We start from the raw sequence: 57671 nt of genomic DNA, 5'->3' as shown, positions 1-57671 counted from the left end.
CGTCACCGTGCTGCTCTCCCCCACGGCCACCCACTTGCGGCCGACGAGGTAGTGGCCGCCGTAGTCCTTCGCCGAGTTGATCCACTCGCGCAGGCCGCGGTCGGTGGCGAAGGTCGCCAGGATGAACTTGCCGTCGGCGTTCTTGCAGACGGCCTGGCGGATCTCGTCCGCGTCGGTCTGCATGTCCGGGGTGCACTTCACCTCGGCGGCGATGTGCTCCAGGCTGCCGGTCGCCGTCTTCGGAGCGGCGGCCTCCTTGTCGCCGGATCCGCATCCCGCCAGCAGCAGCGCCGCCGCCGCGGCCGCCGCGGCGAGCATCGGTCGGGTCACCTTCATCTGTTCCTCCCTGCAAGAGCCTCGCCCTGGATACGGCTCCCGTGCCCGGCGCGCTCAAAATACCCGGTGTGCCCCATGCACGGCCGTTGCTCCACAGGGGTGACCATCCCCCGGCTCGCTCGTTCTGGTGGACGTGCAGTCACGAGATGTCGCCCCCCGCCCCGCACCCCGGTCCTCCGCCGGCCGGACCATCGACGTCGAGCAGGCCGAGGCCGCCCTCGTCGAGCACTATCCGCGTCTCGTGCGGCTCGCCTATCTGGTGCTGCCGCCCACGCTCGGCCGCGGCCGGCGCGTCCTGACCGCCCACGCCCTCGTGCAGCGCGCCCTGCCGCGCCGCCGCGCCTCCGCTCCCGTCATTCCCGCCCAGTCCACCGGCCGCGACGGCGACCCCGGGTACGCCTACGTCCGGCTCCAGGTGGTCAGTGCCGCGCTGGAGGCGGGGGCGCCGACGGGACTGCGGGCATGGCCGAAGCGCGCGCAACTGCCGCCGCTGCTCCCCCAGGTGTGGGGCCTGCGCCTCTTCCCCCGCTCCGGGGGCGCCGACGAGCTCGCCCTCGACCAGCGGCTCGCCGACCTGTCCGGACCGGCCCGCGCCGCCTGCGTCCTGCGCGGGCTGGAGAAGCTCCCCGACGGCGATGTCCGCGCGGTGCTGACCGGGTCCGGCGTCCACGGATCCGACGTGACGGCGGCCCTGCGCGAGGCCGCCGAGGTCCCGGCCGCGCAGTACCCGCTGCTCGGCTCCCCCGAGTTCGACCCCTGCGCGCTGCAGGCCCGGCCCACCGACCTGACGCGCCGGCGCCAGCACGGCAGGGCGGCCCTCGCCGCCGTGGCCGCGCTCGCCGTGTGCGGCGCACTGGTCGCGCTGCCCGGCGACGGCTGGGGGCCCGACGGCGCGGCCGCTCCGGCCTACGCGCAGAATCCGGCCGCCGAGGCCGCCCTCGACCCCGGGCGGCTGGTGAAGATCTCCCCCGCCGCCTGGAAGACCTCCCCCCGCACCGACTTCTCGGTGTGGCCCGCGCGCGGTCCGCTCACCGGTGACAGCGCCCTGCTGCGCCGCGCGCTCGCCGTCTGGGCCCGGCCCGGCGCGACCGTCCAGGTCTCGTCCACCCCCGACACCCCCTCCGGCGGCCCCGCGGGACCGCCCCAGCTCCTGTACGCGGGCGAGGTCGACACCGCGCGCGTGGTGATCCTCTACGACGGGCTGCGCATCGCCCGCTACGCCGAGCCGAAGGACGGCACCGCCGGCGCGGCTCTCGACTTCGCCCGGGTCGACGGCGCGTCCGGCATCGACGCGGGCGCGCTGGTGCTGGGCCGGGCCGACGGCAACGTCCGCTATCTGACGGCCCCCTGGGTCACGAAGGCCGGCGAGCGGGACCTGACGAAGCCGGGCGCCGGGGTGATGGGCCTGACCCTGACCGACGGCGTCACCTCGCCGCTGGCCAGCCCGGCCGCCCGCGCCGGGGCCTGCACGACGTGGAACGTCCTCCTGTTGACCGACGCCCTGGGCACCCGTCTCTACAGCGACCTCGCCGAACTCGTCCCCGCCCGGCTGACCGCCGGCCGTCCGGCCGCGCCTCGGGAGGCGACCGGCGCCCAGGCGCTGCGGACCTGGGCGCCGTTCGCCTGCTCGCTGGCCGACGCGCGCGGTCAGGGCGTGCGGACGGTCAACGCGTGGGCGTACACCCGGCAGCCGCTGCCGGACGCGAGCGGATCGGCGTCCTGGGTGTGCACCCGGGCGGAGACCTGGCGCGGCGACGGAAGCAGGGTGCTGGCGCAGTTCCACACCCCGGGCGGCATCTTCGGGGCGGCGGTGGCGAAGGCCGGGGACGTGCCGGCGTGCGGACCGCGCGACCCGCACGTGCTGGCCGGGGTGCTGTGGAAGTCGAAGGGCGGCCGCTGGTACCTGCTCGCGGCCGGCGACCGGCAGACGGCGTCCATCCGCACGACGGGCGGGGTGCGCGGGTCCGGGCAGGGGCATCTGCTGACGGTGTCCGCGAAGCAGGGGGCCCAGGCCGGCCTGGAGGGCAGGCTCGCGGACGGGCGCGCGATCAGCGGACTGCGCTGAGGGCCCGGGCCGGGTCGACGGGGCCGCGTGCCGCGGGGGCGCGCGGTGAGCGCGCGGTGCCGGACCTGCGCGGGGGCAGTGATCGCGTGTGCGAGGGATCAAGGGGAACGCGTGCACGGATCCGGTCGGTTGGAGTCCGGATTCGATCGGTAAGGTGTCCGCATGACTACCGGGGTCCGCCGCAGAATGGGTGTCGAGGAGCGTCGGCAGCAGCTGATCGGCGTCGCCCTCGACCTGTTCGCCCAGCGCTCGCCCGACGATGTCTCCATCGACGAGATAGCCGCGGCCGCCGGTATCTCCCGGCCCCTCGTCTACCACTACTTCCCCGGCAAACTCAGCCTGTACGAGGCCGCGTTGAAGCGGGCTTCGGAAGATCTGGCGGAACGGTTCACCGAACCGCACGAAGGACCGCTCGGCGCCCGGCTGCTGCGCGTGATGCACCGGTTCTTCGACTTCGTCGACGCGCACGGTCCCGGTTTCTCGGCGCTGATGCGCGGCGGTCCGGCGGTCGGCTCGTCGACCACGAACGCACTCGTCGACTCCGTGCGCCAGATCGCCTACGAACAGATCCTGTCGCATCTGGAGGTGACCGATCCGCCGGCGCGGCTGGAACTGGTCGTCCGCTCCTGGATCTCGCTCGCCGAGTCGACCGCGCTGATCTGGCTGGACGGGCGGCGCATCCCGCGCGAGGAGCTGGAGGTCCAGCTCGTGCACGACTTCGCGGCGCTCACCGCCGTCAGCGCCGCCTTCGACGACGAGCTGCGCACGCTGCTGCGGCCCGTGCTGGGCGGCGAGCCGGCCGACGGCCCGTTCGGCGACCTGACCGCCCGGCTCATCGCCCTCGCCTCCTGAGACGTCAGCTCTCGTACTTGCGGTACGACGGGTCGAGGTCGCGTACCTCGGCGGAGGCGTGCAGCACGAAACCGCCGTCCGCCACATGCGCGCGCAGCAGCTCCAACACCGTCTCGGTCAACTTCGTCCTGGTCTCGTCGGTGCGGCCGGCGAGCAGCCCCAGCGTGACGTGCACGACGGCGTGCCCCCGCTCCTCGGGGTCGTCGTAGCCGAACGCGGTGAACTCGGCCGGCCGGAACAGGGTCTTGCAGGCCTCCGGCTTGGCGGCAGCGATCTCGACCACCGAGGCGTGCAGGGCCCGCGCGAAGCCGGCGCGGTCGAAGGCCGGGGCCATGGTGCTCGAGTAGTCGACGGTGATCTGCGGCATGGGCACTCCTGTTCTAGGTCTCGGGGATCACCCTAGTGCCGCCGGAAAGGTTCACCGGCTCGCGCCGCCCGCGGGCGCGCCGGACGCCTCGGACGCCTCGGACGCGCCGGACGCGCCGGACGCGCCGGACGCGCCGGCGGAGCAGACCGGGCCGGGGCTTCGGTCCGCTCCACCGGGGTCGTGCGTCGCGGGGTCCGCTAGCGCGTCGTCCTGGCGAACACCGCCACGGTCCGGGCCGGTACGGCGAACGTGCCGGACGCCCTGTCGTACGACGAGGCCCGCACGGTGGCGTCCGCCCCCGCCGACTGCACCGGGTGCAGTCGGTATCCCGAGCCCGCGAGCCCGCCGACCGTCTGCTGCTGCGCGGTGGGCGTCGCGTTGAACACGACGACCAGGTCGCCGAGCTCCATGGTGATCACTCCGGGCGTCTGCTTCTCGCCGGACAGCGGGAAGGACAGATGCTCCTGCACCCGGGCCGCCGAACCGAGGGAGAACGCCTTCTCCGTGGTGCGGATCCTCAGCAGATCCCGGTAGGCCGCGGAGGCCGCCGTGATCTGCGGACAGCCCACCTCGACCGAGGTCAACAGGGGCTTGGCGTAGTTCCACTTGGACGCGTTGTCGGCGGCCGGCGGCAGTCCGCGGCCGAAGCCGTTGCCGGCCGCGCAGTCCCAGTGGATCGCGTTGAACCAGTCGCCGCTGTCGAAGGAGTTGCGGTCCAGGGACTTCGAGCGCAGCAGGTCGGTGCCGGCCTGGGACAGCGCCGGGCCCTGGGAGAGGGCGGCGGTCGCCAGGGCGAGGACCTGCATACGGGAGCGGTCGGCGGCGGAGGTGCCGGCCGGCAGCTTGTAGGCGAGGGCGTCGAACAGCGACTCGTTGTCGTGGGCGTCGGCGTACGCGAGGGCGTCACCGGGTGCGTCGGCGTAGCCGGCCGGGGCCCCGTTGTAGTCGACCTCGGCACCGGTGACCTCCTTGCCGTCGGCGTCGGAGAAGCGGTACGCGGCCAGGTTCCCGGACAGCCCGACCTTGATGAGGTCCTGGTAGTGCAGCAGTCGCGTCCGCTGCTCGGCGGGGGTGCCGTTGGCCTTGGACGCGTTGGGGTCCGTGTAGAGGCCTGAGGCGAAGCCCTGCACGCCGGGGTCCTCGTCGAACGGCCCGCCGCCGCGGACGGCGTCCCGCGCGCGGTCGGAGAACGTCGCGACACCGGTTCCCGCCATGTTCCGCTGCGTGGCCTGCACGAAGCGGGCGTCGTCGGCGACCTCGCCGAAGTTCCAGCCCTCGCCGTAGAGGATGATCTTCTTGCCGTCGACACCGTCCTCGGCGGGGGTCAGCGCGTCCAGCGCCTTGCGCACGGCGAGGATGTTGGCCTTCGGGTGGTGTCCCATGAGGTCGAAGCGGAAGCCGTCGACCTTGTACTCCTTGGCCCAGGTGACGACGGAGTCGACGACCAGCTTGCCCATCATGGCGTTCTCGGTCGCCGTGCCCGCGCAGCAGGTGCTCCTGGCGACCGAGCCGTCGGCGAGCAGCCGCTGGTAGTAGCCGGGCACGATCCGGTCGAGGACGCTGGTGCGGGCCTGTCCACTCGCCGCCGTGTGGTTGTAGACGACGTCCATGACGACCCGGAGGCCGTCCTCGTTGAGCGCCTTCACCATTCTGCGGAACTCGACGGTACGGGCCGTCCCGTCGGGGTCGGTGGCGTAGGACCCCTCGGGGACCGTGTAGTGGTACGGGTCGTAACCCCAGTTGTAGGCGTCCTTCGCGGCGGCCGCGGAAACGCATTCCTGCTGTTTCTCGGAGTCCGCCGGGTAGGAGGCGAGATCGCAGGCGGGGGCGGCCTGGTCGGCCTTCTTCTCGGCGATGGTGGCGATGTCGAAGACGGGCAGGAGATGGACGTACGACGTGCCCGCCGCCGCCAGCTCCCGCAGGTGCTTCGAGCCGTCGCTGCCGCGGTCGGTGAAGGCCAGGTAGCCGCCCCGGTCACGCGCGGGGACGGTGGTGTCCGCGACGGAGAAGTCCCGGACGTGCAGTTCCTGGATCTGGGCGTCCTTGAGCGGGACGGCCTTCGGTTTGGCCAGCGTCGACCAGCCGCCCGGCGCCAGCGACCTGTCGTCCAGGTCGACGACGAGACTGCGCTCGGAGTCGGTGGTGAGGGCGACCGAGTAGGGGTCGGTGACCTTGTTGACGACGACCTTGGCGGCGCCGGGAGCCCACACGGTCACGGCGTACCGGTAGGGCTTGTTCTTCCACGACCTGGGGCCGGTCACGGACCAGACGCCGGTCGCGTCGTTCCGCTTCATCTTCACGGTGGAGCCGCCGAGCTCCAGTGACACCTGCTGGGCCGTCGGGGCCCAGACCGCCAGCGTGGGGCGGCCCTTGTGGAAGGTCGGCCCGAGCCGGGCCGCGGTGGCCCCGGCGTACAGGTCGTCGAGCGCGCCGGCGATCTGCACCCCCGTGGCCGACAGCACCGCTCCGGTCACGGCCCTTTGCGAGGCCACGACCTGGCCGGTCAGCGCCGCACGCACCCGGGCGCGGTCCCGCGGGTCGACGGACCAGGCGGTGTAGGCCCCGAGGTGCGGGAACTTCGCCTTCTGGGCGTCGGTGAGGGTGGTCTTCGTCAGCCGGAGCCACTTGGCCGCGCCGGTCAGTGTGCCGTCCTCGACGGCGATCGCTCCCTTGTCGCTGTACAGCAGCTGGGTGGAGGCGGCGGCCGGCGAGCCGTTCCAGGCGACCGTGTTCCGGTCGATCCAGACCGCCTTGGAGGTGGTGAGGTCGAGCGCGGCGGCCGATCCCGCGGGCTGCGGGAGCAGGTACTCCTCCTGGCCGTTCAGCAGCCACACCTCGTGGCCCGTGCTCGTCAGATCGAGGGACTGGTCGGAGGGCAGGTCCTTGTCGTCGCCCTTGTGCAGGATGTAGCTGAGGCCCGTGGCGTTCGCGGCGAGCGGCACCTCGAAGACCGCGCCGTAGGCGTCGGTCCGCGCGGGCTTCAGCGGGCGCGACCACTCGGTGGGGCTGGCTGCTCCCGTCCAGGTGTGCAGACCCCAGCCGTCGTAGTCGCCGTCGGCGCGGTGGTAGTGCAGGACGGCCTTGGCCGTGTCCTGCGCCGGATATGCGGGCCGCTGCGTGCGGACGTCCGCGGAGCCCTGCTCGATCCAGACCTCGCCGGTCGCGGTGACGTCGATCGTGCGGTCGGCGGAGACGTCCTTGTCGCCGTCCTTGTCGATGACGAGGAAGCCGACGCTCGAGGCGCCCGGCTTGAGCTTGACGTAGGCGAAGGCACCGTAGGCGTCCCGGCCGGTGAAGGGGTGGCCGGCGGGCCAGGTGGTCGCCTCGCCGTCGGCCAGGTCGCCCCAGGCGTACAGACTCCAGTCGGCGTAGTCGCCGTCGGTGCGCTTGTAGTGGACGATCGCGTAGTCACGGGAGGAGGCGGTGGGCGGCACCTCGGCGGGCGGGGCGCCGGTGACGCTCGTCGCCGTCGCGCTCGCGGTGCGGCCCGCCGAGTCGATCACCACGGCCTTGTAGCGCAGGGCGGTGCCGGCCGGCACGTCCTCGCCGATGGTCTGCGTGACCTTGTAGGGGGCGTGGTCGGCGGAGCCGAGGGTCCGCCAGCCGCCGTTGCCGGTCTGGGCGGCGAAGACGACCCGGTCGAGCTGCCCGCCGGCGACGTCGGCGCTCAGCTCGACGGTGCCGGTGGCGCCCGCGGCGGGGGCGTGCAGGGAGACCGTCGGCCTGGTCGCGGGGGCCTGCGGCCTGCGGGCGGCCCGGAACACGACGGCCGAACCTGCGGGAACGGTTACGGTGATTTTCCCGTCGGCGCCGGCGGTGACCGTCCTGCCGGTGCCGTAGATCCCGCGGAACGCGGTGTTCGCGGAACCGGTGGCGAACGTCGCCTGCTTCGCCGTGCCGGCGTTGTTGAAGGCGACCACGTACTCGGTCGCGTCCTTGCCGAGGCCGTTGCGGGAGAAGGCGTAGACGCCCGCCCCGTCGGCCGCGTAACGCTCGGTCTGGACGCCGTCCGCGAGGGCCGGGTGGGCCTTGCGGAGCTTCGACAGGGCGGCGATCCGGCGGTACAGCGGCGCGCCGGTGTCGTAGGCGTCGCTCGCGTGGGTGCGGTCGGTGCCGATCTCGTCGTCGTCGAGGTAGTCGGCCGTGCGGGAGGCGAACATGGTCTGGCGGGCGTCCTTGTCGCCGCCGGCGCCGGTGAAGCCCTGTTCGTCGCCGTAGTAGACGACCGGGTTGCCGCGGCTGAGGAACATCAGCTCGTTGGCGAACTCGTCCTTGGCGAGCAGTTCGGCGTCGGTCGTCTTCGGGTCGTCCTGGTTCAGGAAGTACCCGATGCGGCCCATGTCGTGGTTGCCGAGGAAGGTGACCTGCTCGTACGCGTTGGCCTTGTCGGTCGTGTACTTGTAGTCGTCGCCGAAGACGGCCGCGAGCTTCTTCGCGCTGCCGCCCTGGGAGGCGTACTGGCGGGCCGCCTCCTGGAAGGGGAAGTCGAGCGTCGCGTCGAGGCGGCCCCGGGTGACGTACGGCGAGGTGATCGACGTGTCGGCGGAATAGACCTCGCCGAACATGAAGAAGTCGTCACGGCCCTGCTTCTTGGCGTAGGCGTCCAGGGCCGTCGCCCACTGGGTCCAGAACTCCATGTTCACGTGCTTCACGGTGTCGATGCGGAAGCCGTCGATGTCGAAGTCGCGCACCCAGCGCTGGTAGATCCTCTCCATCCCGCTGACGACCTCGGGCCGTTCGGTCCACAGGTCGTCCAGGCCGGAGAAGTCGCCGTACGTCGTCGACTCGCCGGCGTAGGTGGAGTCGCCGCGGTTGTGGTACATCGTCGGGTCGTTGAGCCAGGAAGGGACCTTGGCGTTCTTCTTCGCGGCGGGGACCGTCGGGGTCCGCGGGAAGGAGGCGGCGTCCACCGCCGGGAACGTCGCGCCGCCCGCGTGGTCGGCGTCGTCGAACGGTTCGCCGTTCTTCGTCAGGTACGGGAACGCGCCCTTGGAGAGGTAGTCGTAGGACTTCTCCCGGTAGTCGACGACGTCGGCGGTGTGGTTGGTGATGACGTCGAAGAAGACCTTCATGCCCTTGGCGTGGGCCTTGTCGATGAGGGTCTCGAGGTCCTTGTTGCTGCCGAAGTGCGGGTCGACCTGGGTGAAGTCGGTGATCCAGTACCCGTGGTAGCCGGCCGAGGCGTCCTTTCCGGTCCCCTGCACGGGCTGGTTCCTGAAGATCGGGGCCATCCAGATCGCGGTGGTGCCGAGGCCCTTGATGTAGTCGAGGCGCCGGGTCAGGCCCTGGAGGTCGCCGCCCTGGTAGAAGCCCTTGTCGGTGGGGTCGTAGCCGGTGGTCAGGCGTGAACCGGTCAGTCCGCCGCGGTCGTTGGCGGTGCTGCCGTTGGCGAACCGGTCCGGCATGACGAAGTAGAACTGCTCACGCGTGTCGTCGTGCCGGGCGGGCTCCGCGGCGAGCCTGGCGTCGGAGGGCGGCGCGGGCGGGCTGTCGGCTCGCGCGGCGAGCGGCTGGACCAGTGCGGCGGCCAGGGCTGCCACGGTGACGGCGGCCACCCGTGCGGCGTGGGCGGTGCGGCGCGTCCGGGGCGCGGGCCATCTCGGTATCACAGGCGGGAACTCCTTGCGGCTGCGGCTCTGTCGGGTCCGACCCCTGCGCCCGGGACGGCTGCGTCACCGGGCGTCCGCGCGACCGTATCGCCGACGCAAGCTTTACAGCAAGGGTCATGAAAGGCCGAGAAAGAACTTTCACGACCCTTGCTCCCGACGGCTCCCTCAGCAGGTGGATTTGCCCGCGTAGAGCGCCAGCGCCGTGTTGGCGCCCAGCGTCGCCGTGAACTGCCCCGAGGAGTTCACAGTGACGGTCGTGTTGTTCTGGATGTTGCAGTAGGCGCCCGCGGGCAGCCCGGTCTGGAAGGTCCGGCTCAGCGAGCCGCTCTCGTGGTTGACGGCCACGTACCCCTTCGAGCCCCGACCGAAGGCGATCGCGTCGCCGCCGTTGTCCCACCAGTCGCCGACCGGCTCGCCACGCGTGGCGTTGCGGAAAGCCACCATGCGGGAGATCTCCGGCCAGGCGTGCTGGCACTTCCAGCCGTCCTGCCAACAGGCGTTGACGTTACCGCCGTTGGGCGGGCCGGCGTCCGCGTTCGACCACTCGTAGCCGGAGTTCACGTCCGGGGCCCCGTAGGGATACGCGAGCATGAACACGTTGGCGAGGGTGTAGCTCGCGCCGTCCTTGTAGTTCAGGGTCGATCCGTTGCGCTCGGTGTCGTGGTTGTCGACGAAGACGCCGGCGACCGAGCCGTTCATGTAGCCCCAGCCCTCACCGTAGTTCTTCAGGTAGGCGAGATTCTCGTTGTTGAAGACCCGCTTGAGGTCGTAGGCGTAGCGGAACTCCTGGACGTCCCCGTTGCCGGTGTACTCGGTCGGCTGAACGGCCTCTCCGCTGCCGTAGATGACCTCCTGCTTCCAGTACACGCCCGGGTTCGTCAGCCGCGACTTGATGTCGGCGAGGTCGGCCGTGGCGATGTGCTTGGCGGCGTCGATGCGGAAGCCGTCCACGCCCAGGGTGAGCAGGTCGTTCAGGTACCCGGCGACGGCCCTGCGGACGTAGTCCTCGCCGGTGTCCAGGTCGGCGAGCCCGACGAGTTCGCAGTGCTGGACGTTCCAGCGGTTCGTGTAGTCGGAGATCTGGGCGGTGCAGTCGTCGAAGTCGTGCGAGGAGTACAGGCCGGGGTAGTCGTACTTCGTGTACGACGACCCGCCGGTCCCGGTGCCGCTGCCGGCCGCCATGTGGTTGACCACGGTGTCGACGACGACCTTCACGCCGGCCGCGTGACAGGTGTTCACCATGCTCCGGAACGCCGTGCGGTCGCCGAGCCGGCCCGCGATCTTGTAGCTGACGGGCTGGTAGGACGTCCACCACTGCGCGCCCTGTATGTGCTCGGCGGGCGGGGAGACCTGCACGTAGCCGTAGCCGGCGGGGCCGAGTGCGCTGGTGCACTCCTTGGCGACCGAGGCGAAGTTCCACTCGAAGAGGACGGCGGTGACGTCCTTGACGCCGGGTGGGGCGGCGGAGGCGGTGGGGGCGCCGGGGAGGACGACGGCCGCCGCGGCGGCCAGGGCGAGGGCGCCCGTGAGGGGTCTGCTGGGTGTCATCGTGGGGTTCCTTCGTCGTTGAAGGCTCTTGCTGAAATCTTTCAGAAACCTTGCGGTGGCGTGATGTTAAGGGAACGCCGACCGGAAAGGGCAGAGGGGCGACGTGAAGGAACGGAAAGAAATGACGCCGGGCCCGCCGCTCCGTGGGGAGCGGCGGGCCCGGCGGACCGGTGCAGGAGGCGTGAGGACGCCGTGGGTCAGGCGGTCGTCCACCACACGGTCGTGTCCGCGGGGAGTTTCACCTCGCCGTCCGCCTCCGCGACCTCGCCGCTGGCGAGCAGGATGCGGCCGTGGACCGGGGTGCGCACCGACTCGCCGGAGGTGTTCGTCACGCAGACGAACTCCCCGCGGCGGAAGGCCAGTACGCCCTCCGGGGCCTTCAGCCACTCCACCGAGTCACCGGCGCCGAGGTCGGTCCGGGCCCGGCGGACGGCGAGGGCCGTGCGGTACAGCTCCAGCGTGGAGTCCGGCACGCCTTCCTGCGCCTCGACGCTCAACTCGCCCCAGTGCGGGGGCTGGGGCAGCCAGCTGCCGCCGGCGCCGAAGCCGTAGGAGGAGCCCTCCCGGGTCCACGGGATCGGGACGCGGCAGCCGTCGCGGAAGCCGTCCTGGCCCGCGCCGCGGAAGTACGCCGGGTCCTGACGCACCTCGTCGGGCAGGTCGACGACGTCCGGCAGACCGAGCTCCTCGCCCTGGTAGACGTACGCCGAGCCGGGGAGCGCCAGCATCAGCAGGCTCGCCGCCCTGGCGCGGCGCAGGCCCAGCGCGCGGTCGCCGGCCGTGCGGATCTGGGTGCCGAGGCCGGGCGGGTTGGCGAAGCGGGTGGCGTGCCGGGTGACGTCGTGGTTGGACAGCACCCAGGTGGCGGGCGCGCCGACCGGGCGCATCGCCTCCAGTGTGCGGTCGACGACCTCGCGCAGCTCCTTCGCGTCCCACGCGGTGCTCAGGTACTGGAAGTTGAACGCCTGGTGCAGCTCGTCGGGGCGGACGTAGTTCGCGGTGCGCTCGACGGTCGGGGTCCAGGCCTCGGCGACGAAGATGCGCCCACCCGTCTCCCGCCCCCGCCCTTCTGCGGATGGCCCTTCGGGCCCCTTCCCTCCCGAGTACTCGTCGAGGATCAGCCGCCACTGGCGGTAGATCTCGTGGACGCCGTCCTGGTCGAAGAACGGCATGACATCGTTGCCCAGCAGTTTGAGCTGTTCGTGGGAGCCGAGGTCGGGCAGACCGGCCGCCTTGACCAGGCCGTGGGCGACGTCGATGCGGAAGCCGTCGACGCCCATGTCCAGCCAGAAGCGCAGGATCGAGCGGAACTCGTCGCCGACCGCCGGGTGTTCCCAGTTGAAGTCGGGCTGCTCGGGGGCGAAGAGGTGCAGGTACCACTCGCCGGCCGAACCGTCCGGCTCGGTGACCCGCGTCCAGGCCGGGCCGCCGAAGATGGACTCCCAGTCGTTGGGCGGGAGTTCGCCGTCCGCGCCCTTGCCGGGGCGGAAGTGGTAGCGGTCGCGCAGGGGCGAGCCGGGGCCGTCCGCCAGCGCGCGCTTGAACCACTCGTGCTGGTCTGAGGAGTGGTTCGGGACCAGGTCGACGATGATCCTCAGGCCCAGTCCCCGGGCGTCGCGGATCAGCGCGTCGGCGTCGAGCAGGTTGCCGAACATCGGGTCGACGGCACGGTAGTCGGCGACGTCGTAGCCGGCGTCGGCCTGCGGCGAGGCGTAGAAGGGGCTGAGCCACACGGCGTCCACACCGAGGTCGCGCAGGTACGGGAGACGGGAGCGTACGCCTTCCAGGTCTCCCATGCCGTCGCCGTTGCTGTCGGCGAAGCTGCGCGGGTACACCTGGTAGATCACCGCGTCCCGCCACCAGTCGTGGTGCTGGGCGACGGTGGCGACGGCCGAGGTGGGGGCGGGGGCCGGGGCTGCGGAGGGCTGCTGGCTCATGACGTCCTTGGTACGTAACGGAGTGGTGGTCATGGGGTTTTCGGGTCGGGCGGCGGGTGGGAACGAGGCGGCCGCGGTGCCGGCGGGGTCGGAAGGACACCGCGGCCGCCGCCCGCGCGGCAGGCCGCGCGGGAGTCCGAGGGAGCGTCGGGCGCTCAGCCCTTGGTGCCGCCCGCGGTCAGGCCGGTCACGAGGTTCTTCTGCACGAGGTAGAAGAACACGGCGGCCGGTATCGCGATCAGCACCGCGGTGGCGGCCATCAGGTTGCGCTGGGCGTCGTGTTCGCTGACGAAGGACTGCAGGCCGACGGCGAGCGTGTACTTGTCGTCGCTGAGCATGAACGTCGAGGCGAACGCGACCTCGCTGAAAGCGGTGAGGAAGTTGTAGAAGGCGGCCACCGCGAGCCCGGGCTTGGCGAGCGGCAGGATCAGCCGGAAGAAGGTGCCGAACGGGGTGAGCCCGTCCACGCGTCCCGCCTCGTCGATCTCGAAGGGGATGGTGTCGAAGTACCCCTTGAGCAGCCAGGCGCTGTACGGGATCACCGTCGTGCAGTACACGAGGATCAGGCCGAGGTAGTTGTCGATGAGCTGCAGGTCCGAGAGGATCTGGTACATCGGCACCATCAGCACGGCGACCGGGAACATCTGGGTGACCAGCAGCACCCACATGAACTTCTTGTAGCCGGGGAAGCGCATGCGGGACACGGCGTAGCCGGTGGTGGCGGCGATGAGCACGCCGATGGCGGTCGTGCCGAGCGTGACGATGAGCGAGCTCTTCAACCAGTTGAAGAACTCGGTGTGTTCGACGACGAACGTGTAGTTGGCGAACGTCATCTTGCCCCAGATGCCGCCCGGGTGCAGGTAGTCGTCCTTGTCCGGGCCGAGGGACAGATAGACGAGCCAGGCGATCGGGAAGAGCGCGATCAGGCTCGCGACGACCAGGACGCCGTGCGAGGCGAGGGAGCCGGCGAGGCTGTTCTCTCCGCGGCGGCGGGCCCGGCGCGGCGTCTTCGCGGAACGCTGCTCGCTCCTGGCGGCGGAGGTCTCGACTGTGGTGCTGCTCATGGGAACTCCTGCCTCAGATCGCGAGCTGCTGCTCGTTGCGGTTCAGCCAGCGGCGGTAGAACGAGGTGAAGACGATCAGGATGGCCAGCAGCAGGATGCCGTACGCGGCCGACTGTGCGAAGTCACGCGGCTGCTGCCCGAAGCCGAGGTAGTAGGCCCAGGTGACGAGGATCTGCGCGTCCGGTGCGGTGTTGCCGAACAGCAGGAAGATCACGGCGAACTGGTTGAAGGTCCAGATGACGCCCAGCAGGACGACGGTGGAGCTGACCGACCTCAGTCCCGGCAGGGTGACGTAACGGAAGCGCTGCCAGGCGCTCGCGCCGTCCATCTCGGCGGCCTCGTAGAGCGAGGCGTCGATGGCCTGCAGCCCGCCGAGGAGCGAGATCATCATGAACGGCACACCGCACCAGGTGTTCACCATGATCGCGGCGAAGCGCTGCCAGAAGGTGTCCTCGAGCCACAGCGGCGAGGGCAGATGCAGGAAGTCCAGCGCGGAGTTGATGATGCCGCCGTCGGCGAGCATGAACCGCCAGCCGAACACGGTGACGAAGGTGGGCACCGCCCACGGCAGCACCAGGATCAGCCGGTACAGGGTGCGCCCGCGCAGCTTCTGGTTGAGGAGCAGGGCGAGGCCGAGTCCGATGCCGTAGTGCAGGGCGACGCAGGCCGCCGTCCACACGATCGTCCAGAGGAAGTGCGACCAGAAGCGGTCGTAGGCCGTCGGCCCCCACAGGATGTCGGCGTAGTTGTCGAGGCCGATGAACTTGTAGGTGGCGTCGATGTGGTTGACGCCGATGGTGCGGGCCGTGTTGAGGCTGTTGGCGTCGGTCAGCGTCAGGTAGAGGCCGTACGCCAGGGGGTACAGCACGAGGACGCCGAGGACGACCGCCACCGGGGCGATCATCGCGTACGCGTACCAGTGCTTCTGGTAGCCGCGCCTGAGGCGGCCGGCCGGCCCGGACCCCGGCTCACGGTCACCGCGGCGCTTGCCGGTCGCACGGTCGATGGCGACTGTCATGGTTCGACACCTTCTGGATCTTCACGCTGGATCGTCGACGGGGGCTGCGGCTCGGGGCTCGCAGGCCGGCGGCCGCCGGATCTCTCCCCTCCATGATGTGGAAGATCCGGCGGCCGCTCGGGCTCACTTGCTGAAGTCGGGCACCAGCTTGGCGATGGCGAGCTCGGCGTTGCCCAGTCCCTTGTCGAGGGTCTCCTTGCCACCCGCGATCTTGGGCAGTTCGGTGTCCAGCGGACCCCACAGCGAGCTGTACTCCGGCAGCGCCGGGCGCGGCTGGGCGGCGGCCAGCACCGTCTGGTAGCCGGCGATGCCCGGGTCGGCCTTGACGGCGGCGGTGTAGGCGTCGTCGCGGGTGGGCAGCGTCGAGTTCTTCTGGGCGATGGTCGCCTGGGACGCGGCGGAGGTCATGAAGTCGACGAACTTCAGCGCCGCGGCCTGGTGGGCCTTGTCGGAGCCGGCGTAGACCGAGAGGTTGTGGCCGCCGGTCGGGGCGCCCGCCTTGCCGGTGGAACCGGCCGGGACGGTGGCGATGCCGAGGTTGGCCTTGTCCTTGAAGGCGCTGCCCTTGTAGAAGTTCGTGATCTCCCAGGGACCCTGGATGATCGCGGCGACCTTGCCGTTGACGAACGCGTCCTGGATGTGGGCGTAGGCGTCGGCGGTCGTGTCGGCCTTGTGCAGGCCCTTGCCGTCGAAGAGGCCGAGCCAGGTGCCGTACGCCTTCTTCGCGGCCGCCGAGTTGACGGTGATCTTCTTGGCGTCGGCGTCGACCGTGTCGGTGCCCTCGCCGTAGAGGAACGACTGCGCGTAGTAGGCCTGGGTGGAGCCCCAGTAGCCGTCGACGCCGGTCTTGGCCTTGACGGTGGCGGCGGCGGTCTTCAGCTCGTCCCAGCTCTTGGGGGCCGCGGTGATGCCGGCCTTCGCGAAGAGGTCCTTGTTGTAGACCAGCGCGAGCGTGTCCGTGACCAGCGGGACGCCGTACGTCTTGCCCTCGTACTTGGCCTGCTCGAGCAGGTTGGACTTGAACTTCGACTGGTCCTTGAGGGCGTCCGTGCCGTCCAGCGGCAGGAAGTAGCCCTTCTTGGCGAAGGCGGGGGTCCAGCCGACCTCGGAGCGCAGGATGTCCGGGGCCCCGGACGCGCCGGCGGCCGTGTCGAACTTGTTCTGCGCCTGGTCGAAGGGCACGTTGACGTACTTGACCTTGACGTCCTTGTTGGCCGCCTCGAACTGCTTGACCAGGGCCTGGTACGTCGGCGCCTCATTGGTGGCGTTGGAGGTGTCCCACCAGGTGATGGTGACCGGCCCGGACGAGTCGTCGCTGCCGCTGTCGTCTCCGCCGCAGGCCGTCGCCGCGAGGGCGAGGGACGCCACCAGCGCGGTGGCCGCTATGCCACGCCGCATGAGTTTCTCCTTGAGGGTGAGAGCCCGTATAGCTGCGGGAAGCGGTCCCGTCCGCTGTTCCCGCCGGCTCCGACGCGCCGTTGCCGCCGTCGAGCGACGTGAACGTAACAGCCCTGCAAGCGGCACGAAAGACCTTGCAGAAAAAAAGTGCAAGAACCCTCCGAAGTTATCCGCGCGTGACCCTGGCGTGACCTCTGCTCGACCGCTGTGAGACCGTTGTTGTCGCGGTTGAACGGCCCCGCGACGGGGCACGCCACCGCTGTGCAAGACTCTGCAAGCTCTTGCCATCACTTTCATGAGGGAGCGCGATGACGCAGCAGGCCGGAGCGGGCCGTCCGACAGGTCGCCCGCGGCGTCCGATCGGTGTGCAAGTCGGCACCCGACCGGTACAGTCCACCCCTGTGACCACACGGCTTGCCGACATCGCTGCGCAGGCGGGGGTGAGCGAAGCGACCGTCAGCCGCGTTCTCAACGGCAAGCCCGGTGTCGCCGCCACCACCCGCCAGTCCGTGCTCGCCGCTCTGGACGTCCTGGGCTACGAGCGCCCGGTCCGGTTGCGCCAGCGCAGCGCGGGGCTCGTCGGGCTGATCACGCCAGAGCTGGAGAACCCGATATTCCCGGCCCTGGCCCAGGTCATCGGACAGGCGCTGACCCGCCAGGGCTACACCCCCGTCCTCGCCACCCAGACCCCGGGCGGCTCCACGGAGGACGAGCTGACCGAGATGCTGGTCGACCGCGGCGTCGCCGGCATCATCTACGTCTCCGGACTGCACGCGGACACCACGGCCGACATGCAGCGCTACGAGCAGCTGCGCGCGCAGGGCGTTCCCTTCGTCCTGGTCGACGGCTTCTCCCCCAAGGTCCAGGCGCCGTTCATCTCGCCCGACGACCGTGCGGCGATGACCCTGGCGGTGACCCACCTCGTCTCCCTCGGGCACACCCGGGTGGGGCTGGCTCTCGGCCCCAAGCGCTTCGTGCCGGTCCAGCGCAAGATCGAGGGGTTCGTGCGCGCCATGCAGGAGCAGCTGCGGCTGAACCCGGAGACCATCGAGACCGAGCTGGTCCAGCACTCCCTGTACACCCTGGAGGGCGGCCAGGCGGCGACCAACGCCCTGATCGACCGGGGCTGCACGGCGATCGTCTGCGCCAGCGACATGATGGCGCTGGGCGCGATAAGGGCGGCCAGACAGCGCGGCCTCGCCGTCCCCCGGGACGTCTCGGTGGTCGGCTTCGACGACTCCCCGCTGATCGCCTTCACCGACCCGCCGCTGACGACCGTGCGCAAGCCGGTGCCGGCGATGGGCCAGGCCGCCGTCCGCACGCTCCTGGAGGAGATCGGCGGGACGCCTGCGCCGCACAGCGAGTTCGTGTTCATGCCGGAGCTGGTGGTGCGGGGTTCCACCGCATCTGCCCCGGGCGACCGCGCCCGCGCCCAGGACGTGTCCGGCCGCTGAGGTCGGCAGCCCGCTTTCGCAACGCCTTTCGCAACCTGTTGTCACAGTCTGCTTTCGCGACCCGCTGTCACGGTCCGCTTTCGCAACCCGCTTTCGCAACCCGCTGATGAGGGTGAAAGCGGTTGTGGTCGGTTGTGACTCCTCACGCTCGGGCGAGAACCGTCCGCAGGCGGATCCTCCGCAGGGCGGAGGAACCTGGACGCGCTCCTGTACGCCGGGAGGAGACGACGGGGTCCGATCGCCGTAAGGCGTGCAAAACGAACCCGACCGCGGGATGATCGGACGAAGAGGTCTTTTCTGGCAGACTTTGGGTCCATGGGTGAATCGACTGTGACGCCGCTGGAAGGCCGCGACCAGGCCCTTCCACAGGCCGTCACGGCCCCGACCCGGCGTCGTCGCCTCGAACGCGTCCGCAGTCCCCGCCGGCCACGCCTCTGGTTCGAGATCCTTCTCATCGCGGTGAGTTACTGGGTGTACTCCCTCGTGCGCAACGCGGTCCCGGAACAGCGTTCCGAAGCGTTGCGCAACACCGACTGGATCTGGCGGGTCGAGCACGGTCTCGGCATCGCCGTGGAGGAGTCGGTCAACCACGGGGTGAACTCGGTGACCTGGCTCATCGTGAGCATGAACTACTACTACGCGACGCTGCACTTCGTCGTCACGCTGGTCGTCCTGGTGTGGCTCTACCGCAGCCATCCGGGCCGCTACGCGGCCACCCGTCTCGTCCTGTTCGCCACCACGGCGGTGGCCCTGGTCGGCTACTACCTGTACCCGTTGGCGCCCCCGCGCCTGATGCCGGGCGGCGGCTTCGTCGACACGGTGATGGCCCACCAGACGTGGGGGTCGATGGCGTCCGGCGACCTCAAACACATGTCGAACCAGTACGCGGCCATGCCGTCCATGCACATCGGCTGGTCCGTGTGGTGCGGCCTGACCGTCTTCGCCCTGGCCCGGCTTCCCTGGGTGCGCGTCCTCGGCCTGCTCTACCCGGTGGCGACCCTGGTGGTCATCGTCGCCACCGCCAACCACTTCTGGCTGGACGCGGTCGGCGGCCTCCTCTGTCTCGCCTTCGGCTTCGCCGTGGCCCGACTCTGGTACGGCGCCCTGCCGTACGCCCTGCCGAGGACCGTTCCGGACACGCGGCGGCGCGACGGGGGCGAGGACAGAGACGGAGGCTGGGCCACGGGACGGCGACGGCGCCCCTGGCAGCGCCACCAGGCCACCACACCGGGTGACCGCGCCGGCTCCCCCGACGCCCGAACGCCCGGCGGCTCCCCCCTGGCGCGAACGCCGGGCGGCGCTTCCGGCGCGCAAGAGCGGGAGGGTTCCCCGGACGCGCGCACGCCGGGCGACCCACCTGACGCGCGCACGCCGGGCGATCCTCCGGGCGCACGGCCGGTCAGCCGCAGCACCGACAGCTGAGCCCGGCCCGTCGCCCCCGCCCGCCCCTGCCGTCGTCCAGCAGCTCATAAAGTCGCCGAACGCGCCCCTCGCGAACCGCTGGGGAGCAGCGCGGCGCCCCCGCCGGTGATGCCCGCGAGCGGGTCGCGTCACCGGCGCGAGCGACCCGGCGCCCCCGTTCCCGACCCCCGACCCGACACACCGACCCGGACCCCGCAAGCTGCCCACGGGGTCGGCCGGAGCCGCGCTAGCCCGCGTAGAACAGTTCGTCCACCACGGTCCGGGCCCGGCGGGCGGTGCGCCGGTAGTCGTCGAGCATGTCGCCGACGCGCCCGGGGCCGTAGCCGAGGTACCGGCCCACCGCGACCAGCTCGCGCGGGTCGGAGGGGAACGTGTCGCCGGCGCGGCCGCGCACCAGCATCACCGCGTTGCGCACCCGCGTGGCCAGCACCCACGCCTCGTCCAGCGTCGCCGCCTCCTCCTGCGGGATGAGGCCGGCGTCGCGGGCGGCGGTGAGCGCCGCCCGGGTGCGGGTGGTGCGCAGCCCCGGATGCGTCGCGCCGTGCCGCATCTGGATCAGCTGCACGGTCCACTCGACGTCGGACAGGCCGCCCGGGCCGAGCTTGGTGTGCAGCTTGGGGTCGGCGCCCCGGGGCAGCCGCTCCGACTCCATCCGGGCCTTCAGCCGCCGGATCTCCCGCACGGCCTCCTCGGCCAGCCCGCCCGCCGGATACCGCAGGGGGTCGGCGAGTTCGAGGAACCGGCTCCCCAACTCCTCGTCCCCCGCGACGACTTCGGCGCGCAGCAGCGCCTGCGACTCCCACACCAGCGACCATCGCCGGTAGTAGGCCGCGTAGGACTTCACCGTGCGCACGAGCGGCCCGGACTTGCCCTCCGGACGCAGGTCGGCGTCGACGAGCAGGGGTGGGTCGGCGCTGGGGATCTGCAGGAGCCTGCGCATCTCCGAGACGACCTTGTTGGCGGCCTCGGCGGCTTCCCGCTCGTCCACGCCGTCCCGGGGCTCATGGACGAACAGGACGTCCGCGTCGGAGCCGTAGCCCAGTTCGTGGCCGCCGAAGCGCCCCATGCCTATGACGGCGAAACGAGTGGGGAGGGTGTCGCCCCAGCCCTCGCGGACGACGGCGCGCAGGGTGCCGGACAACGTGGCGGCGGTGAGGTCGGACACGGCGCCGCCGACCAGGTCCACGAGAGCTCCCTGGTCGGCCTCGACGGGCTGTGCCTCGGTGCCGTAGGAGCCGACGATGTCCGCGGCGGCGATGCGGAACAGCTCACGCCGGCGGACCCCGCGCGCGGCGGCGACCGCCTGCACAGCCCCGTCGGCGCGTCGTACCGCAGCGAGGATCTCCTGTTCCAGCAGGGCGCGCCCGCGCGGCTCGAGACCACCGCCGTCGCCGTCGCCCAGCAGTGCCACCGCCTCCGGTGCGCGCATCAGCAGGTCGGGGGCGAGCCGCCCGGCGGACAGCACCCGGGCGAGGTTCTCCGCCGCGGCCCCCTCGTCCCTCAACAACCGCAGATACCAAGGGGTCTTGCCCAGGGCGTCGGAGACCTTGCGGAAGTTGAGCAGGCCGGCGTCCGGGTCGGCGGAGTCGGCGAACCACCCCAACAGGACGGGCAGCAGGGTGCGTTGGATGGCCGCCTTGCGGGAGACGCCGGAGGCCAGCGCCTCCAGGTGGCGCAGTGCGGAGGCGGGATCGGCGTAACCGAGGGCGACGAGCCGTTCGCGGGCCGCCTCCGGACTCAACCGGGTCTCGCCGGGGGCGAGTTGGGCCACCGCGTCGAGCAGCGGCCGGTAGAACAGCTTCTCGTGCAGCCGTCGCACGACGGACGCGTGCCGCTTCCACTCCCGGCCCAGCTCGGGGACCGGGTCGGTGCGCAGGCCCAGCGAGCGGCCGAGCCGTCGCAGATCGGTCTCGTCCTCGGGGACCAGATGGGTCCGCCGCAGCCGGTAGAGCTGGATGCGGTGCTCCATGGAACGCAGGAAGCGGTATGCGGCGTCCAGCTGCACCGCGTCGGCACGTCCGATGTAGCCGCCAGTGGCGAGCGCCTGCAGGGCGTCGAGCGTGGTTCCGCTGCGCAGCGAGCCGTCGGCGCGCCCGTGCACCAGCTGCAGCAGCTGGACGGCGAACTCGACGTCCCGCAGTCCGCCGGGCCCGAGCTTGAGTTCGCGCTCGACCTCGGAGACCGGGATGTTCTCGACGACCCTGCGTCGCATGTTCTGCACGTCGACGACGAAGTTCTCCCGCTCGGCCGCCTTCCACACCATCGGCTCGACGGCGGCGACGTAGTCCGCGCCCAGCTCCAGGTCCCCCGCCACCGGCCGCGCCTTCAGCAGGGCCTGGAACTCCCAGGTCTTGGCCCACCGCTGGTAGTAGGCGAGGTGGCTGCTGAGGGTCCGCACCAGCGGGCCGTTGCGCCCCTCGGGCCGCAGGTTGGCGTCGACGGGCCAGATGGAGCCTTCCACGGTGGTCTCGGAGCAGATCCGCATCATGTGCGAGGCGAGTTTCGTGGCGGCCCGCAGCGCCTTGGCCTCGTCGGCCCCCTCGACGGCCTCGCCCACGAAGATGACGTCCACGTCGGACACGTAGTTCAGCTCGTGGCCCCCGCACTTGCCCATGGCGATCACGGCGAGCCGGCACAGCGCGGCATCGTCGGGGGCGGCGGCGCGGGCCAGGCCGAGGGCGGCCCGCAGGGTGGCGGTGGCGAGGTCGGCGAGCTCGGCGGCCGTCTCGGCGACGTCGGTCGTCCCGCACACGTCGCGGGCCGCGATCGACAGCAGGCAGCGCCGGTAGGAGACGCGCAGCGACACCGGGTCGGCCGCCTCGGCGAGTCCGCGCTCGAACTCCTCCACGCCGGGGTGCAGGTCCCGCGGCTCGTAGGTGACCAGCGCCTCCCAGTCCCGCGGATGCCGGGCGAGGTGGTCGGCTAGGGCGGCGGACGCCCCCAGCACGCCCAGCAGCCGGTCCCGCAGGGGTTTGGCCGCGATCAGGGTGTCGAGCAGTTCGCGTCTCGCGGCGGGCCCGGACTGGGCCTCCACCAGCCCGACGAGGCCGTGCAGGGCGAGGTCGGGGTCGGCGGTGGCGGCCAGCGCCTCCAGCAGAAAGGGGTCGTTGCGCACCGGGGACAGCTCGGGTCCGTCCAGCAGCCGCTCGGCGGCGGAGGGGTCGGTGAAGCCGTGCCGCAACAGCCGAGTGAAGGTGCTGCTTCTGCGCCCCGGCGCCATCATCCCAGGCCTCCTCGTGCGATCAAGGTCGTCCGCAGTCGAGCGTAACCCCCGCCTCACGGTGGCGCTCCGGCCCGGTTTCGGGTTCTGTGTGGAAAGGCGCGCCGCAACCGCCTGCGGGTGCCGCGCACAGGGACGACAAGGGAGTCACCCATGGACATGACCCTCGAAGTGCTCCTCCTGCCGGTGTCGGACGTGGACCGGGCCAAGGAGTTCTACCGCGACAAGGTCGGCTTCCACGTCGATCTCGACGGCGAGGTGATGGAGGGCGTACGGATCGTGCAGCTCACCCCGCCCGGTTCGGGCTGCTCGATCGCCCTGGTGGACGGCCTCCAGGTCCCGACGGGCACCCCGCGACCGGGCACGTACCACGGCATGCAGCTCTGCGTGACGGACGCGAAGGCGGCGTACGAGGAGCTGACCGCGCGGGGGCTGGACGTCACCGAACCCCAGCAGTTCGCCCCGCAGGACGGCGCGACCTTCATGTACTTCAAGGACCCGGATGGCAACGGTTGGGCGGTCCAGGAGTACCGCCGCCGCAAGACGGAACCACTCCACCAGGTCCTGGCCAAACTGTCCGCACAGTAGCCCCGAGCCGGAAACCCCGGGCAGCCAACGGGCCGCCCGGGGGTGCGGCAAGGGCCGACGGTATGTGACCGTCGGCCCTTGTCCGGCCTCGGTGGCGAAGCACCGAGTAACCGCCTCCGGGACCGTGATCGGGACCGGGGTGGGGAGTCTTTCCTGGGCCGTCGACGGGCAGCTCAGGTCACCGAACACAGGGGCTCACAGATTGTCCGACCCGAACGACGACGCGAACAGATTCGACATCCTCAAGATGGACTACGAGATGGCGCGGGACGACGAGCGCACCTTCTCCAACATCCAGGCAGCGGTGGCGAGTATCGCCGTCGCGCTGCTTGCGGTGATAGCCACCATCGTAAGCGACACCTGCCAGCTGAGCGACGCAGAGGACTGCAAGCGGGTTCCGGATTTCTTTCTGGCTGCCGCGCCGTCCGTGCCACTGGCGGCACTGGCTTTCCTGCAACTGCTGGGCGCGGTCTCTTCCATTCGAAGCTATTACATCCGGGCACTCGAACGAGAGCTCCGCGGCTACGCCCAGATTCCGCTGACGGAATTACAGTCCATCTCCCCCATCCGGCCGGCTTCCTATTTCGAGCTGATCACCGAAGTCACCACCATGCGCCGGGGGCGTTCCGGATACCGCGTCCTGTCGTTCCTGGTCCTGTCGGTCACTTTCCTGGTGTTCGCCGGATTCACCGTGTACATAGCCGTCAAGCTCGACGGCTACTACACGCTGTCCATGCTTCTCCTGTACGGAGTGGCCTTCGCCTTTCTCGCTTCGGAGGTGGCGGGCGCCACGCTCGGGGCCCGGACGACCTTCGTCAGGGTCGCGCAGCAGTTTCAGGCGAGATCCGCCCTGCCGCTGCTGACCAATGCCGCCGGCGGGACGAACACCGGGCGCGGCATCGTCTCCTACCTCGTCTTCCCGAGGCCGGAGGACTGGAGCAAGCTCCTGTTCATCCCGCTTGTCTTCCTCGCCGTCTCAGCTTCTCGCGGGACGCCGTTCGACTGGACCACGCTGCTGACGTGCATGGTGATCGCGGAGTATCTCGTGTACTCCGCGCGATATCAGTGGAACGACATCCGGGGGGTGGCCGCCGACGCGGCCCATCCCCAAGCGCGGGCGCGGCTGCGTCTGCCGTATTCGGGCGACCGGGGGAGACTGCGTTTCATCGTCGGATGGAGCCTCGGGGTCGCATTCGCCCGGGTGGTCACAGCGGTTCTCCTGGGGTACGCGACGGGAGAAATCGCGTTCACGCTCGTTTTCCTGGCGGCCGTGTTCGCCGTGGCGGCGCTCTATGAACTGCTTCGCACGTCGTCGCAGGCCCCGTCGACGACTCCCCGGGGGCGATCACGCCTCGCCAAGGCGATCTGGCTGACGGTAGGAACCGGATATGCGCTGCGTTTCCTGGTCGGAGTCTACGCGGCGGGAATTCCCCTGGGTGATCCTCTCGTCTACACAGGCACGGTCTTCTCGTACGCGTTCGGCATCATGTTCGTCCTTCTGACCTGGGTTCTGGAAGCCACCAGTTACTGTCGCGCGTCAGCCGGCGGGGTCTGGTACCAGGGGAGGGAACTGAGGGGAAAGCCCAATCTGGGCATCCTGCTGCGGTACGTCCGAGGTCCGGTGATCAGTACGCATCCCGATCCTCACCCTGCGGCCCCTTCCGCCCTGAATTGCGGTGAGGTGAAGATCCTTGCGAGCCGGGGCGCGCTGTTCGCGCCGTGGAATCTGGCCCTGTGGGTGTCCGCGGCCGCCGGAGGACCACTCGCCGTGCATCTGGCAGGAAACACGACCGCCCCCGGGACCGTGTGGTGGGTGTCGGCCGCCGGCGTGGCGGGGGCGTCGGCCATGGCGGCTGCCGGCGGGACCCCCGCCCGGGCCGCCGTGCAGCTGCTGACCGCCGCCGGCATCGTGCTCGCCGGCGGGCTCGGGAGAATCAGCGGGACAGACGTCCTGGACTACGTGCTTCTGCTCGCCCCCTGGATGACCACGGCCGGCACCTACCTGATGTTCCGCAACCAGTCCTACCGGGATCTCAAGTATTTCGCGGCAGATCTCTTCAGGAGTGCGCGCCAGTTGACGATCTGGCTGGTCAAGTCCGTCACCGGCCCGGACACCTGGCGTGCCATCCGGTGAGGGAGTGAAACCACCGGCCGTAACACTGCAGGCCGTCCCGCAGTCCTCCACGCACGCCGTCAGGGTCCATCACGGTCCCTGACGGCGGCGACTTCACGCACCTGTGCGCCCGAAGCCCCACACCGCTCATCCACAGCGTCGCGGGTGTCGTCCAGGGCTGGATCGCGCCTCCCGCCGGGCGCATGGGCGGGGGATCGACAGGAATGAACGTGCTGCCGCGTCATGGCGGTCGCCCTCGGCCATGACAACTCCGGCGGGCCAACCCCTGCGTGAAACAAGCATGTTGAGGGCAACGGACAGAGCCCTTCACGACTCGTGGCGCTACCGGCGGGCTCCACCCGTCCGGCATGGCTCGGGCACGACCTCTTCGCGAGGTCGCGGACGCGACGATCCGGCGTTTCTGAGGCTCCGTCACTGGAGACTGACGACAAAGTTCCCCGCGGTACTTGGTCGTAGTCCACAGGCGCAGTTGCCCTGGGCGCAACTGGAGGATTGAGGCACCTCTCATAGGAGGGAGGTGTAGCTCATGGGTGACGAATTTTGGCGAACGGTCCGGAAGGCCATCGAAGAAGACAACCGGACCGTCCGCTTGATCGTGATTCTCCTCACGATAGGGGCCATGGCCCTGATCGCCTACCTGCTGGCCAGCAGGTAACCAGAGCACACACCCCGGGTGGTGGGCTGTTGGAGCAGCCCGCCACCCAACCAACAGTAGGCGCGGATATTGCCGCTTGACCCTGTTGAGCTACCACAAGTCCAGCGCCGCAATCACAGCAAACCCTACAAGAAATAACGCCCTAAAGTGCCCCAAAAGGGGGCAACATAATGACGTGTGCATGGTAAGTCTGTCATGTCGACCCCAGAACGCAAGGGGTGGCATCACGGTGGGGCGGGTGCGATGCCCGGCGGCGGCCCACCGGCGGCCCGGGGCCCGGCACAGCAGGAAGGGCACGGCGGTCGGCCGTGCCCTCCACGGTGCAGCCGGCGCTGCACCACCGCCCGGCCTGCCCCTACAGCACCGGCAGGTTCTTCCGCAGCTCGAAGGCGGTGACCTCGGAGCGGTACTCCTCCCACTCCTGGCGCTTGTTGCGCAGGAAGAAGTCGAAGACGTGCTCGCCCAGGGTCTCGGCGACGAGGTCGCTGCGGTCCATCAGGGTCAGGGCCTCGCCGAGGTTCTGCGGGAGCGGCTCGATGCCCATGGCGCGACGCTCGGCGTCCGACAGGGCCCAGACGTCGTCCTCGGCGCCCGGCGGGAGCTCGTAGCCCTCCTCGACGCCCTTGAGGCCGGCGGCGAGCAGCATGGCGTAGGCCAGGTACGGGTTGGCGCCGGTGTCGAGGGAGCGGACCTCGATGCGCGCGGAGCCGGTCTTGCCGGGCTTGTACATCGGCACGCGCACCAGGGCGGAGCGGTTGTTGTGGCCCCAGCAGATGTAGGACGGAGCCTCGCCGCCCGCGCCGGCGGTGCGCTCGGAGCCGCCCCAGATGCGCTTGTAGGAGTTGACCCACTGGTTGGTGACGGCGGCGATCTCGGCGGCGTGCTTCAGCAGGCCCGCGATGAAGGACCGGCCGACCTTGGACAGCTGGTACTCCGCGCCGGACTCGTAGAACGCGTTGCGGTCGCCCTCGAAGAGGGAGAGGTGGGTGTGCATGCCGGAGCCGGGGTGCTCACTGAACGGCTTCGGCATGAAGGTCGCCTGGACACCCTGCTCCAGCGCGACCTGCTTCATGACCAGGCGGAACGTCATGATGTTGTCGGCCGTGGAGAGCGCGTCGGCGTAGCGCAGGTCGATCTCCTGCTGGCCGGGGGCGCCCTCGTGGTGGGAGAACTCGACCGAGATGCCCATCGACTCGAGCATGGTGATCGCCTGGCGGCGGAAGTCCATGCCGATGTTGTGCGGGGTGTGGTCGAAGTAGCCGGAGTTGTCGGCCGGGGTCGGGCGGGAGCCGTCGGTCGGCTTGTCCTTCAGCAGGAAGAACTCGATCTCCGGGTGGGTGTAGAACGTGAAGCCCAGGTCGGAGGCGCGGGCGAGGGCCCGCTTGAGGACGTAGCGCGGGTCGGCGAAGGACGGGGAGCCGTCCGGCATGAGGATGTCGCAGAACATGCGGGCGGTGCCGGGGGCCTCCGCGCGCCAGGGCAGGACCTGGAAGGTGGAGGGGTCCGGCTTGGCGATCATGTCGGACTCGTAGACCCGGGCGAAGCCCTCGATCGCGGAGCCGTCGAAGCCGATGCCCTCGTCGAAGGCCTGCTCGAGCTCGGCGGGGGCCACGGCGACGGACTTGAGGAAGCCCAGCACGTCCGTGAACCACAGCCGTACGAACCGGATGTCGCGCTCCTCCAACGTCCGGAGCACGAACTCCTGCTGCTTGTCCATCTTCCGCTTCCCCATCCTTGCTGGTCAGGCCGCCTGCCTCCGGTCCCGTGGAGCGGCGGTCGGGCACCTGAGCATCAGACCACATCCCCGTTTCGGGCGCGTTGCCGACCATGATCGCCTCGGCGACCCGGATCTGAACGCCTCGTGTCCGGCGGGTGTCCTGCTCTGCCGCCCATCTTGCCTGCTCGGACCGGCATCCGTAATGCCCGACCGTTCCTAATCAGTAAGCAGGAGTGAGTCTTGGAACCATACCTGGTCACTGCGGACATTCCGAACGGTTGTGGATGTCCTGGTTGCCCGCGTACTCGCCGCGTCCGGCGGCACGGATCGTGTCCGTGGTCCGGGGATGCGGGGGCGGGGTCCCTCACGCCCAGGGGCGCCCGGTCGGGCCTGGATGGTCCGATGCCCGTGCACATCGCTCTGGTGTGCACGGGGCGGCGCCGTCCTCCCCCAGTGCCTCAAGGGCCTGGGAGGTGCCCCCAGCCGGATCGGGTGTCCCTGGGCGCGTCGTCCGATCGCGATGCTTGCCGCATCGTGCCGGGTGGTCCTACGAGCGGGGCCGGCCATCGGCTTTTGGCAGTGCTGGGCGCCCCAGCGGCTGGTGTAGGCAGGGTCCACGGTGATGATCGCGATGCCTGTGGCGTGGGCCATGGAGGTCAGCCGGGCGCGGAGCTTGCCGGTCGGCATACCGGAGATTAGATGCCTGAATCGGCGCTTGCGCCCGTGCTTCTCTCTGGTTTTCTCGGCCTGGAAGTCGAGGTCTTCGACCGCGATGGCCTGGACGCCGCAGGCTTTGGCCCAGTTCAGCAGCCGTGTGAGGGCGTGCCCGTACCTGGGCGTCGCGGTGCTGGGAGCCTTGAGACAGGTCGTAGAAGAACGGGCGGGGCCGGCCGATCGGGTTGCCGTGGGTGTCCAGGCGCCATGCGGCGAGGTGGTCGGCGTTGGTGTCCACGCCGATCACGCCGTCGGCGAGGGCGGCTTGGAATGGGATGGTCGCGGTGGGTGGGACCTGCCAGGAGGCGTCCACGCGCCAGCGGCCGCGCCCGGTGTCGTAGAGGATGCGGTAGGCCACAGCCCGGTTCGCCTCCACGCGGTCGGCCCACTCCTGCCCCCGGCAAGGGAACCGCAGCCTGGCAGCGAGTACGTACCGGCCGTGCCGGGCGTTCGCCAGGTCGGCGAGCGGGGCCGGGAGCTTGATCGGCACGTCGCCCTCGGGCGTGATGCGGATCGTCTCGTTGCCGAACCTTTTCCCCCTCCGTCTGCCCCCTGTCAATAAATTTGCATCTCAAATGCAACTTTAACTAGGGTGCCGAACGGCCGCACGGGGCGAACCCCCGTGACCCCATGAGCTCGAGGAGCCCTGATGCTGTCCGAACAGTCCGCAGCCACCGTCCGCGCCACCCTCCCCGTGGTGGGCGCGGCCATCGGCGACATCACCGAGCGGTTCTACTCCGGACTCTTCGCCGCCCACCCCGAGCTGCTGCGCGACCTGTTCAACCGGGGCAACCAGGCGGCCGGCACGCAGCGCCAGGCGCTGGCCGGTTCCATCGCCGCCTTCGCGCGACACCTCGTCGAGAACCCCGGGGACCGGCCCGACGCGATGCTCGGCCGGATCGCCCACAAGCACGCCTCACTGGGCGTCGCGCCCGATCAGTATCCGGTCGTCCACGAGCATCTCTTCGCCGCCATCGTGGACGTCCTCGGCGAGGCGGTCACCCCCGAGGTGGCGGCGGCCTGGGACGAGGTCTACTGGCTGATGGCGAACGCGCTGATCGCCGTCGAGCGGCGGCTCCGCGAGGAGCGGGACGGCGGCCCTCGGGCCCGGCAGTGGCGGGAGTGGCAGGTCGTGGAGCGCTTCGAGGAGACCGCGGACGTCGTCACCTTCCGTCTGCGGCCGCGGGACGGGGCGCCCGCCCGGGAGTTCCGTGCGGGCCAGTACGTGTCCGTCCGCACCACGCTCGCCGACGGGGCCCGTCAGATACGCCAGTACAGCCTCTCGGGGGCGCCGGGGGCGGAGCTGCGGCAGATCAGCGTCAAGCGCGTGGCCGGCGGCGAGACGTCCGCCGCGGGCACGCTCACGCCCGAGGGCGAGGTCTCCCAGCACCTCCACGCGCGCGTGCGCGAAGGCGACGTGCTGGAGCTCTCCGAGCCGTACGGCGACCTGGTCCTCGACGACGCCGGCGGCGCCCCGCTGCTGCTGGCCTCGGCCGGCATCGGCGTCACCCCGATCGTCGCCATGCTGGCCCACCTCGCCGCCGTCGGGCACGACACGCCCGTCACCGTCCTCCACGCGGACCGCTCCCCCGCGCACCACGCCCTGCGCAGGGACCACGAGGCCCACGCGGCGAAGCTGCCGGACGCCTCCCTGCACCTCTGGTACGAGCGGGAGGCGCCGGCGGGCGCCCGGACCGGGCTGACCGACCTCACCGACGTGCCGGTCGCGCCCGGCACGCGCGCGTACCTGTGCGGCCCGCTCCCCTTCATGCGGGCGGTGCGGGCGCAGCTGATCGCGAAGGGGGTCGCCCCCGCGGACGTTCACTACGAGGTGTTCGGCCCCGACCTGTGGCTGGCGACGGCGGGCTGACGCGGCCCGTCGGCCGCCGCGCACCCGGCAGGCGGGCCGGAAGCCGGCCGGTCGGGGCCCCGGGGCGCCGCCCGGGTCAGGCCCGTCCGGGGATCCCCAGCAGCAGCGGGCCCGTCGGCCCCGTCACGAGGTCCGCGAGCGTGAGCGGGTCCAGGGAGCGGAAGAACGCCTCCTGAGCCCGGCGCAGAGCGCCTCGCAGGCGGCAGGCCGAACTCAGGGGGCAGGGGACCGGCCCGCCCTCGCAGTCGACGACGTCGCCGTCCCCCTCGAAGGCGCGGACGACGGCGCCCACCGACGCCTCGCGGCCCGGTCCGGTGAGGGCGAGGCCGCCGCCCCGGCCGCGCCGTGCCTCGAGCAGCCCCATGTGCTGGAGCTCGGCGACGACCTTCGCCGCGTGGGTGTAGGGGACCTCCATCGCAGCGGCCACCTCCCGGGTCGTGGGAGTGACCTGCGGGTTCTCGCCCGTCACCGCGAGACGCATCAGGACGCGCAGTGCCAGGTCGGTGGATCGCAACAGCCGCATGAGACGAAGCGTAGATAATGCGCATCTCGGGTTCAAATTATCTCGGGCCCCGTCCGTATCCCGTCTACGACAATCCCGTGCGCCGCATTACGATCAGCGGACCCGTTCGTCAGTTCCCCCTTCGTCAGTTCCCCCCTTTCCCCAGAAGGACAGGCCTCATGGGTTCCGCCAACACCACCGGCAGTGCGGCGCGCAAGGCGCGCATAGAGGAGATGCGGCGGGCCGAACAGGCTCGTGAGCGACGAGGCCGGTTCCTCGTGATCGGGGGCAGCGTCCTCGCCGTCGTCGCGCTCGTCGCCGGCGGCGTGTTCGTCGTGAGGTCGCAGTCCGGCGACGACGCCTCCGCCGCCGACTCCAAAGCCTCCGGGAAGTTCGTCACCGGCGCCGACGGGGTGAAGACGTGGAAGGGGAAGCTGGGGCGCACGCACGTCGCGAAGACCGTGAAGTATCCGACGGAACCGCCCGTCGGCGGCGACCACAACCAGGTCTGGATGAACTGCAACGGCGACGTCTACACCAAGGCGCTCAACAACATGAACGCCGTGCACTCGCTGGAGCACGGCGCGGTCTGGGTGACGTACAACAGCAAGGCGGCCAAGGCCGACGTCGAGGCCCTCGCCGCCAAGGTCAAGAAGACGCCCTACACGCTGATGAGCCCGGACGACGCGCAGGCCGACCCGATCATGCTCACCGCGTGGGGCAACCAGCGCACGGTGACGGGGGCGAGCGACCCGAACGTGGACGCGTTCTTCGCGAAGTTCGTGCAGGGCAAGCAGACGCCCGAACCGGGCGCGGCGTGCACGGGCGGTCTGGCGCAGTGAGGTACGCGGGAGTGGCCGTCGCCGTGGCCGGGGTGCTCGTCGCCGCGGGAGCGATCACTTACTCGGTGGCCGAGGACGGCGGGACGGCGGCCGACGTCCCGGTCGCCGACTCGGCCGACGCCGGGTTCGCCCGGGACATGGCGGTGCACCACCAGCAGGCCGTCGAGATGTCGTACATCGTGCGCGACCGGACGACCGACGAGGAGGTGCGGCGGCTCGCGTACGACATCGCGCAGACCCAGGCCAACCAGCGCGGCATGCTGATCGGCTGGCTGGATCTGTGGGGGCTGCCGAAGGTGTCGTCCGACCCGCCCATGACCTGGATGGGCATGCGCGGGATGAGCGGCGGCAAGGACGGGGCGCTCATGGTCGGCATGGCCACCGACGCCGAGATGAAGCGGCTCGGCACGCTCAACGGCAAGCAGGCAGAGATCCTCTACCTCCAGCTCATGACCGCCCACCACAAGGGCGGTGTCCACATGGCCCAGGGTTGCGTCGACAAGTGCACGGTCGGCGTGGAGAAACGACTCGCGCAGGGCATGGTCGAGGCGCAGCAGTCGGAGATCGATCTCATGGCGGGCATGTTGAAGGCGCGCGGGGCCAAGCCGTGACCGGCGGACGGCCCGGCCGGGGCGGGCGCGGCGCGCCGGCCGCCGGGCCGCCCGCCCGGCCCCACAGGACACCCGTCCGGGCCGCCGCACGACCTCCCCGGGCCTCCCTGCCCTCCCGGGCCTCGCGGGCCTCGTTGGCCTCCCGACCCGGCCCCTGATCCGGCCGCCGGACCGGCTCCTGATCCAGCCCAGACCGACTCCCGACCGGCCCCTGAGCCGGCCCAGCCCGACTGCCGGTCCGGCCCCTGGTGGGCCCCCTAGCTCAACTCATAGGGTTTTCCCTCGACTTCGCGGACGTATCCGTCAAACCGTGCCAGAAAGCGGTCACTTGGGCGCTTCTTGGTGTTCGCATTCCCCTGGCATGAAGGGTTCGTCGCAAGAGTGGCCCGCACGTCGAGTGATCCACTCGCGTCGAACCACCTACAGGGGGTCCTATGAGATCCAATCGCGCCACGCTGCGCGCCGGAGCGAGCATGGCAGCGACACTGCCCATGATCGTCGGCGCGCTCGCGCTCGGCATACCCGCGGCGCACGCCGCGGACGCCCCGGCCCGCGACACGCTGACCGGGACCAAGCCCGCGTGGGCCACGGCCAAGGCGGACAAGGGCTCGACCCCGGACAGTGCGCAGGTCTCCGCCCGGGTCTACCTCGCGGGACGTGACGCGGCCGGCCTCGGCCGGTACGCGCAGGCGGTCTCCGACCCGAGCTCCGCCGCCTACGGCAAGTTCCTCTCCGCCGCGCAGGCGAAGGCCCGCTACGGCGCGACCGCGGCGCAGGTGGCCGCCGTCAAGTCGTGGCTGGCGGCGGCCGGTCTGAAGGTGACCGGCACGACCGAGCACTACGTCTCCGTCAGCGGTGACGTGGCCGCCGTCGAGAAGGCGTTCGGCACCCAGCTGCACAACTACGCCAAGGGCTCGAAGACCTACCGGGCCCCGGCCAAGGCGGCCACCGTCCCGGACAGCCTCGACGGCGCCGTCCTGACCGTCACCGGTCTGGACAACGCCCCGCACAAGGCGACCCACAGCGATCAGCTGCCGGGTCCCGGCGCCGTGTTCAAGAACTCCGGACCGTTCTCCTCGTACTACGGTTCGAACATCGCGACCACGCTGCCGAAGGCGTACGGCAAGTCGATCCCCTACGCCGTCCAGGGTTACACCGGCAAGCAGCTGCGTGCCGCCTACGGGGCGGGCTCGTACACGGGCAAGGGCGTGCGCGTCGCGATCACCGACGCCTTCGCCTCGCCGACGATCGCCTACGACGCGGCCACGTACGCGAAGAAGCACGGCGACGCCGCCTGGAAGACCGGGCAGCTGGGCCAGGTGCTGCCGAAGAACTACACCCACACCGGCGCCGACGAGTGCGACGCCTCGGGCTGGTACGGCGAGGAGACCCTCGACGTCGAGGCCGTGCACGCGGTCGCGCCGGCCGCGAACGTCACGTACGTGGGCGCCGCGTCCTGCATGGACGACGACCTGCTCGACTCGCTGAGCAAGATCGTCGACAACCACCTGGCCGACATCGTCTCCAACTCCTGGGGCGACGTCGAGGCCAACCAGACGCCGGACCTGGCGGCCGCCTACGACCAGGTCTTCCAGTTCGGCGCGGTCGAGGGGATCGGCTTCTACTTCTCCTCCGGCGACAACGGCGACGAGGTCGCCAACACCGGCACCAAGCAGGTCGACACCCCGGCCAACTCGGCGTGGGTGACGGCGGTCGGCGGCACCTCGCTGGCGGTCGGCAAGGGCGACAAGTACCTGTGGGAGACCGGCTGGGGCACCGAGAAGGCCGCGCTGTCCGCGGACGGCAAGAGCTGGACGGGCTTCCCCGGCGCGTACACCTCGGGCGCGGGCGGCGGCACCAGCAAGACGGTCGCCGAGCCGTACTACCAGAAGGGCGTCGTCCCGAACGCGCTCGCCACGGCCAACAACGCCGCCGGCAACCGCGTCGTCCCGGACATCTCGGCGATCGCCGACCCGAACACCGGCTTCAAGGTCGGCCAGACCCAGACCTTCCCGGACGGGTCCGAGCAGTACAGCGAGTACCGCATCGGCGGCACCTCGCTGGCCGCTCCGGTCATCGCGGCCGTGCAGGCGCTGGCCCAGGAGGCGCGCGGCGGCAAGGCGATCGGTTTCGCCAACCCGTCGATCTACTCCAAGTACGGCACGCGGGTCTACCACGACGTGACCGACAACCCCACGGGGTCCGGACTCGCCGTGGCGCGCGTCGACTTCGCCAACAGCGTCGACGCCACCGGCGGCCTGCTGACCTCGGTCCGCAGCCTCGGCAAGGACAGCTCGCTGTCCGCGGTGAAGGGCTACGACGACGTCACCGGCGTGGGCACGCCCGCGAACGGCTACGTCGACTCGTACCGCCGCCGCTGAGCACCGTGACGTGAAGGGGGGCGTGGGGCGATCGACACCCCGCGCCCCCCATCGCGTCGCTCTGACGATTACACTGTTCCCGTGCCTCAACTTCGTCTCGCCCTGAACCAGATCGACTCGCGTGTCGGCGACCTCGCCGGCAACACCGAAACGATCCTCCGCTGGACCCGGCACTCCGCCGAGCAGGGAGCCCACCTCGTGGCGTTCCCGGAGATGGCGCTGACCGGGTATCCCGTCGAGGACCTCGCCCTGCGCTCCTCCTTCGTCGAGGCCTCCCGCACCGCGCTGCGGCAGCTCGCCGCGCGCCTGGCCGACGAGGGCTTCGGCGGGCTGCCGGTCGTCGTCGGCTACCTCGACCGGTCGGAGAACGACCAGCCGCGGTTCGGCCGGCCGGCCGGCTCCCCACGCAACGCCGCGGCGGTGCTGCACGGCGGCGAGGTGGTGCTGTCCTTCGCCAAGCACCACCTGCCCAACTACGGCGTCTTCGACGAGTTCCGCTACTTCGTGCCGGGCGACACCATGCCGGTGCTGCGCGTGCACGGCGTCGACGTGGCCCTCGCGATCTGCGAGGACCTCTGGCAGGACGGCGGCCGGGTCCCCGCGGCGCGCTCCGCCGGAGCCGGTCTGCTGCTCTCCGTCAACGCCTCCCCCTACGAGCGGGACAAGGACGACACCCGCCTCGAGCTGGTCCGCAAGCGGGCGCAGGAGGCCGGCTGCACCACCGCCTACCTCGCGATGATCGGCGGTCAGGACGAGCTCGTCTTCGACGGCGACTCCATCGTCGTCGACAAGGACGGCGAGGTCGTCGCGCGGGCCCCGCAGTTCTCGGAGGGCTGCGTGGTCCTGGACCTGGACCTGCCCGCGGCCTCCCCCGACGCGCCGACGGGCGTCGTGGACGACGGTCTGCGCATCGACCGCGTGGTGCTGTCCGAGGAGCCGCTGCCGCGTTACGAGCCCGAGCTGAGCGGCGGGTACGCGGAGCGGCTGGACGACGCCGAGGAGGTCTACTCGGCGCTGGTCGTGGGCCTGCGGGCGTATGTCGCGAAGAACGGCTTCCGGTCCGTGCTCATCGGGCTGTCGGGCGGGATCGACTCGGCGCTCGTCGCGGCCATCGCCTGTGACGCGGTGGGCGCGCAGAACGTGTACGGCGTGTCGATGCCGTCCAAGTACTCCTCCGACCACTCCAAGGGCGACGCGGCCGAGCTGGCCCGGCGCACCGGGCTGAACTTCCGCACGGTGCCGATCGAGCCGATGTTCGACGCGTACGTGGGTTCGCTGGGACTGACGGGCCTGGCCGAGGAGAACCTCCAGTCGCGTCTGCGCGGGACCCTGCTGATGGCCGTCTCCAACCAGGAGGGCCACATCGTCCTCGCCCCCGGCAACAAGTCGGAGCTGGCGGTCGGCTACTCGACCCTGTACGGCGACTCGGTCGGCGCGTACGGCCCGATCAAGGACGTCTACAAGACGTGGATCTTCCGGCTCGCCGAGTGGCGCAACCGCGCCGCGGCCGAGCGGGGCCAGACCCCGCCGATCCCGGAGAACTCGATCACCAAGCCGCCGAGCGCCGAGCTGCGCCCCGGCCAGGTGGACACGGACTCGCTCCCGGACTACCCGGTCCTGGACGCGATCCTCGAGATGTACGTGGACCGGGACCAGGGCGCGGACGCGATCGTCGCCGCCGGCTACGACCCCGCGCTGGTCGCCAAGACCCTGCGCATGGTCGACACGGCCGAGTACAAGCGCCGCCAGTACCCGCCGGGCGCGAAGATCTCGGCGAAGGGCTTCGGCAAGGACCGCCGCCTGCCCATCACGAACGGCTGGCGCGAGGCGCTGTAGCCGGGGTCGGGGGTCCACCCCGGCAGGGCTCCGCTGGCGCGAGGCGCTGTAGCCGGGATCGGGGGTCCCCCGGCCAGGCTCCGCGCGGAACCCGGCCGGGGGGGGCGGGTCAGCGCAGGGCGGCCCGGCCCACGCCGACGGCTCGCAGGCGCGCTCCCGCGGTCTCCCGGTTCTCGCCGACGGGAGCCACGTCCGGGTCGAGGACCGATCGGCGGCAGGTGGCACGCCTCGGGGACAGCCACCCGCCGCTCACCGGTCACCGGCACCGGTCACCGGTCACGGGGAACGCCGCGGACCCGGCCCGCCGCGAAGGGGCGGGCCGGGCGGGCCGGCGGCCCGCGTCAGTGACGGGCGGCCGCCTTGGCCGGGCGCGGCACGTGGGTCGCGACGACGCGGTCGCGGCCGCTGGGGCGCGGGGCGCGGCGGGCGTCGACGGCGTACGCGACGCCGGCCACCCCCAGTCCCAGTACCGCCAGGGCCGCTCCGGCGATCGCCGGAGAGGTCACGCCGTAGCCGGCCGCGAGGGTCAGGCCGCCGATCCAGGCGCCGCCGGCGTTGGCCATGTTGAACGCGGCCTGGTTGGCGGAGGAGGCCAGCGAGGGGCCCGCGGTCGCCCGTTCCATCACCATCAGGTTGAGCGGCGAGCCGGTCACGAACGCCGCGACGCCCAGCAGGACCACGGCCAGCGCGCCGCCCCAGGCCGTCGTCATCAGCAGCGGGAACAGGGCCAGGACCACGGCCAGCGAGGTGAGTCCGGCGAACAGGGTGGGCCGCATCGCGTGGTCGGCGAGCCGGCCGCCGAGCAGGTTGCCGATGGTGGCGCCGACGCCGAACAGCGCCAGCAGCAGCGTCACGCTGGACCCGGCGTACCCGGCGGAGTCCGTCAGCATGGGCGTGATGTAGCTGTAGGCGGCGAACAGGGCGCCGAAGCCGGCCACCGTCGTGCCGAGCGCCAGCCACACCGGCAGCGAACGCAGGGCGGACAGCTCGCGGCGCAGGCCGACGGCGGGCGCCCGGGTGTGGTCGTGCGGGATCAGCAGGGCCAGGGCGGCGATCGCCGCCAGGCCGATCACGCTGACGCCGAGGAAGGCCGCCCGCCAGCCGAGGTGCTGGCCCACGAGGGTGGCGGCGGGGACGCCGGCGATGTTGGCGACGGTCAGACCGAGGAACATCAGCGACACCGAGCGGGCCTTGCGCTCCGGCGCGACCAGGCTGGTGGCCACCACCGCGCCGACGCCGAAGAAGGCGCCGTGCGGCAGACCGCTGAGGAAGCGGGCGGCCAGCAGCCAGCCGTTGTCCGGAGCCAGCGCGGAGAGCGCGTTGCCCGCGACGAACAGGACCATCAGGGAGATCAGGACGGTGCGGCGGGACATCCGCGCGGTCGCCGCGGCGAGCAGCGGCGCGCCGATGACGACGCCGAGCGCGTACGCGGAGACCAGGTGTCCGGCCGCCGGGATGGAGATGTGCAGGTCGCCCGCGACGTCGGGCAGCAGGCCCATCATCACGAACTCGGTGGTGCCGATGCCGAAGGCACCCACGGCCAGGGCGAGCAGGGCCAGAGGCATGAAGAACTTGCCTTTCGAGGGAGAGCGGGTTCCGTTCACCATACGCTTCGTATGTTCAACTACGGAACAAAGTCTCCCCGGCCAGGTATTCCGGCGGGCGACGCCCCGGTTACGGCGTGGTGACCTTCACACGCGCCGCCACCGGCAGATGGTCGCTGCCCGTCTGCGGCAGCGTCCACGAGGTGACCGGCTCGACGCCCTTCACCATGATCTGGTCGATCCGCGCCATCGGGAACGACGCGGGCCAGCTGAACCCGAAGCCGCTGCCCGCCGCACCCTGGGTGGAGCGCATCTGGGAGGTCACGGCGTTCAACGAGCGGTCGTTCATGGTGCCGTTGAGGTCGCCGAGCAGGATCACCCGGGTCAGCCGCTCGTCGGCGATCGCCTCGCCCAGCGCGTCCGCGCTCTTGTCGCGCTGCCGGGCGGTGAACCCGGCCTGCAGCTTGACCCGCACCGAGGGCAGATGGGCCACGTAGACGGCGACCTCCCCCTGCGGCGTCGCGACGGCCGCCCGCATGGCGCGCGTCCAGCCCAGTTCGATGTCGACGGCCCGCACGCCGCTCAGCGGGTACTTGCTCCACAGCCCGACCGTGCCCTGCACCGAGTGGTACCGGTACGTCGACGCCAGCGCCTTCTCGTACACGGGGACGGCCGAGGCGGTCAGCTCCTCCAGGGCCACCACGTCCGCCTCCGAGGCGGCCACGTCCCGGGCGGTGCCCTGCGGGTCGGGGTTGTCCGCGTTGACGTTGTGGGTGGCCACGGTGAGGTCACCGCCGGCGCCGGTGCGGTCGACGAGCAGTCCGCCGAAGAGGTTCGTCCACACCACGACCGGCAGCACGACGGCGATCAGCGCGGTCGCCGACCTGCGCACCACCGCGAGCACCAGCAGCACCGGCACGAACACGCCGATCCACGGCAGGAACGTCTCCGTGAGGCTGCCGAGGTTGCCGTACCGGTTGGGGATGCGCGAGTGCAGCAGCATCACCAGGGAGAGCGCCAGCGCCACGCCCGCGACGACCAGACCGCGCCGCCAGATGCGCGGGTCCCCCCGCCAGCCCGTGGTCAGCCGGCCCACCAGACGTCCGATCAGGCGCCGGAGCCGGACTCCCCGAGGCTCGTGTCCCGAGTCTCCGTTGCCGTCCGTCTCCGTCATGTACGCCTGCTGCGCCATACCGTCGCCTCACTGCCTGCCGTGCACCGTCCGTCCCCCCGGGTACGACCCTAGGGGATGATCGGCTTGGATCTCGCCGTCTCGTGACGGCCGTACGGGGACGAGGACGAAGGGCGCGGCGCCACGGGTTCCGGGGCCGGCGGGCAGGGCCCGGTCTGTGACGGAACGCTCACATCGGGGTTACGCGTGCGGCGAGCTGACGGGGCGTAGTCCGGCGAGCAGCGAGTCGACGATGCGCTCCGGGAGGTCTTCGGGCAGATCGGCGTCGGGGCGCAGGACGGCGCGCACGAGCATGGGGCCGACGAAGATGTCGTTGACCAGTTCGAGGTCGAGGTCGGCACGGAGTTCGCCGTTCTCCTGTCCCCGGCGCAGGACTTCGACGCCCAGCCTGCGCCGGGGTGCTATCACCATGTTGTGGTAGGCCGTCCAGATCTGCGGACTGCTCTTCATCTGGGCGTGGACGTTGTGCAGGATGGCCGAGGAGCGGCTGGCGAGTCCGCGCCGGCGCAGTGACTCCAGCAGCACGACCAGGTCGTCGCGCATGGAGGTGCCGGGGAGTTCGGGGTCGTCGGGCTCGGCGGCCCGCAGCACGTCCACGAACAGCGCCTCCTTCCCGCTCCAGCGCCGGTAGATGGTGGCCTTGCCGACGCCGGCGGTGCGGGCGATGCGCTCGATGGACATCTCGGCGAGCGAGACGCCGTCCTCCAGCAGCTTCATCGTGACGTCGATGATGGCCCGTTCCAGGGCTTCGTTCCGGGGCCGCCCCCGGACGGGCTGCTCGACGGCTGCGCTGTCGGCGGGGCTCACGTCCACTGATCCTTTCGTCGCACTGCGGGAATTGTCGCCCACCGGACGGGCGGAGGCGGCGGCCGTCCGCCGCACCCGCCCGCCGGCCGGCCACTACGACGTGGTGCGGGCCGGCTGCTCCTCCTCCGCGTCGGCGGGCACGGGCTTCGGGCGGCCCGGCAGGAACGCGGCGACCACGGCCGCGCCCACGAGCGCCACCCCGGCCCCGCACAGGGCGGTGACGTGCATGGCGTGCAGGAAGGCGTCGTTGGCAGGGCCGACCAGCGCCTTGCCCCGGTCGCCGAGGCTCGCCGCGACCCCGAGCGTCGCCTCGATCGACTCCCCCGCCGTGTGCCGCAGGCCCTCCGGCAGCGCGCCGAGGCTGCCCTCGATGCCGTCGCGGTACGAGGTCGACAGCACCGAGCCGAGGACGGCGATGCCGAGCGCGCCGCCGACCTGGCGGAAGGTGTTGCTCAGCGCGGAGGCCGAGCCGGCCTTCTCGCGGGGCAGCGCCTGCATGATGACCACGCTGGTCGGGGTCATGATGTGGGCCATTCCGGCGCCCATGCAGAAGAAGACGACCTCCAGCAGCCAGATCGGGGTGTCCGCCTCCAGCAGGGCGAACGCCCCCAGCGTCGCGGTGAGGAGGAGCATGGCCGCCGTGGTCGTGGCCCTGACTCCTATGCGGTCCACTACGAGCCGGGCGCGCGGCGCGAAGATCAGCTGGGCGGCGGCCAGCGGCAGCAGCAACAGGCCGGTCTGCAGCGGTGAGTAGCCGCGCACGCTCTGGGTGTAGAAGACCGAGAAGAACGTCACGCCCATCAGCGCGAAGAAGACGAGCGCGATGACGCAGATCGCGGCCGAGAACACCTTGTTCCGGAAGTACCCGACGTCGACCGACGGATGGTCGCTGCGCTTCTCGAACACCACGAACGCGGCGAGGACCGCCAGTCCCGCCCCTATGGTCACGAGCACGGTCGGGTCGGTGAAGTCGGCCAGCTCACCGCCCTTGATGATGCCGTAGACGAGCAGGACGAGGCCGACGACCGACAGGGCGACACCGACGGGATCGAGGCGGCCGGGGTTCGGGTCGCGGGACTCGGGCACCAGCCACATCATCAGCCCGAACGCGAGCAGCACGATGGGCACGTTGATGAGGAACACCGAACCCCACCAGAAGTGCGCGAGGAGCAGACCGCCGGTGATGGGCCCGATCGCGATGGCGAGCCCGACGCCGCCCGCCCAGATGCCGATCGCCTTGGGCTGCTCCTCGCGCTCGAAGACGTTCATCAGGACGGCGAGGGTGGCGGGCATCACGAAGGCGGCGCCGAGGGCCATCAGCGCGCGGAAGGCGATGAGCTGGGCGGGCGTGCCGGACTCGGCCGCGAGCGCGGAGCCGATGCCGAACACGGCGAGTCCGCCGAGCAGGACCTTCTTGCGGCCGATCCGGTCGCCGAGGAGGCCCGCGGAGAACAGCAGTCCCGCGAAGACGAGCGTGTAGGCGTTGATCGCCCACTCCAGCTCGCTCTGGGTGGCGCCGAGGCCGGTCGGGGCGGGCGTCGAGATCGTCTTGATCGCGACGTTCAGGATCGAGTTGTCGAGCACCACGATCAGCAGGCTCAGCATCAGGACGCCGAGGATCGCCCAACGACGCCGGTGCACCGCTTCCGGTATCCGCGGAGCGGTGGGGACGGCAGGAGTAGTCATGGCGACGAGCTTAGGCGTTTCCGATACGGACCCGTCTCGTATCGGAAAGCCCGGAGGGTGTTTCTTACTGAGGTTTTACCCACAGCGGGCGCTCTGGCTCTCGCCCGGGCGAAGTGCCACCATGGGCAGTGGTCCGGGGACGCCGTGAGGGCGCCTCGAGATGACGTTAGGAGCCGTTGCCATGACGCAGCTCTCGGCTGCCCGCAATGCCCCGCAGAAGCCCACCGACGGCAGCAACGCGCTGTACGGGGGCAAGGGCACCCGCCGCATCACCGTCCGCGACATCGCCCTCGCCAAGGAACGCGGCGAGAAGTGGCCCATGCTCACCGCCTACGACGCGATGACCGCCTCCGTCTTCGACGAGGCCGGGATCCCCGTGATGCTCGTCGGCGACTCGGCGGGCAACTGCCACCTCGGCTACGAGACGACCGTGCCCGTCACCCTCGACGAGATGACCATGCTGTCGGCGGCCGTCGTGCGGGGCACCTCCCGTGCGCTGATCGTCGGCGACCTGCCGTTCGGCTCCTACCAGGAGGGCCCGGTGCAGGCGCTGCGCTCGGCGACGCGCCTGGTGAAGGAGGCCGGGGTCGGGGCCGTGAAGCTGGAGGGCGGCGAGCGCTCGCACCGGCAGATCGAGCTGCTGGTGGAGTCCGGCATCCCGGTCATGGCGCACATCGGCCTGACCCCGCAGTCCGTGAACGCGATGGGCTACCGCGTACAGGGGCGCGGCGAGGAGGCGGCCCAACAGCTGCTGCGGGACGCCAAGGCCGTGCAGGACGCGGGCGCGTTCGCGGTGGTGCTGGAGCTGGTACCGGCGGAGCTGGCGGCCGAGGTCACGCGCGTGCTGCACATCCCGACCGTCGGCATCGGCGCCGGTCCGCAGACGGACGCCCAGGTGCTGGTGTGGACCGACATGCTCGGGCTGACCGGCGGCCGGGTGCCGAAGTTCGTCAAGCAGTACGCGAACCTGCGTGAGGTGATGGGCGACGCGGCCAAGGCCTTCGCCGAGGACGTCGTCGGCGGAACGTTCCCGCTGGACGAGCACAGCGTCCACTGAGCCGGCCGCGCCGACGGGGTGGGCGCCCGGCCGGGACGGAGGTCCCCCGGTCGCGTCCACCCCGTCGGCGCGCCGGCTGACGGGCAACAGGCGGGTCCGCGGGCGGTCCGCAGACAGCCTGTAGGCGGTCTGTCGGCAGCCCTGTAGGCGGTCTGTAGGCGGTCTGTAGGCAGCGCGGCAGTTCCCCGCAGGCGCCTGCGGCCGGTGTCGGCGGCCTGTCGGAAGTCTGTCGGCGGCGGTTGCCACTGTTGCGGCATGACGCGAATCCACAACAACCCCAGCGGCGCGGGCAGCGCCGTGACCGTCCGGGGGCTGGTCAAGCACTACGGCGAGACGAAGGCGCTGGACGGGGTCGACCTCGATGTGCGCGAGGGCACCGTGATGGGGGTCCTCGGTCCGAACGGCGCCGGGAAGACCACCCTCGTCCGGATCCTGTCCACCCTGCTGGCCGCCGACAGCGGCCGGGCGACCGTCGCCGGCTACGACGTCGCGGCCCAGCCCCGGCAGCTGCGCCGGGTGATCGGCCTCACCGGCCAGTACGCCTCCGTCGACGAGAAGCTCCCCGGGTGGGAGAACCTGTACCTCATCGGCCGGCTGCTCGACCTGTCCCGCAGGGACGCCCGGGTGCGCGCCGACGAGCTGTTGGAGCGGTTCACGCTCACCGAGGCCGCCAAGCGGCCCGTGGCCACCTACTCCGGCGGCATGCGGCGACGGCTGGACCTCGCCGCGTCGATGATCGGACGGCCGAGCGTGCTGTTCCTCGACGAACCCACCACGGGACTGGACCCCCGCACCCGCAACGAGGTGTGGACCGAGGTCAAGTCCATGGTCGGGGACGGCGTCACCGTCCTGCTGACCACCCAGTACATGGAGGAGGCCGAGCAGCTCGCCTCCGAGCTGACCGTCGTCGACCGGGGCAAGGTCATCGCGGGCGGCGGCATCGAGGAGCTGAAGGCCCGGGTCGGCGGCCGCGCCCTGCGGATCCGGCCCGCCGACCCGCTGCAGCTGCGACCGCTGGCCGGCTGGCTCGACGAGCTCGGCATCACCGGGCTCGCCGCCACCGCCGTGGACGCCGAACGCGGCTCGGTCCTGGTCCCGGTGCTGAGCGACGAACAGCTGACCGCCGTCATCGGCGCGGTCAGCGCCCGCGGCGTCACCCTGACCTCCCTCACCACCGAACTGCCCAGCCTGGACGAAGTGTTCCTCTCCCTCACCGGCCACCGCGCCGACTCCGCCCCGAACGACGCCACACCCACCGAGACCCGCGAGGAGGTCGCCGTATGAGCGCGGCCACGATCGACATCAGCACGGCAGCCGACGGACGCATCCCGGTGCGCAGCCACCTGCGGCACACCGGCGCGCTGATCCGCCGCAACCTGCTGTGGATCAGACAGGACCCGGAGTCGATGTTCGACGCGGTCCTCTTCCCGGTGATCTTCACCCTGCTCTTCGTGTACGTCTTCGGCGGCTCCATCGGGCAGTCGCTGGGCGGCGGTCAGGAGGCGTACGTGCAGTACGTCATCCCCGGGCTGCTGGCCATGATGGGGATGAACATGGCGCAGGGCGTGGGCACCGGCTTCAACACGGACTTCAACTCCGGGGTCATGGACCGCTTCCGGTCACTGCCCATCGGACGGGGCTCGGTGCTCTTCGCCAAGATCGTCGTGGAGCTGATGCGCATGCTGGTCGCGTGCGGGATCCTCATGGTGGTGGCCGTCCTGGTGGGCTTCGACATCACCCACTGGCCCGGTCTCTTCGCCGCCGTGGGGCTGGCCACCGTGTTCGGCTCGGCTCTGATGTGGGTGTTCCTCACGCTCGGCGTGATCATGAAGAGCGCGCAGTCCGTGCAGGCGATGGGCTTCCTGGTGCTGATGCCGCTGCAGTTCGGCTCGTCGATCTTCGCGCCGACCCGGTCGATGCCGGGCTGGCTGCAGAACTTCACCGCGTACAACCCGCTGTCGGCGCTCGCCGACGCGGCGCGCGGACTCATGGTGGGCGGTCCGGTCGCGCACGGCCTGTGGGTGACGCTCGCCTGGTCTGCGGGGCTCACCGCGGTGATGGCGCCGGTCGCGATCCACAAGTTCCGCACGAAGACCTGAGCCGCGCGCGGTGCGCAGGGCCGGCACGACCGGGCCGGCCCGCCGGGTCGTCGCGACCCGGGCCGGCCCGGATCGACGCGTCACACCAGGGCGGTGGCCTCCTCGTAGGAGAGGCCGCCGCCCTCGGCGTACGCCCGCTCGAAGTGTTCGTCGCCGAGCGCCGCGCGGATGCGGCTCAGGGCGAGTTCACGCGCCTCGCGCTCCAGGCGCGGGGGGACGTGCCGCGGCGGCAGCAGGGCGGCGGCGGCCCCGAGACAGCGGGCGCCGGCGTCCGCGCCGCCTTCCACGCCGGTGAGGGCGGTCGCGGCGATGGAGAGATAGAAGGAGCGCAGGTGCGGGGCGACGGCCTCGGACACCGGGTCGGTCGCCCGGCCGAGGGCGGAGCGGATGCCCGGCAGGGCCTGCTCATACCGGCCGTCGACCACCTCCAGCCAGGCCTCCGCGCCCAGGATGAACGCGTCGAAGACCGCGAAGTTCCCGAACGTCACGCTCTCGCGCAGCAGCCGGAGTTGTTCGCGGCCCTCGGCGATGCGCCCCGTCGAACCGAGCCGGCCGGCCAGGAAGAGGCGGGCCGCGGGGGCGGCCTCGTTGCCGCCGTGCGCCGGACCGTCGATCACCTCGCGCAGCAGGCGCTCTCCCTGCTCCCCGTCGCCCGCCTCCAGCAGCACGCTGCCCAGCCGGGCGCCGAGAACCGCCGCGTGGGCGCGGGCGCCGATCCGTTCGGCGTGCTCCCTGGCGCCCACGTAGTCGACGGCGGCGCGGCGGTAGTCGCCCAGCCGCTCGTGGGCTTCGGCGCGCGCGGACAGGGCTTCCACGATGCCCCACACGTCGCCGAGCCGGCGGAAGATCTCCAGGGCCTCGTCCGCGTCACGGAAGGCGCTGCCGGCCCAGTCCGCGCGGTTGGCGAAGACGTTGGCGCGCATCTGCAGGCAGGAGGCGAGCTCCCACTCGTAACCGGGCGTCCGGCGGCAGGTCTCCACGTTGGCGTCGACGATCACGCGCATGCGGTCCGTGTCGCCGGTCAGCATCACGGCGAAGAACCAGAGCAGGCCGGGCGCGCGGCAGGTCTGCGGGAGACCGGGCTCGTAGGCCTGGGCGATCAGCTTCAGCTTGCGCTGCGCCGCCGGGCTCCGCCAGTCGTCCGCCTGGTTCTCCATACAGGCGAGATGGGCGAGATGGACGCCACGGCGCGCCTCCAGGAGGGTCTCTCCGGTGAACGGCGGCGGGAAGTCGGTGCAGGGCTTCCACACCGGGGCCGCCCGGCGCAGCGGCTCGGCGAACGGATCGGGGCCGAGGGCCATGACCTCGGCGCACCAGGCTCCCGCCTCGAGGCGCAGATCCCGCATCTGCCAGTACCAGACGAGGGACAGCGTCAGGCTGAGCGCCTCCTGCTCGTCGCGGGCGGCGACCGCGCGGCGCAGCGCGGTGCGCAGGTTCTCGTACTCCAGCTGGATGCTTTCGGCGGCCTCGCGCTGACCGGGACCGCGCAGCAACGGCTCGGTGGTGCGGGCGAACTCGCGGTAGTACGTCAGGTGTGCGCGCTCGGCGGCGGCCCGTCCGCCCGACTCGTCCAGCCGCTCGGCCGCGTACTCGGCGACCGTCTCCAGCAGCCGGTAGCGCATGTCCCCGCCGGGCGCCGGGGCGGCGACGACGAGGGACTTGTCGACCAACGAGGCCAGGGTGTCGAGGGGTTCGCGGGGCGGCCGGCCCGCGCGGGCGTCCCGCACGTCACGACCGCCGCCCTCGCCGCGGCCTTCCTCGCCGGCGCCGGGGGCGGCGCCGCACACGGCTTCCACGGCGGCGAGGTCGCAGCCGCGCGCGAAGACCGAGAGCCGGGCCAGGACTTCGCGTTCGTCCGCGTCGAGCAGGTCCCAGGACCAGTCGACGACGGCCCGCAGGGTCTGCTGGCGCGGCAGCACCGTGCGGCTGCCCGAGGTGAGGAGGCGGAAGCGGTCGTCGAGGCGGTCGGCGATCTGGCGTGGCGTCAGCATGCGCAGCCGGGCGGCGGCCAGTTCGAGGGCGAGGGGCAGACCGTCCAGACGCCGGCAGATCTCGGCGCAGGCCTCGGGGTCGTCCTCGGTGCGGAAGCCCGGCCGGGCGGCCGCGCCCCGGTCGGCGAGCAGTCGCAGGGCGACCGGCTCGGGCAGCGGGTCGAGCGGACGCAGCCTCTCGCCGGGCACGCCGAGCGGCTCGCGGCTGGTGGCCAGCACCGTCACCCCGGGACAGCGCGCCAGCAGTTCCTCGACGAGCCGGGCGGCCGCCTCCACCACGTGCTCGCAGTTGTCGAGAACGATCAGCATGCGGCGCCGGGCGCAGTGCTCGACCAGGCGCTCCACGGGGTCGCCGTGGCGTTCGGCGGCAGCCCGCAGCTCCTCGGCGCCGGCGCCGTACAGCACGGTCTCACGGGCTCCCACGGCGGTGAGGACGGCCTGCGGGACCGCGTCCGCGGCGGCGACGGGCGCGAGCTCGGCCAGCCACACGCCGTCGCTCGCGATGTCCCGGACGGTTTCGGCGGCCTCCTGCGACAACCGCGTCTTGCCGGCCCCGCCGGGCCCGAGCAGGGTGACGAGCCGCGCGCCGGCCAGGTCCTCCCGGATGGCCGCGATGTCGTCCTCCCGCCCGACGAAGGAGGTCAGCCGGGCGCGGAGGTTGCCGGGGGCCCGCGGCTCCGGGGCCTCGGCGCCCGCGCCGACGGGCCCCGGGCGGGTGAAGGCCGGGCCGCCGGAGACCGTGCCTCCCGGTCCCCCGGTGCTCACCGCCGTCGGACGGCGCTCAGAAGCACCGGCCAGACCGTCCCCCGCCGGATCACCGGCACCACCGGAAAACCCGGCCCCGCCGGTGCCGCCGGAACGGTTCGGCTCGTCGAGCCGATCGAAGCCGCAGACGTCGCGGAAGACATCGGAGCCGCGGTAAAGCCCGGAGTCGGAAGAAAGCCCCGGACCGCCCGGAACACCCTGGTCGCCAGAGCTCCCCTGACCGCCCGGGGCGCCCGGCGCACCGGAGTCGCGGGAGCGCTCAAGATCCCCCGGGACGCGGGAAGACCCGGGGTCGCCCGGGACACCGGAACGCCCTCGGCCGCCCGCCGCACCCGAGCCACGGGAAAGCCCGGCGTCGCCAGAGCTCCCCGAACTGCGCGGAACACCCTGGTCGCCAGAGCTCCCCGGACCGCCCGGGACACCAGGGTCGCGGGAAGGCCCCGGACCGCCCGGACCATCTGGGTCGCGGGAGGGTCCCGGATCGCCCGGGGCGCCGGCGTCTCGGGCGCGCCCGGGGGCTTTGGAGGCGCTCGGGACTCCGGGGGCGGCCAGGTCACCGGGGTTGAGCAGTTCCGTGTGGAGGGTGCGGAGTTCGGGGCCCGGATCGGCGCCGAGGCGGTCGGCCAGCAGTCGGCGCACCTCGTCGTAGGCGACCAGCGCCTGGGCGGTGCGGCCAGCGTCGCGCAGGGCGCGCAGGCGCAGGGCCTGGAGGGGCTCGTCCAGGGGGTGGGCGTCGCACAGGGCGGTGAGTTCGGGCAGCGACTGCTCGGCCTGGCCCCGGGCGATCGCGGCGGTGTGGCGGGCGCGCAGCGCGTCGATCCGGCGGGCCTCCCAGCGGCCGGCCTCGGCCGTCCGGTCGGGCAGGTCGACGAGAGCCGGTCCGTGCCAGAGGCCGAGCGCGTCGTCCAGCAGGACGGCCGCCTTCGCCGGGTCGCCGTCGGCGAGGGCGCGGACGCCGTCGCCGGTCAGCCGCTCGAAACGGTGCAGGTCGACGTCGTCGGGGGCGGCGGCCAGCCGGTAGCCGCCCTCGGCGGAGTCGATCGCGTCCGCCCCGAGGGCCCGGCGCAGCCGCCCGACCAGCGCCTGCAGGGCGCCCGGCGCGTCGGCGGGCGGGTCACCCGTCCAGACCTCCTCCACCAGCAGCCCCACGGGAACGCTCCGGCCGGCCCGCAGCGCCAGCACGGTGAGCAGCGCGCGCAGCCGCGCTCCGCCGACGGCGACGGAGCTTCCGTCCGGACGGAGTGCTTGGGTGGTGCCGAGGATGCGATAGCGCACGGGGTTCATTCTCTCCGGTGGGATCGTGGTCGGTCACGGGGTTCCGTCGGGGTGGCGCGAGCGGCCGCCGCGCGGGAGGCCGGTGCCGCGCCGGAACCGGGGGCGTGGACGGGACGTTTCTCCTGTACGCCCCGTCCGGGTACGGTCGGGCAGTTCCACCCGCGCGTGCCGGACGCGCGAACCGATCCAGGGGGCTCCATGACCACCGCCACCTCCCGCCGCAGCGAGCGGCGGATCAGTCCCGTCTTCCTGGGGATCCTGGCCGTCACCGCGGTCACGGGCTGGGCCACCTGGTCCGGGTTCGCCGAGCAGCCGGGTGTGGCGGTGTTCCTGTTCGTGACGGCGGCGTGGATCGTGTCGCTGTGTCTGCACGAGTACGCGCACGCCCGTACCGCGCTGCACAGCGGGGACATCTCCGTCGGCGCGAAGGGGTACCTGACGCTCAACCCCCTCAAGTACACGCACGCCCTGCTCAGCGTCGTGCTGCCGGTACTGTTCGTGATCATGGGCGGGATCGGTCTGCCGGGCGGCGCCGTCTTCATCGAGCGCGGCCGGATCCGCGGACGCTGGCGGCACAGCCTGATCTCGGCGGCGGGCCCGCTGACCAACGTGCTGTTCGCGGTGGTGTGCACGGCGCCCTTCTGGCTGGACGCGCTGGACGGGGTGCCGGACGACTTCCGGTACGCGCTCGGTTTCCTCGCCCTGCTCCAGGTCACTGCGGCGATCCTGAACTTCCTGCCGGTGCCGGGGCTGGACGGCTACGGGGTCGTCGAGCCGTGGCTGTCGTACAACGTGAAGCGGCAGGTGGAGCCGTTCGCGCCGTTCGGACTGCTGTTCGTGTTCGCGCTGCTGTGGGTGCCGGCGGTGAACGGCGTCTTCTTCGACATGGTCGACGCGGTGCTGCGCGCCCTCGGGATCAGCGACTTCGACACGTACTGCGGTCAGTCGCTGTACCGCTTCTGGGAGGGCGCGGACGAGTACTGCGCGGTCAGCCCGTGACGTCGGCGCCGGCGGCCCGGCGGGCCTTGTCGCGCTTCATGTAGTACCAGGTCATGTTGGACGACAGGCCCGCGAGCAGCACCCACACGATGCCCAGGAAGCTGCCCTGGACGAACGAGACGACCGCCGCGGCCACGGCGAGCACGCAGACGACGAGGGTGTAGAGGGCGAGTCGCCGGTCCTGGCCGGGCGGGGGAACGGGGGGCATGGGGCGGTTCTCTCCTGTCGGGGGACACTGCCGGGCTGGCTCCGACCAGTGTCCCCCATGCGCTCATACGTCCGTGACGCGCAGCCCGGCGTGGGCCTTGTAGCGGCGGTTGACCGAGATCAGGTTGGCGACCAGGGACTCCACCTGGTGGGCGTTGCGCAGCCGGCCGGCGAAGACGCCGCGCATGCCGGGGATGCGGCCGGCCAGCGCCTGCACGATCTCGACGTCCGCACGCTCCTCGCCCAGCACCATGACGTCGGTGTCGATCTCGTCGATCTCCGGGTCCTGGAGCAGGACGGCCGACAGGTGGTGGAAGGCGGCGGCGACCCGGGAGTCCGGCAGCAGGGCGGCGGCCTGCTCGGCGGCGCTGCCCTCCTCCGGCTTGAGCGCGTAGGCGCCCTTCTTGTCGAAGCCGAGCGGGTTGACGCAGTCGACGACGAGCTTGCCGGCCAGTTCCTCGCGCAGGGACTCCAGCGTCTTGCCGTGGCCGTCCCACGGGACGGCGACGATCACGATGTCGCTGCGGCGCGCGGTCTCGGCGTTGTCGGCGCCCTCGACGCCGTGGCCGAGCTCCTCGGCGGCGGCCAGGGCGCGGTCGGCGGCGCGGGAGCCGATGATCACCTTCTGGCCGGCCTTGGCGAGCCGGTAGGCGAGGCCCTTGCCCTGCGGCCCGGTGCCGCCGAGTACGCCGACGACCAGGCCGCAGACGTCGGGGAGGTCCCACGGGTCCTTCGCGGGCGCCTTCGCCGGCGCGCCCGCGGAGGCGTTTCGTGCACTGTCGGTAGAGGTCATGGGCCGACTGTACGTGGGGGTGCGCGGCGGTCTTCCCCAGGTCGGGTGAATGCGGGGCGATCGCCGGCCGCCGGCGGCCGGACTGCGACAGCATGCGGCGGCATGGACGCCGTACGGGTCGCACTGCTGCGTGAGGTGCTCGCCGGGACCGAGTGGCTGGGGGCCACCCGGCGGTTCGCCGCGGTGCTGCGGGGGTCGGTGGTGTCGCACGGCGGCGGGCTGCTGCTGGTCGGCTCGGCGCGGTACGAGCCCTGGCATCTGGCGGCGCACCTGGCGGACGAGGCCGCGTGGTCGGGCACTCCGGAGCTGGCGCCGACGCTGGTGCGTCATCGCCCCCGTCCGTCGGACCCGGCGCATCTGGCGGTCGGGCTGGGCCGGATCGAGGCGGCGCGGCGTGGCGAGACGCTGCTGGTGGCGACGCCGGTGGGGGACGCTCCGCTGCTGGAGCGGGTGTCGGAAGCCCGGCGGGCCGGGGTCACGATCCTGGCGCTCGGCCTCGGCGGGGCGGAGCTGACGGCCCTGGCGCACGAGACGCTGGCCGTGCCGGACGGCTCCCCGCTGGACCTGGACACGGTGCAGCACCTGGTGAGCGCGGCGGCCGGCGAGGCGCTGCCGCCGACCCGGGGGCGCCGGCGGCTGCGCGACCGTCTCTCCCGTCTCGCCGAACGTCTGACGGCGCCGCCTCCTCCCGCCTGGTGACCCGCTCCGGGGCCCGGGGGCGGTCCGGTGGCAGCGAAGGGGAAATGCAGTCGCCGCCCTCCGCGACGCCGACCGAGCATGGCTGACAAGCGGCTCCTCATCGGGTGGACCACGGCGGGGCAGGGGCTGCTCAGCGCGGTGCTGCCGGGGCTGATGACCTACGACGCCCGGACGAACGCGCACGCGGTGCGGCTGCGCGCGCAACGCGCGGCCGCACCCTCGCCCGCTCGGGACGGCTGATCAGCCGCCGTCCGGCGCGCCGCCCTTGGGGGCGTCGTGCCACTTGGGGTCGTTCTCCCACTCGAGGTTGCGCTCGCGGGCGGTCTGCATCGCGTGCTCGGCCTCCCCGCGGGTGGCGTACGGGCCGAAGCGGTCCTTGGCCGGGCACTCGGGACCCTCTTCGACCTTCTTGTGCTCCAGGCAGTAGTACCACTCGCCCGGTTTGCCGGCGGTCCGCTTCTTGAACAGGGGCATGACGGCTCCTCTCGCCATCGTCATGTTCCCCCATGGCCGCTCGTTAGACTCACTGGCATGTCTGGCCAGTCACTGCTCGTACCAGGCGAGCTGTCCCCCATCCGTTCGGTGCCCGGTAACATCCGCCGGCCCGAGTACGTCGGCAAGCCCGCGCCGACGCCGTACACCGGGCCGGAGGTGCAGACGCCGGAGACGATCGAGGCGATGCGCCGGGCCGGCCGGATCGCCGCGCAGGCGATGGCGGAGGCGGCGAAGCTGATCTCGCCGGGCGTCACCACCGACGAGCTGGACAGGGTCGCGCACGAGTACATGTGCGATCACGGCGCCTACCCGTCGACGCTCGGCTACCGCGGCTTCCCGAAGTCCCTGTGCACGAGCGTGAACGAGGTCATCTGCCACGGCATCCCTGACTCGACGGTGCTGCGGGACGGCGACATCGTCAACCTGGACGTGACGGCGTACATCGGCGGGGTGCACGGCGACAACAACGCCACGTACCTGGTCGGGGACGTGGACGAGGAGTCGCGGCTGCTGGTGGAGCGGACCCGGGAGTCCCTGGAGCGGGCGATCAAGGCGGTCAGGCCCGGACGGCAGATCAACATCATCGGGCGGGTCATCGAGTCGTACGCGAAGCGGTTCGGGTACGGGGTGGTGCGGGACTTCACCGGCCACGGGATCAACTCCTCGTTCCACTCCGGGCTGATCGTCCCGCACTACGACAGTCCGCACGCGACGACCGTCATCCAGACCGGGATGACGTTCACGATCGAGCCGATGCTGACGCTCGGCACCCACGACTACGACATGTGGGACGACGGCTGGACCGTGGTGACCAAGGACCGCAGGCGGACGGCCCAGTTCGAGCACACGCTCGTCGTGACGGACACCGGCGCGGAGATCCTGACGCTGCCGTAGCCGGGGCCTGTCGTACGGGGCGCTGGAGGCCGGGGCGGGAGCGGCCGGCGTCCGATCCGGCGGCCGGGATGTTCGTCCGGCCGGAGCGCTCTCGGCCTGAGCCGGTCGCGCGGACGGGCCCCCTCGCCTCGCGGCGAGGGGGCCCGTCATGACGTCAGAAACGGTCGCAGTGCTTGCCGGCCCAGAAGATGTCGGCCGAGACCGTGTCGACAGCGCCGATGTACGGGCTGCAGACGCCCTTGTCCCCGCCGAAGTGGTGGTGCTCGCGGGGACCCTCGTCGGCGGTGGCGCTCGTCGCGCCGGCGGCGGCGAGGGCGATGCCCAGGACGGTGGCGGCGAGGGCTGAACGGATACGCATGGTGTTCCTCTCACGGGGCTGAGCGGTCACGCCCAGTGGTCCCCGTTCACCTCCGCGCGCACACGCCACACCACCCGTACGGACGCCGACGCACAGCCGTAGGGCTCAACGCTCGAGGAACACCCGCCCGCCGATCTCCACCCAGCCGTACGGCTGCGGGGCCGTCAGGATCTGGGAGCCCGCACCCTGCGTGATGTTCAGGGCCCGGCCGAGGCGCTCGGTGAGCAGCAGCGCGGCGGCGCCCGTCGCCTCGTCCTCCTCGATGCCGTCGTCACGGCCGGGAAAGCCGCGGGCGCGGATCCGGCCCGCGGGCTCGTCCTCCCAGGCCCATGCGTAGATCCACTCGCCCTTCGGCGGCAGCGGCAGGTCGTCGACCTCGGCGGCGGTGGCGTACTGGCGCAGGGTGCGCGGCGGGACCCACTCGGCGCGGGCCTCGATCCAGGTGAACTCCCCGTCGAGCCGGGTGCCGACGACCCCGGCGGGCGGGACGAGCTCGGGCACGTCGAGCAGCCAGCCGACGCCCACGCACGGGTGGCCGGCGAACGGCAGCCGCATGGTGGGCGTGTAGATGTCGATGACGCCGCGTTCGGGGTCGTCGACGAACACGGTCTCGCTGAAGCCGAGTTTGGCCGCGAGCTCCTGCCGGTCCGCACGCTCGGGCAGCACCGAGCCTTCGCGCACCACGCCCAGTTCGTTGCCGTAGCCGCCGTTCGGCGCGCAGAAGACGCGGAGCACGTCGTAATCAGTCACCGGGGAATTGAAGCACTGCCGGCGGCGGCCCACGGCGATCCCGGCGGTCCTGAAAACGGAATCTTTGAATCTCCTTTGACTTGTTCTTGACGTCCGTTTTGGGAGTCCGTGATCATCTCGTGCTCTTACAGCGTCTATGAGAGCTGAATCACGGCCCGGACGGGTATTACGCAGGTAAGCCTTGGATAAGTTAGGCGAGCCTCACCAATCCGTGTGAGCCCTGTCACGTGATTTTTCAGCCACCGCTGGGAGCCCGAATGCGAGCCGCCCGACTCTCCGTCGTCACCGCCGTCGCCATGGCGACGGCCCTGACCGCCGTCACGGCCTGCACCTCGAAAAGCGGGGACGAGGACGGCGAGCGGGTCATCGCGGTCACCGCCACCGACTCCAAGTGCGAGACCTCCAAGAAGGAGATCTCCGCCGGCCACGTCGAACTCGCCATCGAGAACAAGGGCTCCAAGGTCACCGAGGTCTATATCCTCTTCCCCGACGACCGGGTCGTCAGCGAGCGCGAGAACATCGGCCCCGGCACCAAGCAGCGGGTCACCGCCGAGGTGAAGGCCGGCGCCTACGAGATCGCCTGCAAGCCGGGCATGAAGGGCGACGGCATCCGCCAGGACCTCAAGGTCACCGGCGGCTCCGCGGCCAAGCGCGACCCCCGTCTGGACAAGGCCGTGGCCGCCTACCGCTCCTACGCGCAGGCCCAGGCCGACGAGACCCTGCCCAAGGTCGCGACCTTCGTCGCGGCGGTCAAGGCCGGCGACCTCGAGGCCGCGAAGAAGGCCTACGCCCCCTCCCGCATCGGCTGGGAGCGCACCGAGCCGGTCGCGGAGTCCTTCGGCGACATCGACCCGAAGGTCGACGTCCGCGCCGACGGCCTGGAGGCCGGCCAGAAGTGGACCGGCTGGCACCGGCTGGAGAAGGCCCTCTGGCAGGACAAGAAGATCGGCGCCGAGGAGAAGACCCTCGCCGACCAGCTGGTCACCGACCTGACCGACTGGCAGAAGCGGGTCGGCAAGGCCGAGATCACCCCGACCTCCATGGCCAACGGCGCCAAGGAGCTCCTCGACGAAGTCGCCACCGGCAAGGTCACCGGCGAGGAAGAGCGCTACTCGCACACCGACCTCGTCGACTTCAAGGCCAACGTCGAGGGCGCGCAGAAGTCGTACGAGCTGCTGAAGCCGGTCGCCCAGGAGAACGACCCGGCCCTGGTCACCGAGCTGGACAAGCAGTTCGCCGCGCTGAACGCGCTGCTGGACGCCTACCGGCCGAACGCCACGTCCTACGAGTTCACCTCGTACGACAAGGTCGGCGCCGCCGACCGCAAGAAGCTGTCGGACGGGGTCAACGCGCTCGCGGAACCCCTGTCCAAGCTCGCCGCCGCCGTCGCCAAGTAACCGAACAGCATCCGAGGGGCCAGGACATGACGGAGTCGGACATCCAGGGCGCCAGCCCGTCGCGACGGTCGCTGATCGGCTGGGGCGGTGCCGGGCTCGCGCTCGGCGCCGCCGCGGCGGGCGGCGCGGTCGCGATGACCCGCACCGGCAACGACGTGGACCCGGTGGCCGCCGACGCGGGCGCCGCGGTCGACTTCCACGGCGCGTACCAGGCGGGCATCGCCACGCCCGTGCAGGACCGGCTGCACTTCGCCGCGTTCGACGTGACGACCACGGACCGCGCCGAGTTCGTCCAGCTGCTGAAGGACTGGACCGAGGCGGCCCGCCGGATGACGGCCGGGAAGGCGGTCGGCGAGGGCGCGTTCGGCGGCCTTCCCGAGGCGCCGCCGGACGACACCGGCGAGGCGCTGGGCCTCAAGCCGTCCCGGCTGACCCTGACGGTCGGCTTCGGGCCCTCCCTGTTCACGAAGTTCGACCTCGCCGCCCGGCGGCCGGACGCACTCGTCGACCTGCCCGCCTTCGCCGGGGACGCGCTCGACGCGGCCCGCAGCAATGGCGACCTGTGCGTCCAGGCCTGCGCGGACGATCCTCAGGTCGCCGTGCACGCGATCCGCAACCTGGCCCGGATCGGCATGGGCAAGGTCGTCATCCGCTGGTCGCAGCTCGGCTTCGGCAAGACCTCCTCCACCACGCCCGACGCGCAGACCCCGCGCAACCTGATGGGCTTCAAGGACGGCACCCGCAACATCGCGGGCACCGAGACCGACCGGCTGAAGAAGTTCGTGTGGGTCGGCGAGAAGGACGGTCCCGACTGGATGACGGGCGGCTCCTACCTCGTGGCCCGGCGCATCCGGATGCACATCGAGACCTGGGACCGCACCTCGTTGCAGGAGCAGGAGGACATCTTCGGCCGCGACAAGGGCGAAGGCGCCCCGGTCGGCAAGGCGAAGGAACACGACGAGCCGTTCCTGAAGGCGATGAAGCCCGACGCGCACGTCCGGCTCGCGCACCCCGACTCCAACCAGGGGTCGACGATCCTGCGCCGCGGCTACTCGTTCACCGACGGCACCGACGGTCTGGGCCGGCTGGAGGCGGGGCTGTTCTTCCTCGCCTACATGCGCGACGTGAGCAACGGGTTCGTCCGCATCCAGCGCCACCTGGCGACCGACGCGCTCAACGAGTACATCCAGCACGTGGGTTCGGCCGTCTTCGCCGTCCCGCCGGGCGTCCGCGACAAGGACGACTGGTGGGGCCGGACGCTGTTCTCCAAGGAGGCGTAGCCCGTGTTCTCCAACTACCTGATCGGACTGCGCGAGGGCCTGGAGGCCAGCCTCGTCGTCTGCATCCTCATCGCCTACCTCGTCAAGACCGGCCGCCGGGACGCCCTGAAGCCGGTCTGGACCGGCGTCGCCGTCGCCGTGCTCATCGCGATGGCCTTCGGCTGCTTCCTCGAATTCGGCTCGCAGGAGCTGACGTTCAAGGCGCAGGAGGCGCTCGGCGGCTCCCTGTCGATCGTCGCGGTCGCGCTGGTGACGTGGATGGTGTTCTGGATGCGGCGCACCGCCCGGCACCTGAAGGCGGAACTGCACGGCAAGTTGGACGCCGCCCTCGCCATGGGCACCGGCGCGCTGGTCGCCACCGCGTTCCTCGCGGTCGGCCGGGAGGGCCTGGAGACGGCCCTGTTCGTGTGGACGTCCGTCCACGCGGCCGGCGACGGCACCCCGCGCCCGCTGATCGGCGCGGCGCTGGGCCTCGCGACGGCCGTCCTGCTCGGCTGGCTGTTCTACCGCGGAGCACTGCGGATCAACCTGGCGAAGTTCTTCACCTGGACGGGCGGCATGCTCGTCGTGGTGGCCGCCGGCGTCCTCGCGTACGGCGTCCACGACCTCCAGGAAGCCGACTGGGTAGCGGGGCTGACGGACAAGGCCTTCGACGTCAGCGACACGATCCCGCCCGACAGCTGGTACGGGACGCTGCTGAAGGGCGTGTTCAACTTCCAGCCCGATCCGACGGTCGTCCAGGTCACGGTGTGGCTGCTCTACCTGATCCCGACGCTCGCGCTGTTCCTCGCCCCGGTAGGGTTCGCCTCCGGGAAGGGGAGGGTGAAGTCACCTGATGAGCAGGGAACGCAGCCTGAGGACCGGGGTTCCGAGCAGGCGCAGGCTCCGAAGGCGTGACCGGTACGCGCTGACCGCGGCCTCGCTCACCGCCGTCTCGCTCCTGGCGAGCGGCTGCGTGGTGGTGCACGGGGAGCGCGAGGTGCTCCCGGGCGCCACGGCGAAGGAGGCCGCGCAGGCGGTCGACCGCTTCACGTCCGCGTACAACAAGGCGGACGCGGCGTACGACGCCTCCCTGGACGCCGAGTACACCACCGGCGCCCTGCGGGCCATCGACGCGGCGCGGCTGAAGGCGGGACGCGTCAACAACCCGAACGGCAACCCCCAGCACAAGCCGCTGGTGCTGTCGGACGTGTCGTACACGATCCCCGAGAAGGCCGGCTGGCCGCGCTGGTTCGTCGCCGAC

Annotated in this window: 42 protein-coding genes and 2 pseudogenes (2 of these 44 running past the window's edge); 22 read left to right on the top strand and 22 right to left on the bottom strand. The window is 71.5% G+C overall.

All coding sequences use genetic code 11. From position 1 onward, the window contains the following. Positions 1-336: the 5' portion of a hypothetical protein gene (locus OHS82_RS30550; protein ID WP_057583313.1), read on the bottom strand. The gene continues 93 nt to the left of window position 1, outside the view; 336 of the gene's 429 nt are visible here — the first part of the coding sequence; its start codon is at positions 334-336; the stop codon falls past the left edge of the window. A gap of 133 nt (positions 337-469) precedes the next feature. Here OHS82_RS30550 and OHS82_RS30545 point away from each other — a divergent pair, with 133 nt between their 5' ends. Beyond that, entirely contained in the window at positions 470-2401 is a 1932-nt protein-coding gene (locus OHS82_RS30545; protein WP_057583459.1) for a hypothetical protein, read from the top strand. 162 nt (positions 2402-2563) lie between these two features. After that, positions 2564-3253, top strand: a complete 690-nt coding sequence (locus tag OHS82_RS30540) for a TetR/AcrR family transcriptional regulator (RefSeq protein WP_107105351.1) — start codon at positions 2564-2566, stop codon at positions 3251-3253. Between the two features lie 4 nt (positions 3254-3257). Here OHS82_RS30540 and OHS82_RS30535 read toward each other — a convergent pair whose 3' ends face one another. The 7 genes from OHS82_RS30535 to OHS82_RS30505 form a co-directional block, all read right to left on the bottom strand. After that, a complete protein-coding gene (locus tag OHS82_RS30535; protein WP_328434996.1) occupies positions 3258-3620 on the bottom strand; it encodes a 5-carboxymethyl-2-hydroxymuconate Delta-isomerase in 363 nt (120 codons plus the stop codon). Positions 3621-3817: 197 nt separating this feature from the next. Then, positions 3818-9229: a pullulanase-type alpha-1,6-glucosidase gene (pulA, locus tag OHS82_RS30530; protein WP_328434995.1), complete on the bottom strand. Its 5412-nt coding sequence runs from the start codon at positions 9227-9229 to the stop codon at positions 3818-3820. A gap of 165 nt (positions 9230-9394) precedes the next feature. Next, the gene (locus OHS82_RS30525; RefSeq protein ID WP_328434994.1) at positions 9395-10777 is read right to left on the bottom strand and encodes an alpha-amylase; all 1383 of its coding nucleotides are present in this window, start codon (positions 10775-10777) and stop codon (positions 9395-9397) included. Between the two features lie 197 nt (positions 10778-10974). Then, on the bottom strand, positions 10975-12714 hold the full coding sequence (locus OHS82_RS30520; RefSeq protein WP_057583304.1) for a glycoside hydrolase family 13 protein: 1740 nt from the start codon (positions 12712-12714) through the stop codon (positions 10975-10977). 155 nt (positions 12715-12869) lie between these two features. Further along, positions 12870-13778: a sugar ABC transporter permease gene (locus tag OHS82_RS30515; protein ID WP_057583302.1), complete on the bottom strand. Its 909-nt coding sequence runs from the start codon at positions 13776-13778 to the stop codon at positions 12870-12872. Between the two features lie 13 nt (positions 13779-13791). Next, positions 13792-14796, bottom strand: coding sequence for a carbohydrate ABC transporter permease (locus OHS82_RS30510; RefSeq protein ID WP_057583300.1), 1005 nt, complete (start codon positions 14794-14796; stop codon positions 13792-13794). A 123-nt stretch (positions 14797-14919) separates the two neighbouring features. Beyond that, positions 14920-16194: an extracellular solute-binding protein gene (locus OHS82_RS30505; protein WP_057583298.1), complete on the bottom strand. Its 1275-nt coding sequence runs from the start codon at positions 16192-16194 to the stop codon at positions 14920-14922. A gap of 401 nt (positions 16195-16595) precedes the next feature. Between OHS82_RS30505 and OHS82_RS30500 the strand changes: the two genes are divergently transcribed. Together OHS82_RS30500 and OHS82_RS30495 are read left to right on the top strand one after the other, a co-directional pair. Continuing rightward, positions 16596-17648, top strand: a complete 1053-nt coding sequence (locus OHS82_RS30500; protein WP_057583296.1) for a LacI family DNA-binding transcriptional regulator — start codon at positions 16596-16598, stop codon at positions 17646-17648. Positions 17649-17963: 315 nt separating this feature from the next. Continuing rightward, a pseudogene (locus OHS82_RS30495) lies at positions 17964-18797 on the top strand (phosphatase PAP2 family protein); the annotation flags it as partial. A 499-nt stretch (positions 18798-19296) separates the two neighbouring features. On the opposite strand, the gene OHS82_RS30490 reads toward OHS82_RS30495, so the two are convergent. After that, positions 19297-22293: a bifunctional [glutamine synthetase] adenylyltransferase/[glutamine synthetase]-adenylyl-L-tyrosine phosphorylase gene (locus tag OHS82_RS30490; RefSeq protein WP_057583294.1), complete on the bottom strand. Its 2997-nt coding sequence runs from the start codon at positions 22291-22293 to the stop codon at positions 19297-19299. A 150-nt stretch (positions 22294-22443) separates the two neighbouring features. On the opposite strand from OHS82_RS30490, the gene OHS82_RS30485 reads away from it, so the two are divergent. After that, complete coding sequence (locus OHS82_RS30485; protein WP_057583292.1) at positions 22444-22878, top strand: VOC family protein; 435 nt, start codon at positions 22444-22446, stop codon at positions 22876-22878. Between the two features lie 202 nt (positions 22879-23080). Continuing rightward, the gene (locus tag OHS82_RS30480) at positions 23081-25012 is read left to right on the top strand and encodes a hypothetical protein (protein ID WP_328434992.1); all 1932 of its coding nucleotides are present in this window, start codon (positions 23081-23083) and stop codon (positions 25010-25012) included. 1010 nt (positions 25013-26022) lie between these two features. Here OHS82_RS30480 and OHS82_RS30475 read toward each other — a convergent pair. Both OHS82_RS30475 and OHS82_RS30470 read right to left on the bottom strand, forming a co-directional pair. Then, a complete protein-coding gene (locus tag OHS82_RS30475; protein ID WP_057583457.1) occupies positions 26023-27384 on the bottom strand; it encodes a glutamine synthetase family protein in 1362 nt (453 codons plus the stop codon). Positions 27385-27600: 216 nt separating this feature from the next. Then, positions 27601-28636: pseudogene (locus tag OHS82_RS30470) on the bottom strand (IS200/IS605 family accessory protein TnpB-related protein); the annotation flags it as partial. Between the two features lie 111 nt (positions 28637-28747). Here OHS82_RS30470 and OHS82_RS30465 point away from each other — a divergent pair. Next, positions 28748-29968, top strand: a complete 1221-nt coding sequence (locus OHS82_RS30465) for a globin domain-containing protein (protein WP_328434991.1) — start codon at positions 28748-28750, stop codon at positions 29966-29968. A gap of 76 nt (positions 29969-30044) precedes the next feature. Here OHS82_RS30465 and OHS82_RS30460 read toward each other — a convergent pair whose 3' ends face one another. After that, positions 30045-30491: an RrF2 family transcriptional regulator gene (locus OHS82_RS30460; protein ID WP_057583288.1), complete on the bottom strand. Its 447-nt coding sequence runs from the start codon at positions 30489-30491 to the stop codon at positions 30045-30047. Positions 30492-30649: 158 nt separating this feature from the next. On the opposite strand from OHS82_RS30460, the gene OHS82_RS30455 reads away from it, so the two are divergent. The 4 genes from OHS82_RS30455 (at position 30650) to OHS82_RS30440 (ending at position 36140) form a co-directional block, all read left to right on the top strand. Then, positions 30650-31312, top strand: a complete 663-nt coding sequence (locus OHS82_RS30455; protein ID WP_057583286.1) for a DUF3105 domain-containing protein — start codon at positions 30650-30652, stop codon at positions 31310-31312. Positions 31313-31323: 11 nt separating this feature from the next. After that, complete coding sequence (locus OHS82_RS30450) at positions 31324-31923, top strand: DUF305 domain-containing protein (RefSeq protein WP_079041574.1); 600 nt, start codon at positions 31324-31326, stop codon at positions 31921-31923. A gap of 473 nt (positions 31924-32396) precedes the next feature. Then, a complete protein-coding gene (locus OHS82_RS30445) occupies positions 32397-34304 on the top strand; it encodes a S53 family peptidase (protein ID WP_242433404.1) in 1908 nt (635 codons plus the stop codon). A gap of 81 nt (positions 34305-34385) precedes the next feature. Then, positions 34386-36140, top strand: a complete 1755-nt coding sequence (locus OHS82_RS30440) for an NAD+ synthase (RefSeq protein ID WP_328434990.1) — start codon at positions 34386-34388, stop codon at positions 36138-36140. A 341-nt stretch (positions 36141-36481) separates the two neighbouring features. On the opposite strand, the gene OHS82_RS30435 is transcribed toward OHS82_RS30440, so the two are convergent. The 4 genes from OHS82_RS30435 to OHS82_RS30420 all read right to left on the bottom strand — a co-directional run bounded on the left by OHS82_RS30435 (position 36482) and on the right by OHS82_RS30420 (position 41369). Next, the gene (locus OHS82_RS30435) at positions 36482-37705 is read right to left on the bottom strand and encodes an MFS transporter (protein ID WP_057583455.1); all 1224 of its coding nucleotides are present in this window, start codon (positions 37703-37705) and stop codon (positions 36482-36484) included. A 109-nt stretch (positions 37706-37814) separates the two neighbouring features. Further along, positions 37815-38876, bottom strand: coding sequence for an endonuclease/exonuclease/phosphatase family protein (locus OHS82_RS30430; protein ID WP_057583279.1), 1062 nt, complete (start codon positions 38874-38876; stop codon positions 37815-37817). Between the two features lie 180 nt (positions 38877-39056). After that, on the bottom strand, positions 39057-39683 hold the full coding sequence (locus tag OHS82_RS30425; protein WP_057583453.1) for a TetR/AcrR family transcriptional regulator: 627 nt from the start codon (positions 39681-39683) through the stop codon (positions 39057-39059). Between the two features lie 93 nt (positions 39684-39776). Beyond that, a complete protein-coding gene (locus OHS82_RS30420) occupies positions 39777-41369 on the bottom strand; it encodes an MFS transporter (protein WP_057583277.1) in 1593 nt (530 codons plus the stop codon). Positions 41370-41550: 181 nt separating this feature from the next. Between OHS82_RS30420 and panB the strand changes: the two genes are divergently transcribed. The 3 genes from panB (at position 41551) to OHS82_RS30405 (ending at position 44525) form a co-directional block, all read left to right on the top strand. Continuing rightward, positions 41551-42426, top strand: a complete 876-nt coding sequence (gene panB / locus OHS82_RS30415) for a 3-methyl-2-oxobutanoate hydroxymethyltransferase (protein WP_057583275.1) — start codon at positions 41551-41553, stop codon at positions 42424-42426. A gap of 255 nt (positions 42427-42681) precedes the next feature. Beyond that, on the top strand, positions 42682-43710 hold the full coding sequence (locus OHS82_RS30410; RefSeq protein ID WP_328434989.1) for an ATP-binding cassette domain-containing protein: 1029 nt from the start codon (positions 42682-42684) through the stop codon (positions 43708-43710). Further along, on the top strand, positions 43707-44525 hold the full coding sequence (locus OHS82_RS30405; RefSeq protein ID WP_057583272.1) for an ABC transporter permease: 819 nt from the start codon (positions 43707-43709) through the stop codon (positions 44523-44525). The genes OHS82_RS30410 and OHS82_RS30405 overlap by 4 nt, the downstream gene beginning before the upstream one ends. 80 nt (positions 44526-44605) lie before the next feature. On the opposite strand, the gene OHS82_RS30400 is transcribed toward OHS82_RS30405, so the two are convergent. Next, positions 44606-48565 carry an AfsR/SARP family transcriptional regulator gene (locus OHS82_RS30400; RefSeq protein WP_328434988.1) on the bottom strand — a complete coding sequence of 1320 codons (3960 nt, stop codon included), beginning with the start codon at positions 48563-48565 and terminating at the stop codon, positions 44606-44608. 189 nt (positions 48566-48754) lie between these two features. Between OHS82_RS30400 and OHS82_RS30395 the strand changes: the two genes are divergently transcribed. Next, positions 48755-49555, top strand: a complete 801-nt coding sequence (locus tag OHS82_RS30395; RefSeq protein WP_328434987.1) for a site-2 protease family protein — start codon at positions 48755-48757, stop codon at positions 49553-49555. Here OHS82_RS30395 and OHS82_RS30390 read toward each other — a convergent pair. Continuing rightward, positions 49545-49763: a hypothetical protein gene (locus tag OHS82_RS30390; protein WP_057583266.1), complete on the bottom strand. Its 219-nt coding sequence runs from the start codon at positions 49761-49763 to the stop codon at positions 49545-49547. The two genes, OHS82_RS30395 and OHS82_RS30390, sit on opposite strands and share 11 nt — an antisense overlap. Positions 49764-49826: 63 nt before the next feature. Then, complete coding sequence (npdG, locus tag OHS82_RS30385) at positions 49827-50555, bottom strand: NADPH-dependent F420 reductase (protein ID WP_057583264.1); 729 nt, start codon at positions 50553-50555, stop codon at positions 49827-49829. 102 nt (positions 50556-50657) lie between these two features. Here npdG and OHS82_RS30380 point away from each other — a divergent pair, with 102 nt between their 5' ends. Both OHS82_RS30380 and OHS82_RS30375 read left to right on the top strand, forming a co-directional pair. Next, positions 50658-51254 (top strand): hypothetical protein, encoded by a 597-nt coding sequence (locus tag OHS82_RS30380; protein ID WP_057583262.1) that lies wholly within the window; start codon positions 50658-50660, stop codon positions 51252-51254. A gap of 78 nt (positions 51255-51332) precedes the next feature. After that, positions 51333-51494 carry a hypothetical protein gene (locus OHS82_RS30375; RefSeq protein ID WP_157876452.1) on the top strand — a complete coding sequence of 54 codons (162 nt, stop codon included), beginning with the start codon at positions 51333-51335 and terminating at the stop codon, positions 51492-51494. Here OHS82_RS30375 and OHS82_RS30370 read toward each other — a convergent pair whose 3' ends face one another. After that, complete coding sequence (locus OHS82_RS30370; protein WP_057583260.1) at positions 51495-51728, bottom strand: hypothetical protein; 234 nt, start codon at positions 51726-51728, stop codon at positions 51495-51497. Positions 51729-51785: 57 nt separating this feature from the next. Between OHS82_RS30370 and map the strand changes: the two genes are divergently transcribed. Beyond that, on the top strand, positions 51786-52643 hold the full coding sequence (gene map, locus OHS82_RS30365; RefSeq protein ID WP_266728284.1) for a type I methionyl aminopeptidase: 858 nt from the start codon (positions 51786-51788) through the stop codon (positions 52641-52643). 154 nt (positions 52644-52797) lie between these two features. On the opposite strand, the gene OHS82_RS30360 is transcribed toward map, so the two are convergent. Then, the gene (locus OHS82_RS30360; RefSeq protein ID WP_057583258.1) at positions 52798-53001 is read right to left on the bottom strand and encodes a hypothetical protein; all 204 of its coding nucleotides are present in this window, start codon (positions 52999-53001) and stop codon (positions 52798-52800) included. A 105-nt stretch (positions 53002-53106) separates the two neighbouring features. Then, positions 53107-53751 (bottom strand): PhzF family phenazine biosynthesis protein, encoded by a 645-nt coding sequence (locus tag OHS82_RS30355; RefSeq protein WP_328434986.1) that lies wholly within the window; start codon positions 53749-53751, stop codon positions 53107-53109. A gap of 257 nt (positions 53752-54008) precedes the next feature. Here OHS82_RS30355 and efeO point away from each other — a divergent pair, with 257 nt between their 5' ends. The 4 genes in view from efeO to OHS82_RS30335 are tightly spaced (at most 26 nt apart) and all read left to right on the top strand, a layout consistent with a single transcriptional unit that may run on beyond the window. Then, entirely contained in the window at positions 54009-55148 is a 1140-nt protein-coding gene (gene efeO, locus OHS82_RS30350) for an iron uptake system protein EfeO (protein ID WP_057583256.1), read from the top strand. A gap of 26 nt (positions 55149-55174) precedes the next feature. Continuing rightward, complete coding sequence (efeB, locus tag OHS82_RS30345) at positions 55175-56428, top strand: iron uptake transporter deferrochelatase/peroxidase subunit (RefSeq protein ID WP_266728292.1); 1254 nt, start codon at positions 55175-55177, stop codon at positions 56426-56428. A 3-nt stretch (positions 56429-56431) separates the two neighbouring features. After that, on the top strand, positions 56432-57325 hold the full coding sequence (efeU, locus tag OHS82_RS30340) for an iron uptake transporter permease EfeU (protein ID WP_057583252.1): 894 nt from the start codon (positions 56432-56434) through the stop codon (positions 57323-57325). Beyond that, positions 57264-57671: the beginning of a hypothetical protein gene (locus tag OHS82_RS30335; protein ID WP_057583250.1), read on the top strand. It continues 615 nt past the right edge of the window; 408 of the gene's 1023 nt are visible here — the first part of the coding sequence; its start codon is at positions 57264-57266; the stop codon falls past the right edge of the window. The genes efeU and OHS82_RS30335 overlap by 62 nt, the downstream gene beginning before the upstream one ends.

Origin of the sequence: Streptomyces sp. NBC_00425, assembly GCF_036030735.1 — a bacterium.
GTDB lineage: Bacteria > Actinomycetota > Actinomycetes > Streptomycetales > Streptomycetaceae > Streptomyces.
This window is presented reverse-complemented; position numbering and strand designations above follow the sequence as displayed.

What these genes read in the sequence shown, in the direction of transcription:
- OHS82_RS30375 (WP_157876452.1), top strand. Translation starts at nt 51,333, where the DNA reads ATGGCTGACAAGCGGCTCCTCATCGGGTGGACCACGGCGGGGCAGGGG.
- OHS82_RS30515 (WP_057583302.1), bottom strand. Translation starts at nt 13,778, where the DNA reads ATGAGCAGCACCACAGTCGAGACCTCCGCCGCCAGGAGCGAGCAGCGT.
- OHS82_RS30485 (WP_057583292.1), top strand. Translation starts at nt 22,444, where the DNA reads ATGGACATGACCCTCGAAGTGCTCCTCCTGCCGGTGTCGGACGTGGAC.
- OHS82_RS30540 (WP_107105351.1), top strand. Translation starts at nt 2,564, where the DNA reads ATGACTACCGGGGTCCGCCGCAGAATGGGTGTCGAGGAGCGTCGGCAG.
- OHS82_RS30460 (WP_057583288.1), bottom strand. Translation starts at nt 30,491, where the DNA reads ATGCGGCTGTTGCGATCCACCGACCTGGCACTGCGCGTCCTGATGCGT.
- OHS82_RS30445 (WP_242433404.1), top strand. Translation starts at nt 32,397, where the DNA reads ATGGCAGCGACACTGCCCATGATCGTCGGCGCGCTCGCGCTCGGCATA.
- OHS82_RS30400 (WP_328434988.1), bottom strand. Translation starts at nt 48,565, where the DNA reads ATGAACCCCGTGCGCTATCGCATCCTCGGCACCACCCAAGCACTCCGT.
- OHS82_RS30435 (WP_057583455.1), bottom strand. Translation starts at nt 37,705, where the DNA reads ATGCCTCTGGCCCTGCTCGCCCTGGCCGTGGGTGCCTTCGGCATCGGC.
- efeB (WP_266728292.1), top strand. Translation starts at nt 55,175, where the DNA reads ATGACGGAGTCGGACATCCAGGGCGCCAGCCCGTCGCGACGGTCGCTG.
- panB (WP_057583275.1), top strand. Translation starts at nt 41,551, where the DNA reads ATGACGCAGCTCTCGGCTGCCCGCAATGCCCCGCAGAAGCCCACCGAC.
- OHS82_RS30520 (WP_057583304.1), bottom strand. Translation starts at nt 12,714, where the DNA reads ATGAGCCAGCAGCCCTCCGCAGCCCCGGCCCCCGCCCCCACCTCGGCC.
- OHS82_RS30455 (WP_057583286.1), top strand. Translation starts at nt 30,650, where the DNA reads ATGGGTTCCGCCAACACCACCGGCAGTGCGGCGCGCAAGGCGCGCATA.
- OHS82_RS30490 (WP_057583294.1), bottom strand. Translation starts at nt 22,293, where the DNA reads ATGATGGCGCCGGGGCGCAGAAGCAGCACCTTCACTCGGCTGTTGCGG.
- OHS82_RS30395 (WP_328434987.1), top strand. Translation starts at nt 48,755, where the DNA reads ATGACCACCGCCACCTCCCGCCGCAGCGAGCGGCGGATCAGTCCCGTC.
- OHS82_RS30475 (WP_057583457.1), bottom strand. Translation starts at nt 27,384, where the DNA reads ATGGACAAGCAGCAGGAGTTCGTGCTCCGGACGTTGGAGGAGCGCGAC.
- OHS82_RS30505 (WP_057583298.1), bottom strand. Translation starts at nt 16,194, where the DNA reads ATGCGGCGTGGCATAGCGGCCACCGCGCTGGTGGCGTCCCTCGCCCTC.
- OHS82_RS30525 (WP_328434994.1), bottom strand. Translation starts at nt 10,777, where the DNA reads ATGACACCCAGCAGACCCCTCACGGGCGCCCTCGCCCTGGCCGCCGCG.
- OHS82_RS30420 (WP_057583277.1), bottom strand. Translation starts at nt 41,369, where the DNA reads ATGACTACTCCTGCCGTCCCCACCGCTCCGCGGATACCGGAAGCGGTG.
- npdG (WP_057583264.1), bottom strand. Translation starts at nt 50,555, where the DNA reads ATGACCTCTACCGACAGTGCACGAAACGCCTCCGCGGGCGCGCCGGCG.
- OHS82_RS30535 (WP_328434996.1), bottom strand. Translation starts at nt 3,620, where the DNA reads ATGCCGCAGATCACCGTCGACTACTCGAGCACCATGGCCCCGGCCTTC.
- efeO (WP_057583256.1), top strand. Translation starts at nt 54,009, where the DNA reads ATGCGAGCCGCCCGACTCTCCGTCGTCACCGCCGTCGCCATGGCGACG.
- map (WP_266728284.1), top strand. Translation starts at nt 51,786, where the DNA reads ATGTCTGGCCAGTCACTGCTCGTACCAGGCGAGCTGTCCCCCATCCGT.
- OHS82_RS30510 (WP_057583300.1), bottom strand. Translation starts at nt 14,796, where the DNA reads ATGACAGTCGCCATCGACCGTGCGACCGGCAAGCGCCGCGGTGACCGT.
- OHS82_RS30360 (WP_057583258.1), bottom strand. Translation starts at nt 53,001, where the DNA reads ATGCGTATCCGTTCAGCCCTCGCCGCCACCGTCCTGGGCATCGCCCTC.
- OHS82_RS30370 (WP_057583260.1), bottom strand. Translation starts at nt 51,728, where the DNA reads ATGCCCCTGTTCAAGAAGCGGACCGCCGGCAAACCGGGCGAGTGGTAC.
- OHS82_RS30430 (WP_057583279.1), bottom strand. Translation starts at nt 38,876, where the DNA reads ATGGCGCAGCAGGCGTACATGACGGAGACGGACGGCAACGGAGACTCG.
- OHS82_RS30410 (WP_328434989.1), top strand. Translation starts at nt 42,682, where the DNA reads ATGACGCGAATCCACAACAACCCCAGCGGCGCGGGCAGCGCCGTGACC.
- OHS82_RS30380 (WP_057583262.1), top strand. Translation starts at nt 50,658, where the DNA reads ATGGACGCCGTACGGGTCGCACTGCTGCGTGAGGTGCTCGCCGGGACC.
- OHS82_RS30465 (WP_328434991.1), top strand. Translation starts at nt 28,748, where the DNA reads ATGCTGTCCGAACAGTCCGCAGCCACCGTCCGCGCCACCCTCCCCGTG.
- OHS82_RS30405 (WP_057583272.1), top strand. Translation starts at nt 43,707, where the DNA reads ATGAGCGCGGCCACGATCGACATCAGCACGGCAGCCGACGGACGCATC.
- OHS82_RS30390 (WP_057583266.1), bottom strand. Translation starts at nt 49,763, where the DNA reads ATGCCCCCCGTTCCCCCGCCCGGCCAGGACCGGCGACTCGCCCTCTAC.